Source organism: Fischerella muscicola PCC 7414 (assembly GCF_000317205.1).
GTDB lineage: Bacteria > Cyanobacteriota > Cyanobacteriia > Cyanobacteriales > Nostocaceae > Fischerella > Fischerella muscicola.
On record NZ_AJLK01000072.1, the window covers coordinates 1 to 50,198 of the forward strand.

The 50,198-nt window shown below is 39.8% G+C and carries 44 protein-coding genes, 1 pseudogene and 1 riboswitch; of the genes and pseudogenes, 25 read left to right on the forward strand and 20 right to left on the reverse strand.

The annotated features are described in order from the left end of the window. Positions 1–168 precede the first annotated feature (168 nt). The 3 genes from UYI_RS0110235 to UYI_RS0110245 all read right to left on the reverse strand — a co-directional run bounded on the left by UYI_RS0110235 (position 169) and on the right by UYI_RS0110245 (position 4,578). A complete protein-coding gene (locus UYI_RS0110235; protein ID WP_235147932.1) occupies positions 169–657 on the reverse strand; it encodes an OsmC family protein in 489 nt (162 codons plus the stop codon). Positions 658–997: 340 nt separating this feature from the next. Beyond that, a complete protein-coding gene (locus tag UYI_RS0110240) occupies positions 998–3,403 on the reverse strand; it encodes an ATP-dependent helicase (protein WP_016866569.1) in 2,406 nt (801 codons plus the stop codon). An 86-nt stretch (positions 3,404–3,489) separates the two neighbouring features. Further along, complete coding sequence (locus UYI_RS0110245) at positions 3,490–4,578, reverse strand: RuBisCO accumulation factor 1 (RefSeq protein ID WP_016866570.1); 1,089 nt, start codon at positions 4,576–4,578, stop codon at positions 3,490–3,492. A gap of 618 nt (positions 4,579–5,196) precedes the next feature. Between UYI_RS0110245 and UYI_RS0110250 the strand changes: the two genes are divergently transcribed. From UYI_RS0110250 to UYI_RS0110260, 3 genes are all read left to right on the forward strand, one after another. After that, on the forward strand, positions 5,197–6,156 hold the full coding sequence (locus UYI_RS0110250; protein WP_016866571.1) for a response regulator: 960 nt from the start codon (positions 5,197–5,199) through the stop codon (positions 6,154–6,156). Positions 6,157–6,348: 192 nt separating this feature from the next. Further along, on the forward strand, positions 6,349–7,041 hold the full coding sequence (gene ubiE / locus UYI_RS0110255) for a bifunctional demethylmenaquinone methyltransferase/2-methoxy-6-polyprenyl-1,4-benzoquinol methylase UbiE (protein ID WP_016866572.1): 693 nt from the start codon (positions 6,349–6,351) through the stop codon (positions 7,039–7,041). 103 nt (positions 7,042–7,144) lie between these two features. After that, entirely contained in the window at positions 7,145–8,380 is a 1,236-nt protein-coding gene (locus tag UYI_RS0110260) for a DUF445 domain-containing protein (RefSeq protein ID WP_016866573.1), read from the forward strand. 92 nt (positions 8,381–8,472) lie between these two features. Here UYI_RS0110260 and UYI_RS0110265 read toward each other — a convergent pair whose 3' ends face one another. Both UYI_RS0110265 and UYI_RS0110270 read right to left on the reverse strand, forming a co-directional pair. Further along, positions 8,473–9,216 carry an SGNH/GDSL hydrolase family protein gene (locus UYI_RS0110265; protein WP_016866574.1) on the reverse strand — a complete coding sequence of 248 codons (744 nt, stop codon included), beginning with the start codon at positions 9,214–9,216 and terminating at the stop codon, positions 8,473–8,475. Between the two features lie 441 nt (positions 9,217–9,657). Further along, positions 9,658–10,203, reverse strand: a pseudogene (locus UYI_RS0110270) (ADP-ribosylglycohydrolase family protein); the annotation flags it as partial. A 713-nt stretch (positions 10,204–10,916) separates the two neighbouring features. On the opposite strand from UYI_RS0110270, the gene UYI_RS0110275 reads away from it, so the two are divergent. Then, entirely contained in the window at positions 10,917–11,462 is a 546-nt protein-coding gene (locus tag UYI_RS0110275) for an outer membrane beta-barrel protein (RefSeq protein ID WP_016866576.1), read from the forward strand. 244 nt (positions 11,463–11,706) lie between these two features. Beyond that, positions 11,707–13,620 carry a sulfite reductase, ferredoxin dependent gene (gene sir / locus UYI_RS0110280; protein ID WP_016866577.1) on the forward strand — a complete coding sequence of 638 codons (1,914 nt, stop codon included), beginning with the start codon at positions 11,707–11,709 and terminating at the stop codon, positions 13,618–13,620. Positions 13,621–13,663: 43 nt separating this feature from the next. Here sir and UYI_RS0110285 read toward each other — a convergent pair whose 3' ends face one another. Both UYI_RS0110285 and UYI_RS0110290 read right to left on the reverse strand, forming a co-directional pair. Next, complete coding sequence (locus tag UYI_RS0110285; RefSeq protein ID WP_016866578.1) at positions 13,664–14,773, reverse strand: hypothetical protein; 1,110 nt, start codon at positions 14,771–14,773, stop codon at positions 13,664–13,666. A gap of 38 nt (positions 14,774–14,811) precedes the next feature. Next, positions 14,812–15,630 (reverse strand): class I SAM-dependent methyltransferase, encoded by an 819-nt coding sequence (locus UYI_RS0110290; protein WP_016866579.1) that lies wholly within the window; start codon positions 15,628–15,630, stop codon positions 14,812–14,814. 246 nt (positions 15,631–15,876) lie between these two features. On the opposite strand from UYI_RS0110290, the gene UYI_RS0110295 reads away from it, so the two are divergent. From UYI_RS0110295 to UYI_RS0110310, 4 genes are all read left to right on the forward strand, one after another. Continuing rightward, entirely contained in the window at positions 15,877–16,569 is a 693-nt protein-coding gene (locus UYI_RS0110295; protein ID WP_016866580.1) for a Mo-dependent nitrogenase C-terminal domain-containing protein, read from the forward strand. Between the two features lie 258 nt (positions 16,570–16,827). Beyond that, positions 16,828–17,826, forward strand: coding sequence for a GTPase ObgE (gene obgE / locus UYI_RS0110300; protein WP_026085872.1), 999 nt, complete (start codon positions 16,828–16,830; stop codon positions 17,824–17,826). A gap of 502 nt (positions 17,827–18,328) precedes the next feature. After that, positions 18,329–18,889 (forward strand): Uma2 family endonuclease, encoded by a 561-nt coding sequence (locus tag UYI_RS0110305; RefSeq protein WP_016866582.1) that lies wholly within the window; start codon positions 18,329–18,331, stop codon positions 18,887–18,889. A 42-nt stretch (positions 18,890–18,931) separates the two neighbouring features. After that, on the forward strand, positions 18,932–19,804 hold the full coding sequence (locus tag UYI_RS0110310; RefSeq protein ID WP_026085873.1) for an SDR family oxidoreductase: 873 nt from the start codon (positions 18,932–18,934) through the stop codon (positions 19,802–19,804). 190 nt (positions 19,805–19,994) lie between these two features. On the opposite strand, the gene UYI_RS0110315 is transcribed toward UYI_RS0110310, so the two are convergent. Next, on the reverse strand, positions 19,995–21,134 hold the full coding sequence (locus tag UYI_RS0110315) for a DegT/DnrJ/EryC1/StrS family aminotransferase (protein WP_016866584.1): 1,140 nt from the start codon (positions 21,132–21,134) through the stop codon (positions 19,995–19,997). A gap of 1,830 nt (positions 21,135–22,964) precedes the next feature. Here UYI_RS0110315 and UYI_RS0110320 point away from each other — a divergent pair. Next, positions 22,965–23,240 (forward strand): hypothetical protein, encoded by a 276-nt coding sequence (locus tag UYI_RS0110320; protein ID WP_016866585.1) that lies wholly within the window; start codon positions 22,965–22,967, stop codon positions 23,238–23,240. Positions 23,241–23,283: 43 nt separating this feature from the next. On the opposite strand, the gene ylqF is transcribed toward UYI_RS0110320, so the two are convergent. Next, on the reverse strand, positions 23,284–24,165 hold the full coding sequence (ylqF, locus tag UYI_RS0110325; protein ID WP_016866586.1) for a ribosome biogenesis GTPase YlqF: 882 nt from the start codon (positions 24,163–24,165) through the stop codon (positions 23,284–23,286). Positions 24,166–24,357: 192 nt separating this feature from the next. Next, a complete protein-coding gene (locus UYI_RS0110330) occupies positions 24,358–24,771 on the reverse strand; it encodes a VOC family protein (protein WP_016866587.1) in 414 nt (137 codons plus the stop codon). Positions 24,772–25,062: 291 nt separating this feature from the next. On the opposite strand from UYI_RS0110330, the gene UYI_RS0110335 reads away from it, so the two are divergent. Beyond that, complete coding sequence (locus UYI_RS0110335) at positions 25,063–25,740, forward strand: hypothetical protein (protein ID WP_016866588.1); 678 nt, start codon at positions 25,063–25,065, stop codon at positions 25,738–25,740. A gap of 6 nt (positions 25,741–25,746) precedes the next feature. On the opposite strand, the gene UYI_RS0110340 is transcribed toward UYI_RS0110335, so the two are convergent. Together UYI_RS0110340 and UYI_RS0110345 are read right to left on the reverse strand one after the other, a co-directional pair. Beyond that, complete coding sequence (locus UYI_RS0110340; RefSeq protein ID WP_016866589.1) at positions 25,747–26,775, reverse strand: GGDEF domain-containing protein; 1,029 nt, start codon at positions 26,773–26,775, stop codon at positions 25,747–25,749. A 762-nt stretch (positions 26,776–27,537) separates the two neighbouring features. Next, positions 27,538–27,741: a heavy-metal-associated domain-containing protein gene (locus UYI_RS0110345; protein WP_016866590.1), complete on the reverse strand. Its 204-nt coding sequence runs from the start codon at positions 27,739–27,741 to the stop codon at positions 27,538–27,540. 291 nt (positions 27,742–28,032) lie between these two features. Between UYI_RS0110345 and UYI_RS36715 the strand changes: the two genes are divergently transcribed. The 5 genes from UYI_RS36715 to UYI_RS0110370 all read left to right on the forward strand — a co-directional run bounded on the left by UYI_RS36715 (position 28,033) and on the right by UYI_RS0110370 (position 32,103). Continuing rightward, positions 28,033–28,188 (forward strand): hypothetical protein, encoded by a 156-nt coding sequence (locus tag UYI_RS36715; protein WP_016866591.1) that lies wholly within the window; start codon positions 28,033–28,035, stop codon positions 28,186–28,188. 17 nt (positions 28,189–28,205) lie between these two features. After that, positions 28,206–30,851: an alanine--tRNA ligase gene (gene alaS, locus UYI_RS0110355; RefSeq protein ID WP_016866592.1), complete on the forward strand. Its 2,646-nt coding sequence runs from the start codon at positions 28,206–28,208 to the stop codon at positions 30,849–30,851. A gap of 181 nt (positions 30,852–31,032) precedes the next feature. Next, complete coding sequence (locus UYI_RS40185) at positions 31,033–31,314, forward strand: AAA family ATPase (RefSeq protein WP_016866593.1); 282 nt, start codon at positions 31,033–31,035, stop codon at positions 31,312–31,314. A gap of 169 nt (positions 31,315–31,483) precedes the next feature. Beyond that, positions 31,484–31,723 carry a type II toxin-antitoxin system Phd/YefM family antitoxin gene (locus tag UYI_RS36720; protein WP_016866594.1) on the forward strand — a complete coding sequence of 80 codons (240 nt, stop codon included), beginning with the start codon at positions 31,484–31,486 and terminating at the stop codon, positions 31,721–31,723. Further along, positions 31,720–32,103 carry a type II toxin-antitoxin system VapC family toxin gene (locus UYI_RS0110370; protein ID WP_016866595.1) on the forward strand — a complete coding sequence of 128 codons (384 nt, stop codon included), beginning with the start codon at positions 31,720–31,722 and terminating at the stop codon, positions 32,101–32,103. The genes UYI_RS36720 and UYI_RS0110370 overlap by 4 nt, the downstream gene beginning before the upstream one ends. A 157-nt stretch (positions 32,104–32,260) precedes the next feature. On the opposite strand, the gene UYI_RS32395 is transcribed toward UYI_RS0110370, so the two are convergent. From UYI_RS32395 to UYI_RS0110385, 3 genes are all read right to left on the reverse strand, one after another. Continuing rightward, complete coding sequence (locus UYI_RS32395; RefSeq protein ID WP_016866596.1) at positions 32,261–32,575, reverse strand: DUF5615 family PIN-like protein; 315 nt, start codon at positions 32,573–32,575, stop codon at positions 32,261–32,263. Between the two features lie 4 nt (positions 32,576–32,579). Then, positions 32,580–32,819, reverse strand: a complete 240-nt coding sequence (locus UYI_RS0110380; protein ID WP_016866597.1) for a DUF433 domain-containing protein — start codon at positions 32,817–32,819, stop codon at positions 32,580–32,582. A gap of 226 nt (positions 32,820–33,045) precedes the next feature. Continuing rightward, positions 33,046–33,420 (reverse strand): DUF4870 domain-containing protein, encoded by a 375-nt coding sequence (locus UYI_RS0110385; RefSeq protein ID WP_016866598.1) that lies wholly within the window; start codon positions 33,418–33,420, stop codon positions 33,046–33,048. A gap of 697 nt (positions 33,421–34,117) precedes the next feature. Between UYI_RS0110385 and UYI_RS0110390 the strand changes: the two genes are divergently transcribed. The 4 genes from UYI_RS0110390 (at position 34,118) to UYI_RS0110405 (ending at position 37,423) form a co-directional block, all read left to right on the forward strand. Continuing rightward, a complete protein-coding gene (locus UYI_RS0110390) occupies positions 34,118–34,378 on the forward strand; it encodes a hypothetical protein (protein WP_016866599.1) in 261 nt (86 codons plus the stop codon). A gap of 22 nt (positions 34,379–34,400) precedes the next feature. Further along, complete coding sequence (locus UYI_RS0110395; protein ID WP_016866600.1) at positions 34,401–34,790, forward strand: GFA family protein; 390 nt, start codon at positions 34,401–34,403, stop codon at positions 34,788–34,790. A gap of 179 nt (positions 34,791–34,969) precedes the next feature. Beyond that, a complete protein-coding gene (locus tag UYI_RS0110400; RefSeq protein ID WP_016866602.1) occupies positions 34,970–35,341 on the forward strand; it encodes a VanZ family protein in 372 nt (123 codons plus the stop codon). Positions 35,342–36,295: 954 nt separating this feature from the next. Beyond that, positions 36,296–37,423, forward strand: coding sequence for a DUF6745 domain-containing protein (locus UYI_RS0110405; RefSeq protein WP_016866603.1), 1,128 nt, complete (start codon positions 36,296–36,298; stop codon positions 37,421–37,423). A gap of 127 nt (positions 37,424–37,550) precedes the next feature. Here the strand turns inward: UYI_RS0110405 and UYI_RS0110410 are convergent, their stop codons facing one another. Beyond that, entirely contained in the window at positions 37,551–37,760 is a 210-nt protein-coding gene (locus UYI_RS0110410; protein WP_016866604.1) for a hypothetical protein, read from the reverse strand. A 178-nt stretch (positions 37,761–37,938) separates the two neighbouring features. Here UYI_RS0110410 and UYI_RS0110415 point away from each other — a divergent pair, with 178 nt between their 5' ends. Then, positions 37,939–38,163, forward strand: coding sequence for a helix-turn-helix domain-containing protein (locus UYI_RS0110415; RefSeq protein WP_016866605.1), 225 nt, complete (start codon positions 37,939–37,941; stop codon positions 38,161–38,163). A gap of 187 nt (positions 38,164–38,350) precedes the next feature. On the opposite strand, the gene UYI_RS0110420 is transcribed toward UYI_RS0110415, so the two are convergent. The 3 genes from UYI_RS0110420 to UYI_RS0110430 form a co-directional block, all read right to left on the reverse strand. Next, positions 38,351–40,219 (reverse strand): bifunctional serine/threonine-protein kinase/formylglycine-generating enzyme family protein, encoded by a 1,869-nt coding sequence (locus tag UYI_RS0110420; protein WP_016866606.1) that lies wholly within the window; start codon positions 40,217–40,219, stop codon positions 38,351–38,353. A gap of 403 nt (positions 40,220–40,622) precedes the next feature. Further along, positions 40,623–41,369 carry an ABC transporter permease gene (locus UYI_RS0110425; protein WP_016866607.1) on the reverse strand — a complete coding sequence of 249 codons (747 nt, stop codon included), beginning with the start codon at positions 41,367–41,369 and terminating at the stop codon, positions 40,623–40,625. 212 nt (positions 41,370–41,581) lie between these two features. After that, positions 41,582–44,965 (reverse strand): PAS domain-containing protein, encoded by a 3,384-nt coding sequence (locus tag UYI_RS0110430; RefSeq protein ID WP_016866608.1) that lies wholly within the window; start codon positions 44,963–44,965, stop codon positions 41,582–41,584. Between the two features lie 418 nt (positions 44,966–45,383). Between UYI_RS0110430 and UYI_RS0110435 the strand changes: the two genes are divergently transcribed. Both UYI_RS0110435 and UYI_RS0110440 read left to right on the forward strand, forming a co-directional pair. Continuing rightward, the gene (locus tag UYI_RS0110435; protein WP_016866609.1) at positions 45,384–45,713 is read left to right on the forward strand and encodes a hypothetical protein; all 330 of its coding nucleotides are present in this window, start codon (positions 45,384–45,386) and stop codon (positions 45,711–45,713) included. Between the two features lie 655 nt (positions 45,714–46,368). Beyond that, positions 46,369–47,496, forward strand: a complete 1,128-nt coding sequence (locus tag UYI_RS0110440; RefSeq protein WP_016866610.1) for a Gfo/Idh/MocA family protein — start codon at positions 46,369–46,371, stop codon at positions 47,494–47,496. A 241-nt stretch (positions 47,497–47,737) separates the two neighbouring features. Here UYI_RS0110440 and thiC read toward each other — a convergent pair whose 3' ends face one another. Beyond that, entirely contained in the window at positions 47,738–49,117 is a 1,380-nt protein-coding gene (thiC, locus tag UYI_RS0110445; RefSeq protein ID WP_016866611.1) for a phosphomethylpyrimidine synthase, read from the reverse strand. Positions 49,118–49,124: 7 nt separating this feature from the next. After that, a riboswitch (TPP riboswitch) is annotated at positions 49,125–49,219 on the reverse strand. A gap of 234 nt (positions 49,220–49,453) precedes the next feature. Between thiC and UYI_RS0110450 the strand changes: the two genes are divergently transcribed. Then, on the forward strand, positions 49,454–49,729 hold the full coding sequence (locus UYI_RS0110450) for a ribbon-helix-helix domain-containing protein (protein WP_016866612.1): 276 nt from the start codon (positions 49,454–49,456) through the stop codon (positions 49,727–49,729). Continuing rightward, the gene (locus tag UYI_RS0110455; RefSeq protein ID WP_016866613.1) at positions 49,726–50,085 is read left to right on the forward strand and encodes a type II toxin-antitoxin system PemK/MazF family toxin; all 360 of its coding nucleotides are present in this window, start codon (positions 49,726–49,728) and stop codon (positions 50,083–50,085) included. Before UYI_RS0110450 ends, UYI_RS0110455 begins: the two co-directional genes overlap by 4 nt. Positions 50,086–50,198: the final 113 nt, after the last annotated feature.

A 50,198-nucleotide genomic window follows, 5' to 3' on the forward strand; every position in this document is an offset into this window, starting at 1 on the left:
ATATTCAATAAAACTAACACCGATAAACACCGATAAACACCGATAAAATCTATCTCCCATCTGTGTGCATCTGTGTGCATCCGTGTTCGTAATTAAGAATTCTCCTGATTTTTGCAAGATATCTAGTGAACAGTTATCAGTTATTGATCACTGTTCACTGAATTTAACTCACGTTAAAGTGACATCCAATTCTATTTCTACTCCCCCACGCAACGCATTTGAAACAGGGCATCCCGCTTCGGCTTCTTGCGCGATTTGCTGAAATGTTTCTGCATCAATACCAGACACCTTTCCTTGAGTTTCTAGACGCATTTTGGTAATTTTAAAACCACCTGTTTGTTGCGGTTCAATTGTGCAAGTCGCCTGCGTTTGCACACTCTCTGGCTGGTATCCTTTTTCACTTAATGTAAATGCGAATGCCATACTGTAACAGGCAGCATGAGCAGCGGCTATCAATTCTTCTGGATTAGTGCCTGGGGAATTTTCAAACCTAGTTGCAAAGCTATAGGGAGTGTTTTGGAGTACTCCACTGCTAGCACTAATGTCTCCTTTGCCGCTTTTTAAGTTTCCATGCCATACGGCTTGTGCGGTACGCTTGAGGGCTGCCATACTCCCACGTCCTTGTAGCATTAAAAGAGCGACTTCATCGTAGTGCAATTAAATAGATAATGCATACCTCACTGGGTAGAAAAAAGAACGATGGTGAGTTAGCGATTCCTTCTAGCTTGAAAATAAGGCAGATGGCAGAAGGCAGATGGCAGAAGGGGTAAAAATTTTCATGGCAAGGTTGTGTACCAACGTTTATGAATGGCTGACTTGAAAGTAACCTCACCCCGGCTACGCCACCCCTCTCCGCGGGTTCGGAGAGGGGAACTCACCGGCCCCCACTCCCCCAAGGGAGTGGGGATTAGGGGAAGGGGGTCAGGTTTTTTCATGGCAAGGTTCGTGAAACTTGTTTCATAGGGACTACCCTCTCTCTGCCTTCTTAATAAGATAACTACATTACAGATTCAGGAAATTGCCGCTTCAAAGCAGGGAACACTGGACAAGGTGCTGAAGCTTGCAAATTTTCTGGTTTACTCCAAGTAAAAGGTGCTTTTTGAGCAGCAGACATCCACAACAAGCGTTTTGCTCTTGTGATAGCAACGTAGAGCAAACGATACTCTTCAGCTGTTTTCAGGTATTTTGCTTGCTCCCAAGCTTGGGTAACATCTGGTAAACTCGATTGATTGTGAAGTGCAGCGCGAATTTGGGCGCGGGCAACTTCTGATAGGGTAAAGTCTCCTAAAAACTGCCTTTGGGGAGGAACCCAAAAGCGACCGGGTATCAAGTTTTCATGCAGAAAGGGAATAAATACGTAGTCCCAGTCTAGCCCTTTGGCTTTATGCATGGTGATAATTGTTAATTGACCGCGACGGGTGTAACGGGCTTCTAAATCTTCTGTTTCTACGGGTTCAAATCTTTCGGAATTGACAATTTCACTCAGTATACCCAGCATGTTTGTCATGGAAGCATGACCAGCTATTTGCAAATTAACCCTTTCTGCAAGTTTGTCGGCAGTTGCTAGTTCTGCTTGGTCGTAATTTAAAGCCAAAGCTAAGAAGGAAATTAGCTGATACAGAGGTAGTTCCATGCGAGCACGTAGTAAACTGCGACACAAACGCGCGGCTTTTTGTACTGGTTCCGGTTGGGGTGGAGATAATGGACCTGGATACAAGAATTCTTCTGGTACAGAAGCAGGGGCGTTGAGGTCTTGAGTCGGAATTAACTGCCTTTCTACAAAGACTTCTAAGGCTGCTTTCAAATAGTCGGATGAATGGGGGCGATCGCAAAATTGCAGTAATGCTAAAATTTCCTGGGGTACATGGGAATGGCGATCGCGTTCTCCCACATCATAAAGTGTAATTTGATGCTCTTTACATACAGGTGTAAGTGCCTCTGCCAACCATCTACCTTGACGGTTTTCTCTAACTAAGATTGCTGCACTAAAAGAATTTGGCTCTTGAGTAAACAACTGAATTACTCTTTGAGATAGTAATTGTACCGTGTGATGAATATCACGCGGAGTATACAGTTCTAATCCCCGCCCTACTGGTTGAGGATTGGCATCGGCTTGAGGATCACCAGGGTCAACAAGGCGAATGGTTTGAGGACGGAAGGGCGAGGGGGAGGTGGGGGGAGTGTGAGGAGTGGGGGGAGTGTGAGGAGTGGGTTGATAGGCACTATTGACCCACTGCAAGACAAAATTGGCGGCATCAATGATGATTTTGGTGCTGCGACCTGCTTGATCCATTGTTGCCAAACGATTTTTGTGGTTGCAGTCTTCGCAAAACTCACGGAAATAAATCGGGTCTGCGGGGGTAAAGGTAGAGTTAATCGCTTGGTTGGGATCGCCGACACGAATTAAGTTGGGTTGGTCGGGGTTGTTGGGGTCGGTGGCAAGAATTTGTAGTAGTTTGGTTTGTAGTGGACTAGAGTCTTGGGCTTCGTCTTCAAAAACCGCAAACACTTGGTTTTGTTCGATTCTACGGGCGCTAGGATTTTCTAGTACTCGCAGTGCAGCTAAAATCATGTCGTCGTAGTCAATAAAGTCACGCGATCGCATTAAGTTTTGGTATTGCTCGTACAATCCCGCAGCAACAGTTAAAATTTCATAATTATCTATAGTTTGTTCACTTAAGCGTCGTAAATCTTCTGGCAATATTCCCGAACTTTTAGCTTCATGAATCACGGTTGTTGCTAAGTCTGGCAATACTTCTGTTCGCAATACTGACTGGCGACGCAATCTTTCTGTTTCTTCCCCGTCAAATTGCATACCTTCTAGTAAGCGAAAATAATGCCCTGGATGGCTAGCAATCCATTGTTCGACAGCAGTACGGATGAAGCGGTGACTCTGGGTTGGTGTAATTAATATGACATTATCTAATTGTAAGCCAGATAAATTCGGATGACGACTGGCAATATTCAAAGCCAGACCATGCAGAGTATGTACAACAAAACCTGTTTGAGGTAAAGATAAATCGTCACGCAAGTATTTGCGGATTTTTGCTTTAATATTAGCAACAGCAGAACGAGTAAATGTTACAACTACCAACTGTCGACGTTCAGACGAACGCGAAGAATTTGAACGCTGATACTGATGTGCGATCGCAATCGCCGCCGTCGCCGCCATTCCCGTAGATTTACCAGCACCTGGAACCGCAGAGACAGCCAATGGCCCAGAGTGCCAATCAGCCATTTGTTGCTGTCCGGGACGCAGACTATTACGAATGCTTAAAATCGCACTTTCTCTCAGAGAAGATGAGGGCGAGGAAGGATAAACTTCTATTGGATATGATTCTTGAGGCACTGGATATTTATTAGTTAGTTGTTGGTTGTTAGTAGGTAGAGATGCGAGGAACATCGCGTCTGTACTATAGTGGTTAGTGGTTGTTTTTTCTCCCCATCACCCCATCACCCCATCACCCCATCACCCCACCTCTCCAACACCTATTCATCTATCTGCCAAGAATCTTTTGTCAATTCTTCATCCAAAATTTTCTTAGGCAGAACAATCACAATCACTCGTCCCAATAGAGGTACTTCTGGCGCAGTTTCAAACCATTGAAAATCTAATTCTCCAGAGTTGTCTACTACAAAGTAGCTACCAGAGTTCCATTCCCGTTGGGCGCGATCAATAACTACCATGACTGGTTCTGGGTTACTTTTTGTTTGGCTGGGTAGGCGATCGCTATTACATAAAATCACCACAGGATCTTCTGCACCCAATATTGTTTGCCAACCCGGTAAGGGAACCCAAGCTTGTTCTCCAGCAAACTTAACGATGCGGAAAGGCTCCATTTCTTCTACTAGAGGAACTGCTTGTAGGTCTTTTGGTGTTAATGGTAACTCACCTACTACTGGTACGAGACGGGGTGTTTCTTCGGCTGATTGTGGTCTGTAAAAGGGGAGAGTGGGTTCTGGTTTTTTGGGTACGACTGTAAAATCTGTAAGTAGCTGTTCTATTTTTTGCCTACCAGTTTGCGTATGGGCAAACTTTAAGCCTTTGGCGATTAAACGCGATCGCGTTTGAAAATCTGAATTTTGACGGGCAAGTTTCCAACATTGATAAGCAACCGCATCTCCGGGATGCTGAGAAAAGCCCTCTGGAGGATTACGAAAACGAGAGAAATCTTTGATCGCTCTAGCAATCTCCCGTGCTTCGTCAGCATCAATTTTGTGTTGAAAGGTAAGTGTAGCAGCGGCGGCTCGTTCTTCTTGAGTCAGCAAGCGTAACTCGTACAAGATATCGCTACCACGCTGTTGATAATGAGAGATCACATCTTGTGATGCTCCTACTTTTTCTATAGAGTTGTAGACTTGTGCGCCGACAATCACCTGATTCTGTTGTACCGGCTCAAAGCCTGTAGCTTCAAAAATCGCTTGTGGACTGTAACCTGCTTTTTGTAGATAAGCGCAAGCTTGTCCCCATTCCACCCAGTTACCTTGTTTTTGTCGCAGTTTTAGTAGCAATTCTTGAGCTATGTCATTGTGATCGTTATTGTTGAGATTTTGAGCGTTGGGTGGTTGGTCAGTCATAAGCAATTAAAAATGAAAAATTAAAAACCGTAAAAATCGTTATTCGTAAATATGCTTATCAGTTACTGGGGTACAAATTAAATCAGTAATGATTTGCATATTTCAGCAGTTTCACGGCAAGTTGATCAACATAATTTTAAAATTTTTATGCCAAGTATCTATTTTAAGGCTGATGTCGTAGTTTCTCTATAGAAGAAAGATGGTGTTAACAGGTTACTGTAACCAATCCCCTCTAGATATAGGGCACTAGTAGTTTGGTCACACAAAATTTCCAGAGTTTATAGTAAGCATCAAGCGTGCTTCAATAAGTGCTGTCTTCGCTTACTAGAAAAATTGCAAAGTTAGTATGCCAAAACACTAGTCTCTTAGCTCTTTACACCTCTAACCACTTAGTAAAATTATGAGTTCTGAATAAAAATTATAAGACATAGATAAGATTAAATACGTAATTACACGTACGATGCTCAAAAGTGGAATTCTTTATCTTTCTACTTTTTACTCCTGGAAGCTGCTTCATGATTAATTTAATCAAATAGCAGTTACAAATGCTGATTTTATATTCTCAATCAGGCTTTGTATGGAATATAACAAAGTGATTAACAGTTAAAGGAATTATCTATGAATAACTCAATCCCCGAACTTGATAAAATACGTCGTCAATTGATGACTTTGGAAAAGCCAAAAAAGCAGAAAATTTTGGTGGTTGATGATGAGCCAGATAATCTGGATCTTTTGTATCGTACCTTCCGCCGAGATTTTCAAGTATTGAAAGCCGATAGTGGCATGAACGCTTTGCAAGTGTTAGCAGCCGAAGGGGAAGTTGCAGTAATTATCTCCGACCAGCGAATGCCAGAAATGAAGGGAACTGAATTTTTGAGCAAAACAGTACCTCAGTTTCCCAACACTGTCAGGATTATTCTCACAGGTTTCACTGATATTGAAGACTTAGTAGAAGCAATAAATGCTGGTCAGGTATACAAATATATTACAAAACCTTGGGATCCAGCAGAACTAAAAGCTGTGGTGCAAAGAGCCGCAGAAACCTATGATTTACTCAAGCAACGCACAGAAGAATTGCGTCGTGCTAATGCTCAAATGGCGCTGTTGACTGTTTTAGTGCAGGTTGCTCAACAAGCATCTAGTTTAGAAGCTATATTAAATCCCATTGCTACAGCTTTTGGTGAAAGTTTTAGCGCCGATGGCTGTATTTTGCAATTAGTCGAAAATGATAATCTGGTTACTACCCAAGGCAGTTACAGCAGTGGAGGTTCTGTAGAAAACTGGTTAGCAGTTGACCCATTGACTAGTGAAGCGATCGCCACTGGTCAAATGCAAGTCTCAGTTAATGTCCCCAAGGACGAAAAACTTGCTGGTGTAGCACACTATACAGACTCTGGTGTAGAAGCGCATTTAATTATCCCAATTACTTATGCAGGTAAAGTTTTAGCGGTGTTGTCTCTCCAGTGGAAAAAACCCTGCACATTACGAGAAGATGAACTCAAACTGATTCATTTATCAGCACAGCTAGTGGCAACTGTACTCAGTTGTACTCGTTACCATCAACCCGCTAGCGCTTGATTGTCAATAGTCAGGATAAGGGAAAGGGGAGGTGGGGAGATGGGGTGATGGGGTGATGGGGTGATGGGGAGTAGAGGAAACTAACCACTAACTACTAACTACTAACCAACAACCATCAACAAACAACCACTAACCCTTGACTATTGACCCTTGACCCTTGACCATTGACTATTGACCCTTGACCCTTGACCAATGTCTGACGAAATTCGCAATATCTTTGACCGTATCGCTCCCATTTATGACCAACTCAACGATTGGTTAAGCTTAGGACAGCATCGGATATGGAAAGAAATGACAGTAAAATGGAGTGAAGCCAAAGCCGGAGATACTTGTTTGGATTTGTGTTGTGGTAGTGGTGATTTAGCCTTCCGGTTAGCACGGCGTGTGGGTAAAAGTGGACAGGTGTACGGAGTAGATTTTTCGCCTGCACAGTTAGAAATCGCCAAAGAACGCTCTCAAAGTCAGTATCAAACTCCCCCCATCACCTGGGTAGAAGCAGACGTACTCAATTTACCCTTTGAAGACAACAAATTTGACGCCGCTACGATGGGCTATGGTTTACGAAATGTCACAGATATTCAGCGCAGCCTGAAAGAATTACACCGTGTCCTCAAAAAAGGCGCTAAAGCTGCAATTCTCGATTTCCATCGTCCCAAAAATTCGACTGTCCGCAGCTTTCAGCAATGGTATCTGGATCATCTGGTGGTGCCAATTGCTGAGCAGATGGGTTTAAAGGAAGAATATGCTTATATTAGTCCCAGCTTAGACCGCTTTCCCTCTGGAGAAAAACAAGTAGAAACAGCTCTTGCAGTTGGCTTTGCAACTGCCACACACTACCCCATCGCAAACGATATGATGGGAGTGCTGGTAGTCACCAAAATTTAGATATTAGATTGGAGAATGGGTAATGGGTAATGGGTAATGGGTAAGACTATTACTAATTACCAAATACCAATTACCAAATACCAATTACCAAATACGAAATCCTGTGGATTGGTCTCACCTTTGGCTGTACGTCTCTCCCCCCATCTTGGGTGGGGTAATTGGCTATTTCACTAATGATATAGCCATTAAAATGTTATTTCGTCCTTACCGAGCTATTTACATCAGTGGACGGAGAATTCCCTTTACACCTGGACTGATTCCCCGTAACCAAGAACGCCTTGCCAAAAATATCTCTGATACAATTATGGGGTCGCTGTTGACACCAGAAGAACTACAGAATCTAGCGCGGCGACTCCTACAAACAGAACGTGTGCAATCAGCGATTTTCTGGTTGCTGCAAATGGCAATTGATCAGGTAAAAGCAGATCGTGAGCAAAAAACTGCCAAAATTGTGGCAAATATTTTGCGGGATTTGTTAGGTGAATCGCTACCTCGTTTGTTGAAGGTTTTGGCACGACGGGAAGATTTTTTAGAAGCCCAGATCAATCAAATTTTTGACCAAGTTTTACTGGAATTTCAATTGAGCGAAGAACAAGCCTCTCGCCTAGCTGATTGGTTATTAGAAGTTGCCTTGCCACCCGATGTTATCCGACAAGCGATCATTAATTTTTTGACCGATCGCACAATTCAAACTATCGATGAAAGCTTTCGAGAAAAAACTAGTGGTACTTATTGGGTGGTGGCAAATTTATTTGGTTTACGTAATAGCTTAACCCGCTTGCGAACCTACTGTTTAGATGAAAAAGAAGCAACCAACCAACGTTTGCAGGAGTTGATTCAAGAATTACAAGTGCGCGATCGCATCAAAAAATTACTGCAAGAAATAGTGTTACAAAACTTGCCCGTAAGTACAGTTCGACAACTAAGAAAAACTACCCGCGAAAGCGTGCGTCAATACCTGCAAACACGTGGCAGTGAATTTTTACAAGGATTCAGTGACTCGATTAATTGGGAAAATATTGCTGTATTATTAGTTAATCGTCTCAGCAATTCTGCTGTTGTTAATAGTTCTTTAGAAGTCGTAAGTCTAGAATTGGCATTAGTATTAGAGCGATATTTGGAAAGAGATTTAGAAGCTATAGTTGCTCAAGTAATTCCGATTTTATCAATTGATCAGGTAATTATTGACCGTGTTAAATCAACTTCACCGGCTGATTTAGAAGCTGCTATTGAGGGAATTGTCAAAAATGAATTACAGGCAATTGTTACCTTAGGTGGAATTTTAGGTTTTATTGTGGGTTTATTTCAAACAGTATTTATATATTTGAGCCAATCATAGAGTTGGCAGTCTTACCAATTACCAAAGTTGGCGGGCTATTAGAACTCCTATCCCAGCTATACTTCGGAAACTTCCCACCAACTTTTTGCTAACTAAAGCACCTTTTTGAGAGCCTCTAACCAACGGTTAGCTATTTTCCATTCACCAGTATCATTAGGATGACACCCATCGAAAGTATCAGAGAGATTGAAACCAGTGTACTGATCCACAACCATTACAGGTGATTGATATGTATTGGTTTGGTTGGCAAGATTTGGAATCTGTGCATTAAATAATACTTTACGCTCCAAACTCCCGCAGGATGGAATAATTTCAGCCAGCAGTATCTTTACATATGGATTATAGTATCGAAGCTTTTGAATAATTCCACGTATATCCTCGATTGTACTCTCTGGGGTTTCTCCGCTGCCAAGATCATTTGTGCCTAGATGAATCAGCACTACATCTGGTCGAGTTGTGCTTGCCCATTCATCAATCTGGGCAAGTATCTGATCAGCCCGCCAACCACAGTGCCCCTCATTGTCTAAATCAAAATCCGGCAAAGAAGGAGGTCTACCACAATTAACTTGGAGTGAGCCAACAAAATCAACACTATAACCTGCATTGAGTAAGTAAAACCAAAGTAAGCGACGATAGCTGTTTTGACTTCCCTCTCCTCCAGTAATCGAGTCCCCAAGAGGCATGATTCGCGTACGACTATAATTTTGTGCAATTAAAAGTGGTTTTTTATTTTTGTTGATACCTAACGCTATCTGATTAAAAGTACTCTTACCTATTACTTCTAACGCCACAAACGTAACTACAATGCTTAAAGTTATCAACCACCAACGGCGCATATTGCTACCTCTTAAGTCAAGATATGCATTTAACTTGTCCTGTAGCGGTTGCTAGGAGAATGTGGAGGCAAAAATGGAGTATAAAAGTCTCCTAATTGCTGTACAGATGTGTAAATAAATATCTGTACAAAACAGAATTCTCTAAATATAATGCAACCTGATTATTCATTAATTTAACAAGATTATATAAAAGATTAGACATTACTATGAATATTAATTGGTTAGGCGATAATTAATGTTTTTATGCCAGTTACTGTACAGTTTTTGACTTCATATTTTCATATTTCATCTGTTAGTTAAAGAAGATTTAAAATTATTTTAATTTAGAAATAATTGAAGAAATCCTCAAAGAGTTTCCATCAAACTTTAATAAACCGCCGCCTCAAAACGCGCCGCTAAATCGATAATGTCTTGTTTGCGGACTATTTGTTCAATCCATTCTTGAATATACGCCATTTGCGGTTCATTCCCTTCTAAAAGAGATGCTGCTACACTGATGTAGATACCACAGGCTATTTGCGATCGCAGATGAGCGTGGGTAATGCATGAGACTTGATGCGATCGCTCTATTAATTCTGGAAAGGTTAAACTTTTGTGGTAATAAGCTATTGGCAAGATTCGCATCAAAGAATCATTACCATTACTGTTTTCGCTTTTTCCTCCTGCTTGTAAGGGTGGAGTACCTTGTTGTTTCCAATTTAATATTGCCGAAAAAGTCGTATTTCCAATATCAAACACCTCGCCGTGGGGAGTCCAATAACCTTCGTTGTACCAGCGCCAAAAAGAATTAGCGATCGCATCCAACGAGAACCCACTACAAAGACATTCTGCCAAGCAAAATGTCAGCGAACTATCATCAGACCAAGTTCCCGGTGGTACATCCCACGTACCGTAACCCAGCATCGACTTTACTGGTGATTTAATTCTTTCAGCACGGCTAGTGAATTCTACTGGTACACCTAGCGCGTCACCCACACATAAACCCATGAAACCGGACAAGGTTTTGGTTGTAATAGATATGAATAATCTCGATGATAATTATCACTACTTAACTTGATTAGGACTTACGCAAAAATCACGAAAAAGCTTAATTTATCGAACCGCCATAGACGCCAAGAACGCCAAGAGTTCATAGAGTGTGCGTAAGTCCTATTGATATAGTAGTCCACCACATTAATTATGATCAGCTGCAAGAACCCCGACTTTTTTAAAAAGTCGGGGTTCTGACCCCTGGTAAACCCCCAGAAATTATGTGATCGAGTACTAGCTTCGCAAAAGTTAAATAGGTGTCCTAGACATAACAATTATATTTAGATATATGATTTTTTGATAATCATATAGTTTGATATCTAAAAGACGCATACTTGTTAAAAATGTTCCTTGTTCAACTATTTTTTAATTTTGTGCCATTATAAAAACTGTCTACTTGATCTCTTAAAAATGTGATGAAATGAATTATTTACGTAACTATTATATTGCTAAAATTTGCTTTGTATTCTAATCTTGTGACTACTCTATTTCCCACATATTACTTCTACGGCGGCTTCCCAGAGGGTAATTTATTTCAGAGATAAAGTTTATGCTTTTTGATTTTTATGTAAACTGTCAATCATGCAATTTTTTATAAAATGTTTGGAACATAATTGTACTATTTTCGACATTACATATAAAAGCAACTTCTACAAAGCTTGGTCAAATATATGCAAAGATTTTTCAAGTCTTTTTTGGCATTTTCTGCTTTATCTTCTTTGGTAATTGCTCCTGTTTTTCTATCAATTGGTGCTGCTTCTGCTCAACCTGTTCCTATTAAAAAAGGTACAGATGCTAGCTACGTTGGTGCTGGTTTTGCTGCTGGTGTTACCAGTGGTGGACAAAACAATGATGATGCCACATTCGGTGGTAATGTTGCTGGTCGTTTGAAGCTTGGTAGTACTCCTTTCTCTGCACGCGGTCAGATCAACTTTAGTAGTGAGACGAGCGCTATCACCCCCTATGTTTCCGCTGACGTGGGTATCGCTAAAAACACTAATGCTTTTGTAGGTGTTGGTTATCAATTTGTGGAGTCAAACGGCAAACCAACACCTAGTGGTAACAAAGATGCTGTGGCAGTGGTTGCTGGTGTAGAATCTGAAGTTGCTAAAAACTTTCTCGTTTATGGTAATACCACTTTAGGAATTAATGCTTATGAAAATAGCTCTGCTTCTGCTGTAAGTATTAATGGTGGTATCGGCTATCGGTTTAAGTAGCTTGGTTGTTTGGTTAGCCAAAAAAAAATTGGAGAACGTAACAAATAACTGATAATTTATAAGTAACATTGCTGGGTTTGCTAAGTATTGTATTACTGAAAAACCCAGCTTTTTGTCGTGTTAAAATTAGACTATTCTTCTTATTGCCGACCGGATTACCGGGAAACAATTAGCCGAATGGGTGCTTCTAAAATTCACGCTTCGGCGCTTCCGATGCTTTCTTGAGAACACAATATAATTAGCAATGGTTAAATCCGCTCCTCTTCCCATCGCCAGCCGTAAGCCTTCTAAAGTAGAAGCAATCAAAGAACGCAGTAATTTTTTGCGTGAACCAGTCGCTACAGAAATTCTCCAGGATACAACGCATTTTAGCGAAGATGCGGTACAAATCCTCAAGTTTCACGGATCTTATCAACAGGATAACCGGGATAATCGGATAAAAGGGCAGGAAAAAGATTATCAGTTTATGCTGCGGACAAAAAATCCTGGTGGTTTTGTACCGCCGCAGTTATATCTGGCTCTAGATAAACTAGCTGATGAATATGGCAATCATACTTTGCGTGCTACCACCAGGCAAGGATTTCAGTTACACGGAATTTTAAAGAAAAATCTCAAAGCAGCGATCGCTGCTATTGTGACCAACATGGGTTCGACGCTGGGAGCTTGTGGTGACTTAAACCGCAATGTCATGGCTCCTCCAGCACCTTTTAAAAATAAAGCAGAATACCAGTATGCCTGGGAATATGCTGAGAATGTCGCTGAGTTACTCACACCACAAACAGGCGCTTACTACGAAATTTGGTTAGATGGCGAAAAAGCCATCAGTGGAGAAGAAAACCCAGAAGTCAAAGCAGCAAGAGAACGCAATGGCACTGGTACTATCTTCCACGACAAAGAAGAACCGATCTACGGCACATACTACATGCCGCGCAAATTCAAGGTTTGTGTCACGGTTCCTGGTGATAACTCAATTGATTTGTACAGCCAAGACCTCACCTTAGTGGTAATTACTGACAATGAGGGAGAATTAGCAGGATTTAATGTCTTTGCTGGTGGTGGTTTAGGACGTACACACAACAAAGAAGAAACTTTCGCCAGAGTTGCAGATGAAATTTGCTACGTGGCCAAAGAAGATGTTTATGATATGGTGAAAGCCATCGTTGCCACTCAAAGAGATTATGGCGATCGCACAGACCGTCGTCACGCCAGATTAAAATATCTAATCCACGATTGGGGCGTTGATAAGTTCCGGGCCATGGTGGAAGAATATTTTGGCAAACCCCTGGAACCTTTCAAACCTCTGCCACAATGGAAATATGAAGATTTCCTCGGTTGGCATGAACAAGGTGATGGCAAGCTGTTTTTAGGTATTTCTATCGACAACGGCCGGATCAAAGATGAAGGCGACTTCCAACTGAAAACCGCTTTACGGGAAATTGTCGAACAGTACAACTTGCCTATCCGCTTGACTCCTCACCAAAATGTGATTCTCTACGATATCGCACCCGAGAATAAACAAGCTATTGAAGAGACTCTCAATGGTTACGGTGTTGTCACCAATATTGATAGCATCGACCAGATTTTCCGTTACTCAATGGCTTGTCCAGCATTACCTACCTGCGGTTTAGCAATTACGGAATCAGAACGAGCTATTCCCGGAATTCTAGAACGGATTCGCGCTTTGTTGAATAAAGTGGGTTTACCAAATGAGCATTTTGTGGTAAGGATGACAGGATGCCCCAACGGTTGCGCTCGTCCGTATATGGCAGAATTAGGGTTTGTGGGTAGCGCTCCCGAAAGTTATCAGATATGGTTGGGTGGTTCGCCAGACCAAACTAGGTTGGCCAAGGCTTATATTGATAAGTTACATCATAATGATCTAGAAACTTTCCTAGAGCCAATTTTTGTGTACTTTAAAAAGTCACGTAAAAAAGGTGAAAGCTTTGGGGATTTTTGCGATCGCGTTGGGTTTGATGCAATTCGTAAGTTTAGCGAATCCTACAAATCGAAGATTGCTAAAGCTTTAAATGTTGGGCGTCATCGGATTACTGTCCGGGATGATATTTATGCTGTGCTGAAGAAAACTGCCCAAAGTCAAGGTAAGTCAATGACGGATGTGGTGGATGAAGCGTTAAAGCTTTACTTGAAGACAGAGTGATACAGATCCCCGACTTTTCTAAAAAGTCGGGGATCTTGTTAACTTACACTAGTCCTGAGTAACTATTTTTCAAAACCTGTTCTATTGAACCGAGTTTTTTGAAATCACTAATCATCATGCAAGCTTTTGTTTCTCGCTTGTTGAGCATGTCTTTTAGGGGTGCGAGTAAATTCACGTCTGGATCTTCCCCCAGTGCAACTTCCGCAGCTTGCAAAACTTGTGAAGCGATCGCGAAAATCTCTTGATTGTTAAATCCTTCTTTTGCAGAGATTTGATGTCTTTCAGCGTCTGGAATTATTGCTCTTCCTGGTAATGATGTATCTAAAACTAGACCTTTTAATAATGCCAGTAACGCAGCATAAATAGAAAAGTCATCACAACTATCAAATGATTTGAATTCTATTCTGCCGACTTCTGCGGGAATGCGTGCTATTTTTGTCAGCGAAGGAGTAGACTTAATTAACTGTTCAGGTTTTTCTACAAACACAATTGCTGCTGATCTTTTACCTGTTCTAATAAATGTCCTTACCGATAAACCTTCCCACAAATTACCTTGATAAAAAGGAGAACTAAAGCTAAAAGGAACAATATAAGGACTGTAATAAGTTAGCTTCTTAGCAATATCAATTAAACTTTCATAAGATAAACCAGGGAATGATAAATTTAAATCTGGGCCATAGCTTACCATAAAAATATGAGCAGTTTGTTCATCAGGGTTAGCCTGTAACATGCTGAGTTCATAATTATTGAGTGGAGGATCAGGCTGAAAAACTGTTTTATAGGGATTAAAACTAACTAAAATTGGCGATAAATCAAATTGTGCAGCCACTTGACGTAGCAAGCAAAAACTTTCTGACAATTCACTAATAGCAGTTTTAATATCAGGATTTATTGTTGTTCTGATTTCAATTCCTTTGGGAATACAATCTATAAGTTTTTGCGTGTCTTCTGCAAATCTCTCAAATCCTTCGATGTACCACCTTTTTTTTCTAATACCAGCATCTCCAATACATAATTGCTTTGAGTCGTTAGGGTATGTGGGTAGTCGTTCAATAATTTGATTAAAATCAGTAAATTTTGTACAAGAAAAATCAGCAAACTTTCCTTCTGCATTTAGGAAAGCAACTTCATGCTCAATTCCAAAATAAAACATTATTTATACCTTATTTTAAATTTTGATATTCTGGGGACTCAACCTAATTGAACTAAAGCCAAACGATACATATTTACTAAGGGCGGTATATAAGAAAACAAAAAGCGATTGATGAGAGAAAAACGCTTTAAATACTTCTTTGGTAAATCACTAAATCTACAAACCTCCAATATTTGATAGCGAGAATCCCAATTTTTGATTTTCTGGATATCAGAAATTCCCCAATCAAACTTGGCTGATGTGTATTTCAGGGAATCGTGGCGCTTTTGGTTTTTGACCATCAAAGGTGACATAGAATCAAAAGCAAACCATGAACCCGGAAACTCTTGCAAGAGGTTAGCAAAAAGCTGCTGTACTTGCTTTTCATTCAGATACATCAGCACACCTTCTGCTACAAACATACAACGTTGTACACCAATGGCTTTAACGCATTCAAACCAGTCTGTATCTAAACAAGAAGCGGTGATAAAATGACGACGTTCTGTTTCTGGAAAAAACTGCTGCCGCAATTGCATTGCATCTGGTAAATCTAAATCAAACCAGCGTACTTGTCCGTTATCTACCCGTTCAAAGCGCGTGTTTAATCCTGCACCAATCTCAACTACTGTACCTTGAGGGTATTTTTCTAGGTAAGTGCGTACCCACTTGTCTAGAATCATACCTCGCAAACAAGTACCTGTTTGCGAGTTTTTTGCAGTAGCAAATTTAGCAAAATCATAATCAATTGCTTCTAGAATCTTGACTGATTTAGGATCTACAATAATCGGCTCAGGTTGCTTGATTTCTGTAGCCCTTGCCCACAGGGTAATTAATAATGTTTCTTGGATAACACCAAGATTAACTTTAGTTTTGGTCATCAGTATCTATTAACTAACCCTTTTTAGAGAACTTAATTAAAAAAATTCTCAATAATCTTAACACACCAGAAAATGATAAAGAAGGGAAAGAGCGTTAGACATAGGAAAAATTAAAGGTGTAAATAAAATTACTATATAAAACAGATGAAAAGCTTATGATGTCAAGTCTCTCCTTCAGGCTTCTGCCTACAGTCTCCTGCTTTCTTGTACTAGGATGGATTTGGGAAAAGCTAGAGGCGTGAGTTTATGACAAGTGCCGTTCAATCTCCCTACAGTAGTGAACAAATAGCAGCATGGCTGCGTGGATTACTGACTATTGCTTGGGCAGATGGTGACTTTGACGACCAAGAACAAAAATTAATTGCCAGCATCACCAAGGATGAACTGGCTCCAGAGACAAAAGTAGAGTCTTTAGATGTTATTGAACCAGAGGAATTAGCTACTGTTTTAGGCAGTGGTACGCCAGCAGCAGAAAATTTCTTGCGTACAGCTGTGATGGTGGCGATCGCTGATGGTACATATTCTAAAAGCGAAGACTATCTTCTACACGAGTTGTGCAAGGCTTTGGGAGAGCCAGAGAACTTACTCGAGGCCCTGCGTCATACTTTAGAATTTCACCCAACAGAACCGGTAGAACAGCATCTAGAGACTCCTTTAGTCCTCGCACCTACAAAGCGGCAACTTGACGCATTACACCCAGTGCGCGAATGGTTAGATGGACTAGACATCGAAGATCCCAGAGTTGCCCGCTTTTTATGCAAAATGATTCCTTCCCAGTGTCCATTTGAGCGTGATGTGAAGTTATTTGGACACAAAGTCGTACATATCCCGCCGTTATGTAAACTTAATCCGCTTTATGATCAGCTAGTCGGTTTACGTTTCCGTGCCCTCTCCTATTTAGCAGATGAATGTGGTGAGGATGTTTCGGAATATATTTAGTTAATGGTTAGTAGTTAGTAGTTAGTAGTTAATTGTTAGTGGTTAATTGTTAGTGGTTAATTGTTAGTGGTTAATTGTTAGTGGTTAATTGTTAGTGGTTAATTGTTAGTGGTTGATGGCTAATAACAATGACCCCTTACCAATTACCCATTACCAATGACCCCTTACCAATTACCCATTACCAATGACCCCTTACCAATTACCCATTACCTACTAACTACTAACCACTATCTACTAACTACTAACAAATTACCAATTATGCAATTCATCGATCAAGCAGAAATTGAAGTAGCAGCAGGCAAAGGAGGCGATGGGATTGTTGCTTTCCGACGAGAAAAGTATGTACCAGCAGGTGGCCCATCTGGCGGTAATGGTGGCAAGGGCGGTTCGGTGCTTTTACGTGCTGTAGAAAGTCTGCAAACCTTACTTGACTTTAGATACAACCATCGTTTTCAAGCTGAAAATGGTTCTCGTGGTGGCCCAAATAATCGCACTGGGGCAAATGGCAAAGATTTAATTATTGAAGTTCCCTGCGGTACGGTGGTTTATGATGCCGAAACAGAGGAAATACTGGGGGATTTGGTAGAACCTGGGCAAGAGTTGCTAGTTGCCAAAGGTGGTAAAGGTGGACTGGGTAATCAGCATTTTTTGAGTAACCGTAATCGCGCCCCGGAGTATGCCTTACCAGGGTTGCCAGGAGAAGTAAAGCAGCTGCGTTTGGAGTTAAAACTTCTGGCAGAAGTGGGGATTATTGGTTTACCAAATGCTGGAAAATCCACTTTAATATCTGCTTTATCAGCAGCACGTCCCAAAATTGCTGACTATCCCTTCACTACTCTTGTACCTAATTTGGGTGTGGTACGCAAACCCAATGGTGATGGTACAGTTTTTGCTGATATTCCAGGATTAATTGCCGGTGCTTCCCAAGGGGCAGGTTTGGGACATGATTTCTTGCGCCATATTGAACGTACGCGAGTGCTGTTGCACTTAATTGATGCTACTAGTGAAGATGCGATCGCAGACTATAAAATCATTCAACAAGAATTGCAGGACTACGGCAGGGGTTTATCAGATCGTCCACAAATTTTAGCTCTCAACAAAATCGACGCCGTAGATAAGGAAAGTGTAGATTTAGAAGCATTGGCAACACAACTGAATCATCTTTCCCACGCCCCAGTATTCTTAATTTCTGCTGTTACTGGTACTGGTTTAGAGCCAATGCTACAAGAAATTTGGTCAGTGCTAGAAACAATTTAATTAAGTAAAAAAATCTGAGGTATAAAATATGACTACCACTGAGAATACTGGTAGTACTCGACCACATAAGTTATAAAAATCAATGTGGTGAACAACTAGTAGTTTGGCAAGGCAAATTTTTGGGGGAGAGTAATAAACCGCCAAGTACGCCAAGAAAAGGAGAAAAAGAGAATTTGAAAATCGCTAAAAGTTAATTTATGTAAAAATTTTTAACTTTATAACTATTTGTATCTAAGAAAATTTGTCTAATTGTAACAATTGATTCTGTAGACGTAAGCGTTCTGATAGGGTAAGACTTTAAGATAGTAACTGGGTGATATTAGCTTAGTATCAAGCTATTTTCACTATCAAGAACAAAAGTATCTGATATGACTTCGTGAGTGTGGTTGCTACGACGTCTACAAAATCATGGCTATCAACTGAGTTTGATATTCCAACCAAGGGTGCTGATTTCAAAAAAATTCTGACAACTTAACTTAGTAAATCTACATAGTCTCCGAGTATGTATACTCACAGCAAATTTTTGAATCTCAGCGTTGAAGAATATTTGCAATTTGAACTAGAAAGCCGCATTCGTCACGAATATCTTGCGGGGCAAGTCTATCCAATGCGAGAAGATAGTAATAAAAGTAAAGTCATTACTAGCAATATATTGACCCGATTACGTACACATTTGTTTTGTACAGACTATCGAGTTTATTCATCAGAAATGAAGATTAAAATTCCTAAATTAAACATCTTTTATTATCCAAATATCTCTGTTACCTGCAACCCTCAAGATCGAGAAAAATTTTACAAAAGTCAACCTTGTTTGATAGTGGAAGTATTTTCATTGGCAACGGAACGTATTCATCGTAATGAAAAGTTGATGAATTATCGGCAATTACAAAACTTACAAGAATACGTTTTAGTTTCAGAATCTGAAATCAAAGTTGAAGTATACCGCAAAAACAATCAGAATAATTGGTTTGTGGAAGAACTAGGAAAAGAAGATAATCTGCAATTATCTTCGGTAGACTTAGAAATAGCGATCGCAGATATTTATGAAGATGTAAGGATGTAAGTTTCATGTTATTCTCTGCCTGAATAGCGTGAGATTTTCATGATGCACAAACTATTAGTTACTGGAGCTAGTGGATTTTTAGGTTGGCATCTTTGCCAATTGGCAAATCTAAATTGGGAAGTCTATGGAACTTACTTGACTCATTCTGTAGAAATTCCCAATATCAAAATGCAGAAAGTCAATTTAACAAACTTTCAGGAATTAAAACAGATATTTAATGAAATTCAGCCAGCCGCAGTTATTCATACCGCAGCACAATCACAACCTAATTATTGCCAAAATCATCCTGAGGAATCTTATGCAACTAATGTCATAGTCTCCCAAAACATTGCTGATTTGTGTGCAGATGCTTCTATTCCTTGCGTATTTACATCTACCGACCTTGTTTTTGATGGTTTAAATCCTCCTTATCGAGAAACAGATCCTGTATGTCCTATAAATAGATATGGTGAGCAAAAAGTGATGGCAGAAGTGGGAATGTTAGAACGCTATCCGATGACTGCCGTGTGTAGAATGCCATTAATGTTTGGTGCAGCTACACCCACTGCTACCAGCTTTATCCAGCCGTTTATCAAAACTCTGCAAGAGGGCAAAGAACTAAAATTATTTCTAGATGAATTTCGTACACCAGTAAGTGCCACTACCGCAGCCAAAGGACTGTTACTAGCATTAGAAAAAGTACAAGGAATAATTCACTTGGGTGGTCAAGAAAGAATTTCTCGCTATGATTTTGGACGTTTATTAGTAGAAATATTTCAATTACCTACTACTGGATTAAAAGCTTGTCGACAACAAGATGTAAAAATGGCTGCCCCCAGACCTAGTGATGTTTCCTTAGATAGTTCTAAAGCTTTTGCATTAGGGTATCAACCTCTATCTTTGAGAGCAGAATTAGAGAAATTAGTCAGCAAATAGAGAATTTTCTATTTAAATGTTATGGGACTTACGCAAAATCGTTAAGAAATGAACCGCATAGACGCGCTCATAGGCTACTTTCAGAAGCCCATGAGCGCGTCTAATGCGTTCTTTGCGGTTCGTTTTTTATATTTAGTATAAGTCCTATTCTATTTAGTTCTTAGTTTTTATATTCAGACACATTCATTACTTATCTGTTTTTTGAGTGGTGAACTTCTATGATGCCATTAATTACTTGTTGCAAATCTTCATCTGTGAGATTAGAACTAGAAGGTAAGCACAGACCATTTGTAAATAAATCTTCTGCTACTGCACCACCAATAGATTCACATTCAGCAAAAACAGGCTGGAGATGTAAAGGTTTCCAAACTGGACGAGACTCAATTTGCTGTGCAGCAAGTGCTAGGCGCACTTGTTCTCGATCTGCGCCAAAAGCTTGAGGATTGATCGTTAAGCAGGTTAGCCAGCGAGTAGCCTGTCCATAATTAGCTTCCGGCATAAATTCTATTCCTGGTAAATTTCCCAAAGCAGAGGTGTAAATCATAAAGTTGCGTCGTCTTGATGCAATCCGTTGTGGTAAAACGCGCAACTGACCACGACCAATAGCAGATGCAATGCTACTGAGGCGATAGTTGTAGCCAATTTCTGAGTGTTGGTAGTAAGGAAAGCGATCGCGTGCCTGAGTTGACAAGAAACGAGCTTTTGCCACTAATTTTGAGTCATCAGCAACCAACATCCCACCACCAGAAGTAGTAATGATTTTATTCCCATTGAAGGAGTAAATACCAATTCGTCCGCAAGTTCCAACATAACGTCCTTTGTAGGTAGCACCCAATGCTTCGGCGGCATCTTCAATTAAAGGAATGTCATATTGATTGCAAGCTTGGAGTATCGGATCAATATCTGCACTTTGGCCAAACAAATGCACGACTATAACTGCTTTGGGTAACTTGCCAATTCGTGCGCGTTTCTCTAGTGCTTCCTGCAACAAGTCAGGATTCATATTCCAAGAAGTGCGATCGCTATCTATAAATACAGGTTTTGCTCCTTGATAAACAATAGGGTTAGCACTAGCAATGAATGTTAAAGTAGAGCAAAAAACTTCGTCTCCAAGTTCTACACCAACTAATCGTAAAGCCAAATGCAAAGCCGCAGTGCCAGAACTAACAGCAGCAGCATCACCAGCACCAGTTACTTGGCAAAATTCCTGCTCAAAAGCATCTATCTGGGGACCAACAGGGGCAATCCAATTAGTATCAAAGGCTTCTTTGACAAATTCTAGTTCAAGATCACCTAGATGAGGAGTTGAAAGAAGAATTGATTTAGACATTCAATGTGTGATTAAAAAAATAATAATGTCAAAAATCAAAAAGTGGCGATTTTTCAGTTTCAGAAACTTACGTCATACATCATTTTGTTAGACAAAATTAAAGTTAGGGGTGCATTCAAGTGAACTATTAACAGTATAGAAAATGTGTAATTAATTTTGTTTTGATACTTATTAAATGTTCAGGCTGTAAAGATTTTATTAACAGCCAAGTTTAATCATTAGTTGCAAAAAAGAGAATATTTAAGTCTTTATCTGTTTATCTGCAAACATAAATAATTTATCAACACTTTTCCAGACTATCATAAAAATCTTTTTCTGCTTATTTGAGTAAATAAAATTTTCGAGTATCGTGTTTCTCGCTAAATAGCTTGTATTAGATGAAATTTTATAAAAACAAATCTAACTAAATACTATTGCTTTCTTTTATTTCACAAAGTACTTATATGCGAGGAGTTCTAATCATTTATATTCATAAACATAAATTTTATACTAGTACATATACGTGAAATATTTTTGATGATAATTTTAAAATATTGAGCTAATACATGCATAATTATCTCTCTAATTAAGAAAATCATATTCATGTCAAAGGATTTATTTATACATATTTATTTTAGAAGTTTTATAGTAATAATCATGATTTTCTAAAAAAAGTAAGTATTAAACAAGATAAAAATAAGTATCTTTACAAACTTAGATTGTACATAATACTTAGAAACTCAAACTAATCTATATTATTTATTTATGTAAATCAAAATTTCAATAACAGAAGAAAAATAAGCTCAAACAAGCCAAGAGTTTATTATTTATGACTTTATCTCCTTCAATTTAAGCAACCAACAATATAACTTTGTTTAATTGGCAGCAAATCTCATTATGTTGATGACTTTTTTGAGCGTTTAACTTTCTTTTGACAACTACATTAAGAAGGATTTTGATTCAGGATATTATATAAAATTTATTTGATAATCTTATATTTTTTTCATGTTTAAATTAACAGTTTATTATATTGATAAATTGACTTTATATGAATTGAAACTGATAAGCACATTATACTCTTAATTACAACTTATATGCTATTTTTATGCAACTCTATACAACAGTTGATAAAGATAACTGGTAAAAGAAAGTAAAAGGGATATTATTTTTTTTCATGGAATTGTACTAATTCAAAAAGATTTAAATTCTCTGGCATACTTCTCTTTATCAAGTAAAATCAGAATTTTCTCTTCCGAATGTCTTATGTAATTGATTTAAAAGTTTTTATATTGTTCAATTATTTTTCTTTGAAGTGATACGAATATTATGCAATCAAGATACTGAGGTGCATCTCATATACAAAATTTGTCTTTCCAGTGTTATTTATATAAATCAATTTATTTTTTAGAAAGACTTTATATTTATTGAACAACGAATTAATATAGGAATCTTATTTGATGTTTTAAAAAACTCAGTATGCGTTTATTCCTTCTTCCTTGTTTTCTGTTCACTGTTTGGATTTCCCTGTCTCTATGACTGTTCAGGAATCAAATCGGATTGCCATAGCATGATAGAGAAAATCAAAACAGAATATATGATGTGTAATATGCTTAATTATAATGGGTATGGTATCATTGCTAATTTAATCTATAGCAATCAAAATTCGGTAGAAGTACTGATTTATCTACCTGAGTGATTCTATTAAAATTTATCTACGAATAAAAGTTTAGTTTAAGCGTAAGTGGCAAAAATAACAACATTTTTAGAACATATAAATATTATTGAGAATAGTATGTCATGAATTAATCAAATTCATTTTTGCTGAACTCAGAGATTAAAGGAGAACCCAAGGTGAACAAGATCCAATTATCTTTGGTTATTAGTTACCTACTGATGACCTGCTATTTTGTCATCAACTGGTTAAAATTTTATTTGCGTCATCCTGTTGATTCTCCTGAGGATAAATTTTTATCTTTAGTGTTGTTGGCGATCGCAATTATCTGCTGGCCCCTAGTCATTCCCATACACTGTTTACAAACTGTCAAGACAAGACAATTCGAGTTCAGTACTGTGGTTCCTGCACTAATTGCGATCTCTGCGTTTGGATTAGTATTTTATATGACCTAGTATTAAGTTAGCTTTGCTCATAATTGGTTTTGCAACTTTCCCATCAATTTGGCGGAAGTTCCAAGGGAAGTTTACCCAACAATCCCTTGCGAAAATCAGTTAAGATTTGCCGTGCAGTTCGTTCAACATCTCCTTTATGACGTAACTCTGATAAGTTGTGCAAGTATGATTCCCCTGTGGAAGATGTAGGATCGAGGTCGTAACGCGATCGCAAAGGATTTTCTGGTAACACATCAGGCGCGATCACACAAAGTTCATTCACTAAATCTACGAATGCTGCTGCTATCAATTGATTATCGTAAGCTGCTTCACCAATATCGTCACAAACAGCCAATTTCAATCCCGCTTCTTGATCTTCTAACTTAGCAGGAATTACACCAGGAGCATCTAGTAATTCCAACTCTTCGGAAATTCGCACCCAACGCAATTGGCGAGTCACCCCAGGACGCGCTGCACTCTCGACTACTCGTCGTCCCACCAAGCGATTAATTAAAGCTGACTTGCCAACATTAGGAAAACCAATCACCACAGCGCGGACTGGACGGGGTAACATACCGCGATCGCGTCTTCTTTTATTGAGTTCCACACCAGCTGCTTGTGCTGCTTTTGATACTGCGGTGACTCCTTGACCATGTTGGGCATTGGTAAAAAAAACTTGTTCACCTTGGCGTTTAAACCAGTCTATCCACAACTGACGTACTTGGTCAGAAATCATATCTAAGCGGTTCAACACCAACAACCGTTTTTTATTCCCTATCCATTGTGGTATCTGGGGATGGAAGGTTGACAAAGGAATGCGGGCATCTCGTACCTCTAGCACCACATCTACAAGCTTGAGTTGTTCTTTGAGGTTTTTTTCAGCTTTGGCAATGTGACCGGGATACCACTGAATTAAATTTAATTTGTAGTTCTGATTTATACCCATTTTTTTAATCTTTTGATATGAGAAGGCAAAAGGGCAACCCCATAAATAATGGGCTTTTGCTCTGAGGATGCCAAGTAGACTTGTCGCACTTTTTGCTTGATACAAATCTTATTATCTTTTCTACGAATAAATTCGTGTACATCAGGGTGAATAAAAATATTGCTCTTCTTACACCCCTACATCCTTACTCCCCTACACCCCTGTTTTAAGTTCAGACTGATGTAAAATCAAACGATTGCCATCAGGGTCATAAGCATAAATTTCTCTACCGTGGGATGCAATGATGATTTCCCCTGGTGGGGGATAGCCTAAAGCTGTTAAGTGAGCGATCGCATCCTCTAAACTTATCACCTCTAAGCACAAACTAATTTTGCTTTTAGTTGAATACTCAAATTCTAAATAATGGGTTTGTTTTGGTTTAAATATTCCTAATTTTAAACTAGGTAGTTGGAACTCAGCATAGACATTAGAGATGATATGTTCGGGTTTTTGATTAAAAAGATTAGTATAAAAACTAACTAATCTTTCAAACTCAAAAGATGCGAAAGTCACAAGTGCGTCAGTACATTGAAATAGCATAAAGCACCAACTACAAACTGGTTGCATTGTAAAATTCTTTTCGCATCTTGGCAGTACCCCTGAGGGTACTCATGGGTAAGGGAAGTTGGGGAGTGTGAGAAGTGTGAGGAATAACCAACCACTAAGCAATGTACAGATGTGCCATGGCACGTCTGGTACAACCACTAATATTGTACAGACGCGAGGAACATCGCGTCTGTACTAACCAATGACAAATGACAATTGACTTAACTTTAAATTGTGTCGATCTACTTAGACTTGCTGCGATCGCTTCATAATGTAATTAAGAAATATTAAGCAGCAAGATTTCAGTCTAGTATGAGCAAAATCGCCCTGAATTTAGTTGCAATTTTTGTCTTTCTCATGACCCTTTCGACTCTACTGGGGTCAATGTTCAATTTATCGCCCACTTTACCAGCACTTGCGACCTTCACGATTTTGGGGATAGCCACCTTCGATTCTTTCGGCTTGCAAGGTAAGGGGGGAACTATATTTTTAGATTGGATAGCAGGGTTTTCGCCAAAACACAGAGAACGTATCATTCATCATGAAGCTGGACATTTTTTGGTTGCGTATCTGTTGGGTATTCCCGTCATCGGCTATACCCTCAGTGCTTGGGAAGCTTGGAAGCAAAAACAACCAGGACAAGGTGGTGTCAGTTTTGATGATGCTGAGTTAGCATCTCAACTAGAACAGGGTACGCTAAGCGCCCAAATGCTAGACCGTTACTGCACTGTATGGATGGCGGGTATTACTGCTGAAACTTTAGTATACGAAAATGCTGAAGGTGGGGCTGATGATAAAAGCAAATTGGCAGGCGTTTTGAGGAGTTTGGGTTTTTCTGTGTCTGCTTGCGAACAAAAACAACGTTTTTGTGTGTTGCAAGCCAAAACCCTCCTGCAAGAAAATTGGTCGGCTTATCAAGCTTTGGTAGATGCGATGCGACAGAAGGCTACAGTAGCAGAATGCCTAAAAATAATTGACGAGAAATTATAAAATTTTTTAAGAAGAAACTACCCGCAGATGGGAGTTATGGTGAGCAAAGTACTTCTCACAGCTAATTACACAGTTACGTCCAGCTGCTTTAGCTTGCAATAAACATTGATCAGCACGGTTCAACAGGCTTATACCGTTAACATCATCTTCCATGCGCAGACAAGCTGTTCCCAAGCTAATAGTGATGTTGATTGAGAGTTGATTGTTGATTGCAAATGGTTGTTCGCTGACTATACGGTTGAGACGTCGCGCCACCACTACTGTTTCATCACAACTTGTGTGGCTAAGAATGATCACAAATTCCTCTCCGCCATAACGAAAAGGAGTGTCTTGATATCGGAGATTTTGCCGCAGTCGGTTAGATAATAACTGCAAAAGGCGATCGCCAACTAAATGACCGTAAGAATCGTTAACTTTTTTAAAATAATCAACATCTAAAATAATCAAACTCAAAGGAGTGCCATTAGTACGGGCTTTTTGGATTTGTCTGGGTAAATCCCACTCTAAAGCCCGACGATTACTCAATTGTGTGAGTGAATCAGCTAAAGCGATCGCTGACAACAAATCATTTGTCCGGATCAAATCGCGGTATTTCTGTGCTTTTCGCAAACCAATAGTTAATTGTGCTAGCAACAAATTTTGGCTAGCAGTTAACTCTGCTGAAGTAGAATCTGTTTCTTCTAGAGGTAGCCATATATAGGCATCAGCCCCTTCCCTAAGAGCGATCGAAGTCATTTCTAATTCCCACTCTCTGCCATATTTACTTCTATCAAAAAGTAATTGAGAGCGATCCTCCAAAAGAATACAGTAGATCCAAGATAATTTTGTTTGTTCTTTTAACCAATAACAGAGTTCCATGCTGCCATCACAGCTTGCCTGGACAATTAATATATCGGGCGGAGTAATTTGAATGCGAGATATCGCCTGATTAAGATTAGTGATAACTTCTAAATTAAAAGAGTTTGCATCATGGATCTGATCTGGAAGTTTGGCGATAAAGTTATCACTTCCAAAGATCAGAATAGAAATCTTCATTGTTTTGCTTTTTGCCCCATTTTAACTTTGAGGGAATTGTATTCGTGAAACCTATTCAGGTTTACTGTCCTTACTATATATACCTACATCTTTAGCTAGAGATATTAACCCTTATTTTATTGTCTCGCTGTCTGAACTACAAGCAATTTTCAATGTTTATCTCCTTAAAATACTAATCTTTACTACAGTGTCTAGAGGTAAAATTTCTGATACCTAATTTCTGCCCAGATAACCTTAATTTCAAACAGTATAAATACTGAATAATCTTTTTAAGTATAAAAGTATTACTGTAATTTCCAGGAGTCTGTTATCCAAATTTTTACGATGATAAAATAATTACCTTAATTGCTAATCTTTAAAAGAAAATCATTCTCTCAGTATAAGTTTCAGACATTATTGTACTGACATCAAGTGTATGAATAATTTAATGGAATTATCCGTAAAAACCATTACGTACTTATTTTCCTCTACAAATAGATTATATTTATCACTTCGGTGTCAAACAAGTTTGTAGACGCGCTTTACTCGGTGAACCAGCGTGGAGAATAGGCGCTTTCCGACGAAGTCAATCCCCCCCAGAGTATCGGTAACTTCCCTAAGGACGGGTAAGCTTTTCAAGACAGTCATTCATGCTGCTGTTTTGGTACAACCAAACGTGAAAATTCTTACCCCTTCTGCCCTACTCTGCCTTGAAGCCTATGAGCGCGTCTACGTGTCTACAAACTTTTCGCAAAATCAAAATCCCAAATTATTAATTATTTATTATTGATAGCCTTCAATAGTATATCCAGCTGCAACAATTGCTTGTTTAATAGACTCTTCTGATGCTGCGGATTCTACGGTTACAGTTTTACCTTTTACATCTACCGTGACTTTTGCATCAGGTTCCATTGTGTGAATAGATTCTTTAATTGTGCTAGCACAATCTTCACAAGATATGTTTGGAACTGTTAATTTCAGGGCCATGAACAACCTCGGTACGTAAAAATACTACAATCTTGAGATTTTTATTTTATGGAACAAAGTTAAACTCCTCATCCTACTAAAGTCAGGAAAATGTGCAGCTTCATATAGCGGCACATTTGACAGCTACTTTGTCACAACTTAGTTATGCAATTACACTGAACAAGTAAATCCCCCTTCAGAAGTATTACGTAGTTAGTGGCACAGAAGTCCTTTTCTGCGGCATACTTTTTTTGTAAGAGAGACTAGTTAGTGGTTAGTGGTTAGTAGGGGCGAAGCTATGGCTGGGTATCTTTGGTCAGAACTAAATATCTTGGTACAAATGCACGCGCCCGTACAGTGGTTAGTGGTTTGGGGATGATGTTAAACAACCAACAACCAACAACCAACAACCAACAACCAACAACCAACAACCAACAACCAACAACTAACAGTCCCCTAACTCCCTAGTCTTCGTGTAAAAAGCCATGTCTTTTCATCCCCAGTACCTCAGCGGTAACGAAATACGCACCTTATTCCTTGACTTCTATGCCCAACGGGGACACCAGATTCTCCCAAGTGCCTCCCTCGTTCCAGAAGATCCGACAGTACTGCTGACGATCGCGGGGATGCTACCATTTAAACCGATATTTTTGGGACAGCGCACGCCAGAGTTCAAACGGGCGGCAACTTCCCAAAAATGCATCCGCACCAACGATATCGAAAATGTCGGGCGTACCAAACGGCATCAGACGTTCTTTGAAATGCTGGGTAACTTCAGCTTTGGTGACTATTTCAAAGAACAGGCGATCGCTTGGGGTTGGGAAATTTCCACCACTGTCTTTAAATTACCCCCAGAACGCCTAGTTGTCAGCGTCTACGAAGAAGATGACGAAGCTTACGCCATTTGGCGGGATAAAATTGGCGTCCCTGAAAAGCGCATTAAACGCATGGGCGCAGATGATAACTTCTGGAATTCTGGCCCCACTGGTCCCTGCGGTCCCTGTTCAGAAATATACTATGATTTCCATCCAGAACGGGGCGACGACAATATAGATTTAGAAGACGATACTCGCTTCATTGAGTTTTACAACCTCGTCTTCATGCAATACAACCGGGATGCAGAAGGCAACCTCACACCCCTTGCTAACAAAAACATTGATACCGGTATGGGTTTGGAGAGGATGGCACAGATTCTCCAAAGTGTTCCCAATAACTACGAAACTGATTTAATTTTCCCGATTATTAAAAAAGCAGCAGAAATCGCTGGTATTGACTACCACAAGTCGGATGAGAAAATTCAAGTTTCCCTGAAAATTATCGGCGATCACACTCGCGCTGTCGTCAATATGATCGCTGATGAAATTCGCGCTGCCAACGTCGGACGGGGTTATGTATTGCGGCGTCTAATTCGGCGTCTGGTACGACACGGACGCTTAATTGGCATTCAAGGAGAATTTACCACCCAAGTTGCGGAAGTTGCCATTTCCCAAGCCGAAGATGCTTACCCCAATCTCCGTCAACGGGAAAATAACATTAAAGCAGAATTGCAACGAGAAGAATCTCGCTTCTTGCAAACTTTGGAAAGAGGCGAAAAGCTGCTTGAGGAAATTATTGCTAAGGTGAAGCAACAGGGCAAAACCCAAATTAGCGGTGAAGATGCCTTTACCCTGTTTGATACTTACGGTTTCCCCTTAGAATTAACTCAAGAGATTGCTGAGGAAAACAACTTCACAGTTGATGTTGCTGGCTTTGATGCGGAAATGGAAAAGCAGAGACAACGCGCCAGAGAAGCCCACGAAACCATCGATTTAACTGTGCAAGGTTCTCTCGACAAACTAGCAGAACATATCCACGCCACAGAATTTTTGGGTTATACAGAACCAACAGCAACTGCAAAAGTTGAAGCGATACTTGTCAATGGTATTGCACAAGAAGAAGCAGAAGCAGGAACAGACGTGCAAATCGTCCTCGACAAAACGCCATTTTATGCAGAGTCGGGCGGACAAATTGGCGATAAGGGTTATCTGAGTGGTGAAGGTGTCGTTGTTACTATTAACGATGTCAAGAAAGAATCGGATTTTCATGTCCACTTCGGACGCATCGAACGGGGTACGCTGAGAGTCGGCGATAGTGTTTCCGCCCAAATCGATCGCGCTTGTCGCCGTCGCGCCCAAGCTAACCATACCGCCACTCACCTACTGCAAGCGGCGTTAAAGAAAATAGTTGATGATTCGATCTCCCAGGCGGGTTCTTTAGTGGACTTTGACAGGTTGCGCTTTGACTTCAACTGTCCCCGGGCGTTGACTGCTGAGGAGATTCAGCAAATAGAAGAACAGGTAAACAATTGGATTGCTGAGGCGCACTCTGCGAAAGTAGCAATTTTGCCCCTAGCAGAAGCAAAAGCGAAAGGTGCGATCGCTATGTTTGGCGAAAAATATGGTGACGACGTACGCGTGATTGATTTCCCTGGCGTGTCAATGGAATTGTGCGGTGGTACTCACGTCAGTAATACTGCCGAGATAGGTGTGTTTAAAATTATCTCCGAAGCTGGAGTTGCTTCTGGGGTACGGCGAATTGAAGCGGTATCTGGCACCGCTATACTGGACTACTTAAATGTCCGGGATACGGTAGTCAAAGATTTAAGCGACAGATTCAAAGTTAAACCAGAAGAGTTACCAGACAGAATTACGGTTCTGCAAAACGAACTCAAAAACACCCAAAAGGAATTAGAAAACCTTAAATCACAGTTAGCGATTGTTAAATCTGATCAACTCCTGCAAACTGTGGAAACTGTAGGCGATTATAAAATTCTCGTCGCCCAGTTGGAAGACGTTGACGCAGAGTCTTTGAAAACTGCGGCGGAACGCTTGCAGCAAAAACTTGGTGCAGGTGCGGCGGTGGTGTTGGGTTCGGTTCCGGAAGCCGGGAAAGTTAGTTTAGTTGCTGCTTTTTCCCCAGAAGTGAATAAGAAGGGACTGCAAGCTGGTAAATTTATCGGTGCGATCGCCAAAATTTGTGGCGGTGGCGGTGGTGGACGTCCCAATTTGGCACAAGCCGGCGGACGGGATGCAAGTAAATTGCCAGAGGCGTTGGAGAAAGCGAAAGCAGAGTTAAATTCAGTTTTGGGTTAATTGTGTTTTATTGTAGGGTAAATTTTTACCTTGCTTGAAAAGCGTAACAAATGTGTAGGGTGGGTTAGATTTAGTACTGATCCACCCTAAATACTTGTATATATATTTTCAATAAAAATGAACTATACTAAGTGTTATACTTTATCATCTGTACTAGTTTCTTGCTCTAAAACTAATTTTTATGTGGGTTTCTGAAATCACATTGAACAACTTTAGATGCTTTTCCGATGCAAGTCTTCAATTGTCTAAAGGAATTAATTTAATAATAGGTTCTAATAATTCTGGAAAATCAACTTTGTTAAAATCAATTTTATGGCTTCAGTTAGGCTTTACTTTGAACAATAAAGATTTACGAATATTCCACAATAGTGGATATGTTCAGTTGTACCTCAAAGAGGTAAATCAAAACTTTTTAAATTTAAATCCAGGACAAGATATTTTGTTCAAACTAGAACGATTGTGAGTAGCTTGAACGAAATACAACGTTAATTAATCAAGTTTTAAGTTATGCCATTGCTTGATTCAACGTAACGCAGAATGCAATCGCACTTTTGATAAGTACCTTCCAACCCATCATCTACAATTGAGTTAGGCAATGTACTGACCTCATAACGCTACACCAAAGTACCAAAATGCAGAGAGTCACAGTTGATGAAATCAAACGAGATCCCCTAAAGTTTCTCAATCAAGTTGAGGCAGGTGAAAGCTTTGTCATTGTCCAAGCAGACAAGGCAATTGCCGAATTAAAACCAATTACAAATACTAACAAGCAATTACGACCATTTGGTTTGTGTGCAGGGGAATTTACAGTACCTGATGATTTTGATGCGCCTTTGCCTGAAGAGATTCTAAATGCATTTGAGGGCGAATGAAAATTCTTCTAGACACCCATATTTTCTTGTGGTTTATCAGTGGAGATAATCGCCTATCAGCAGATGTTCGAGATGCCATTCGCGATTCAGACAATGAAGTTTATTTGAGTGTTGTCTCAATCTGGGAGTCCATTGTTAAGTATCAATTGGGCAAGCTACCACTACCACTATCTCCCGAAATTTATCTTCCCAAACAACGCGAACGCCATCAAATTGCGAATCTTGATCTCGATGAAGGTAGTGTTACCCAGCTTACCAAGCTACCATTATTGCATCGCGATCCTTTTGATAGAATGCTTATCTGTCAAGCTTTACAACATAACTTAACTATCGCAACAGTAGATCCAGAAATCATTAAATATTCCATCAATGTCATTTAGGAAGTTAAAAGCGATCGCACTTCACCCAACTTACAAAAAAGAGCGATCGCACTAATTTTCCAGAATCATCGAATAAGCGATCGCACTTTAATATTCCTGGATAACAAACACTTGTGTAGAGAAACCTTTTTGATTTTACTTCTTGATTCTAATTAATCTACCTATTAAAACTTGGGTAGTCTGAGTGAGAAACTCGTGAATTTTTTTTAGCCTGTCCTTCATAGTCTCGATCTTCTTTACAAATTATAATGCCACTATGCTTTTGACCTTGTTTATGAAGGCTAATAAAATCTTCTCGATTAAGAGTGATAACAACTCGTCCTTGTTGATTGGCGAAATTTAATACTTCTTCATCGCTAATCGATTGATTTGCTTGTCCAGCGTCATAAGATGTCAGTACATCATAGTCAAGCTGACGTAACTTTTGAACTAAATCAAGAGGAAAATTCTCATTAGCATAAAACTTGGTCATTCTATTAATCGTCAGCTATTAATTGGTCTATTTCTTGTAGATGTTCTTGATAATACGACCAAGCGGCTTCTAAATCTTGTGGTGTTAGCCCTGGATAATTTCTTAATAATTCTTCTTCGGAAGCACCTTGCTGACGAAAAGAAACTAAAGTCCAAACGGCAATACGAGTATCGCGGATGCGTGCGTTACCTCCGCAAACTCCAGGAGTTTTTTGAATTAAATTTTTTTGAGTGGGTTGAGACATCGGTATTGGGTTTAATTTATACTTTAAAAATAGAATATACAAAGGTATATATAATCTACTTTAAGAAGAAAACCTAGCTCTGTAGATTTTAACTATAATCTGTTTAAACTAAAGCGATCGCACTTCACCCAACTTACAACAAAGAGCGATCGCATCCTAAAACAAAAAAAGGGACGCTTATTTCAATCCCTTTTCCAAAAATAAACTTGCTCTTGAGTAGGAACAATTAGAACAGTCGAAAAATAAACGGATAACGCACAGGTTGATCAGGATTACTGAAACACTTTAATAATGCCCAGATTGTCAATCCCCAGTGCAGTAGAAAACCAAAAGCAACAACAGGAAAGAACAAAATTCCGCCGATACCAAAGGTTAGGAAAGATAGAATTCCAATAGGGACTCCGATCACGGTTCCCCAAAACCAAACATTGAAGTGAAAATTAATTGATTCTTTGGCGTTGCTTTTCACAACTGGATCGTCAGAAAGTAAGTTAATTACAATTGGAACCCCAATCGAAAACAACGCTGTACTAAAGAAAATCGCTCCATGACACAGAGATGATAGCAATTTGCGCTTATCGGAATCATATGTGACTTGCATCCTGGTAGCTCTCCAATTCGCTTTCTAGCTCTGATTGTAGCGATCGCCTAATGAATTTAGTATTGCAGGTTGCCGTACCAAGAAGTTTTCAGGCTTTTCCTGTAGACAGATTAACTTTGAGTGCCATAGCTCAAATATCGGTAATGAGGTTTACCGAACTCTCCAATTTTCTAAAAATTAACAGAGTGATACCAGTAAATTACCAGAAACCTGAGAAAGTGCTAGAACAGAATTAAGAAACGCTTTGAGTTAAGATTCATCTTTGGCAGGCAAATAGCCTGCCAATTTATTACTTAGTTAGTTGGTTTTGATATTTGGGAACAGAACTAATACTCAAAGCATCGAATATCATCAACCCAAAGATAAGCACATAGACACAAAAAAACCGAGCCAGCCTTGTCCCAGCCCTGCGGGCTGGGACGACCTCCACGAGAGACTTTGAAGGAAAACTAATTAATAAAGGCTGGCTCGGTTTTTTCCAGTCGGCCTACTTAGTTGTGGGTTCAGGAACATGTTACTCCCACTAGTGACTAAAATCCACTTGAGTGGACTTTAGCTATGAGCCAAGAAATAAATTTCTTGGCGGACACAAAAACTGGTACAAAATCTCAATATACCCGTTCAAGATAACAACGCCAGATAAGATAAAGTAAGGCAAAGTCCTAACTTTAACATTACTTAAAAAAGGCGGTAAAAAATGGGTCGTTTAAATCCTTACTCTTTACAGATGCAAATTACCCAGATGTTTGAACAAGGGCAATCATTTTTCGCCACAACTAAAGTACAAGAATGGTTGAAAGAGCGTAATCATAATCCCGCAGATTACGAGATTATTTTCCACAAAAAACCTGCTCCTCCAGGTTCCAAAGAAGTGATGGTAGTAGAAATTGAATTGCGGCGCAAAGACGGACAACCAGTAGATCCTTGGTTACAAGAACAAGCTAATTTACATGCCTAAAACATAGAATTTCTTGATTCACATGACAGCCAATAACCAAGAACCAGTTACATACACAGGCGGATGCCATTGTGGCGCAGTACGTTTTCAAGTTGTAGTTGATAGGCACAAAGCCGATGATTGCAACTGTTCTATTTGCAGAAAAAAAGGATTTCTGCATTTAATCGTGCCAAAAGATAAATTTACATTACTCCAAGGCAATGATGTATTAACAACTTACACATTTAATACAGGGGTTGCCCAGCATAAATTTTGTCGCATTTGTGGAATACACTCTTTTTATATTCCTCGCAGTCATCCAGACAGCATAGATGTTAACATCCGTTGTCTAGATGGTGATGTAGTGAAAAACTTTGAAATTGTACCTTTTGATGGAGCAAATTGGGAGCAAAATATACACAAGTTGCGTTAAGTTAAATCAGGCTAGTTTTGATTTGTAATATTAGCGAGAAAAAAATTATTATCTACTAGCCATATTTGACTAAAATTTACATAATTTTCACAGATTTTACCGAAAAAGAGCATTCTCAATTGTGGAATGCTCTTTGTTATTTTTGAAGTAATAAAATCATTAGTTTCAAAATCATCACAATGAAACCTCATCGCTTTTGGATTATTGGTTTTTGGCTTTATCTTGGCATTTTAATGATTATTATTATTTCTGCGTACCTAAAAATTCTCCCTGTGAAAAGTTCCACAATTCCTTTTTATGATACTCTAGGACATTTTATTTTAATTGGCATTGCAGCTTTTCTCAGTCATTTAGCGCTGAAAAAACGCCGTATATCTTACTTAAATATTTCTCTGCCCCTAGCCCCAATACTTGTAATGATATTGACGGTAACAGAAGAATGCTTACAAATTTTATCGCCTTATCGCACCTTTGATTTAATTGATCTCGCCTCTGACTTTTGTGGTATTGTCTTGTTCACCTGGTTAGCAGAAAAATTCATTCGATTTTAGATTGTGGATTTTCACATTTGTCTTGAAAGGCACCAGCGCGAGGGCAGAAAGCAGAAGGAGTAAAAAGAAGCTTTCCTACCTTGATTGTGAACTCTGCTTATAGAACAATACAGTTCAGTTAAGTATTTTTTTCCTTCTCTTGCTTCTGTCTGTGTTCTCTCTTGCCTGGTGCAGTTCATTGCTTTGCGTCCCTTTGGAAAGTATATTCAGTATTATCACTAAAATTAGTGCGAAAAAATATATAAAATTTTTATAAGTATTTAAATTTGGTATATTAGCACACTTGTTACTAAAATCATCATAGTTATCCCAGCTAAATAATTAGCGATCGCTCAAGGATACGAATATTAAGCTTTATTTTGGTCGTGTAATCACAAATTACCTATCTTCACAAAATCTCTAACAAGTGTAAAAAATACTTGTATTTTAAAAATATTTAATGAATTATGTCAGGAAACATAGTCGTTGATTATACACCATAGCTATAATGTAGCAATTTCAGGCTGACCTAACCTGGCTAAACCTTAAAATCCGCATTCTAACTAATATTGACTCAACTAGGGAGAAAGTATTTTATTTGTCTATGGAGAAATAAAGATTGATACAAGATATATATTTATTGTTGCATATCTCTTGTCTTCTCATGATTATTAATGTTATTTCTGAATTAACTGTGTAATAGTAATAATTATGACGATTTTCTAAGAGACGCCAGCATAACATACAAATTCAGAGCATCTATTTTGTATAAAACATGCAATTTTAGCCATCATCTTTGTTGATGTGACAGTTCAAAGTACAGAATGTTGATTTTGTTATATTAGTAACAATATTCTTGATTGTTTTGAGCGATTGGCTACGACTATTGCAATAGTGAAAAACAGACACTATCGCAGATTTTGAATATTGGAGTTAGTTTGAGAAGAGAACATATTAACTAAACCTATTTTTATTATGTCATACCAATTTGCAACACTAAGTCTAGAACAGGAGAATTTAGTTCCTATTTATAAACGTAAATGGAGAAATATCGCTATTTCAACTCAGCGGATTGATCGAAAAAAAGCTGCTGAGGCAGTTAAAGAAGTTTATACTTTTTGTGGTCTTGCTATCCCAGAAGTAGTATTCTGTGAAAGCCCCTATGAGGCTATGAGTAAGGCTTTACCAAGCTGTGAGAATTTAATTATTCCACGCTTAGTTCAGAGATTGTTAGAATTGCGTTTACGTATATTAAATTTATTTCCCGCTCAGGCAAGATATTATCAAGATCCTATTGCTATTCAAAGACCCGATAATGTTAATATACACATTCACACCACATTATATTATCAATTTCTTTCTTACATGAAATATTTAGAACAGCAGTTACAAACTGACTTAGGATATCTCATAGAGTTAGAAATTGAAGTAAACTTATCAGCACTGTATCATCAACTGCAAAATGAATTAGGCAAACAATATGACAGTAACTTCATACCTGCTACTACATTTTGCAGCTATTGCAGTTGGTTAGAATTTTGGAAATCTGCATTAAATTACACTGCTGATCAAGAGTTATTGCAGTTATTTCAATCTTTGGCTAAATCTTGTGGTTGGATTTTTCCTTATAAAAGAGTAGCAGTAGTGTGCGATCGCCCCACCAAACTGTGCTTTGACAGCGACAACCGCCTCCACGCTGAAGGTGAAACTGCGATTGAATTTGCCGACGGGTACAAGCTTTACGCCTATCACGGTGTCATCTTACCGGAAAAATACGGTAAGCTACACCCCCAACAATGGCAAGCACAATGGTTGTTACAAGAAGATAACGCCGAATTACGACGAGTATTGATTCAAGGTATCGGCTACGCTCGTATTATCGAACAATTACAAGCATCTGAGTTAGATCGGTATCAAGAATATACATTATTAAAAATAGAGAACGATGTAGATGTAGAACCAATTTATTTATTAAAAATGACTTGTCCCAGTACAGGATATATTCATGTATTGCGTGTGCCGCCGAATGTACAATCAGCGCAAGAAGCCATTACTTGGGCAAATTGGGGAGTTGCACCAACAGAATTTGCCATGCAGACTTGATTTGAGGAACCTGCCAGTTTCAATCCAAATTTGCCGAAAACCACAATTGGCGATCGCAACTTCTAATTCTTGTAACAAATATTTCTTTAATTATCTAGGGTGAGCATTGCCCACCCTAGATGAAGATTTAAATTAGTTTTGTAACTTTTCTTAGTGTTTGAGCGATCGCTTGAGCATCTTTGCCTACAAAAATTTCTTTTTCGCCGTTACTCCAAGTGATAAAGCAGGTATATTGGGAGCGATTGTGACTAGATAAATTCCGAAAATCAACTTGACGAATGTAAGCTAAATTTATTAATCCTTTTGTAGATGTTTGACAGAGAATGAGTTGTGGCATTATGGAAATATCCTAAATGTATGTTGATGGAAATGTCCTGAATGTATGTTTAGGAACAGAGGGGGCGAGGGTACTTGGAGGTGCGATCGCCCTTCTCTACTATCATTAAATCCCATTTAATAGCACGTGTCAATGAGTTATATTAAAAAAAATATTATACTTGGAGTAGTCTTAATCAATGGGACTAATTAACAGAATTCAAGAATTTGGCAAAGAAAAAGGCATTCCCAGCGCCAACAAGTTTTGGCAAATCACTGGACTGCCAAGAGCAACAGCATTTAGGCTGTGGAGGGATAGAAGTATTTATCCAGATAGAGGAAGCGTGGAAGTTATTTGTCAAAAATTAAACGCCCAACCGGGTGATTTTCTGAATTACGTAGAGGAGGCTGATGAAATCAGTTAATAGTTAACAGTTATCAGTTATCAGTTTTTGATCACTGTCAACTGATAACTGATTGAACCAGTTTACTTGCGGGCGAGTTGATTACTTAGTCTGATAATATTTATTGAACTCACGTTAAGTCTAAGATGAGGCATTCTTCTGTGAAGTTGGAAGCCCACACTATACCGTCAGGGAGCGTGTGGGTAGTTCACGGAATCCATCCAAAAGAAGTCGCCACAACCCGAAAACCACAGATCCGTAATCCCCCATCCGCTTCGTTCCAGCTGCGACTGGCGCTACGGCAAAGTTCTGGACTAAAACTCCAAGAACCACCCCGCAACACTCGACGGTGCATATCTCCACCTACTTCCCATACTGTTCCATCTGTGGGAGCGCCATCATAATTTTTATGCCAAGGATCAGCACACCATTCCCAAACTAACCCATGCATATCGTATAAGCCAAAGGCATTTGCCACACCAAAACTACCTACTGGTGTTGTTTCTTTGCGATATTTAGTTTTGATTTCTGAAGATTCGCCGCTACTGCAATTCGCTAACTCAGAGGTAATTGTTTCACCAAAATGGAAAGGTGTTGTTGTACCTGCACGACAAGCATATTCCCATTCGGCTTCGCTGGGTAAGCGATAATGTCGCCTGGTTTTTTTCCACAAACGCGCACAAAATTCTACTGCTTCGTGCCAAGATACATTTTCTACTGGTCGATTAGCACCTTTGAATTTAGAGGGGTAAGGATTTAAAGATTGTTTAACTTTGGGTAAAGCTGCAACTGCTTTCCACTGTGCTTGTGTGACAGGATATTTCCCTATAAAAAAGGGTTCGACGGTGACTTGATGTTGCGGACGTTCATCAGCATCTCCTTCTTCTTCACTTGCACCCATTAAGAAACTACCGCCGGGGATGGCTACCATTTCTATTGTCACCCCATTTCCTAAATCTTCTATATAGTAATTGGCGGTGCGATAATCACGCTTAATTTCCTTGCCTGTGGAGTCTACGGTTACTGTGTCAAATTCAAAAACTTCTAGAGCAGGAAATCCTGGTGTTACTGATTGTGGTATTGTTGTCAATAATTGAGTTTGGTGTGGCGTCAAAGTTGGCGATGTTGTAGATACAACAGGTAATGAAAAAGATGCTTGTTGGGGATTTAAATCTTTGAGAACTTCTGTTGCTGATTGATACCTTTCTGAGGCTAAATGTTTCAGCAATTTATCTAAAATATTTCCTAAATCTTCGCTGACAGTAATGCCTTTTTCTTCGAGAATTTGCCGCCATAACCATTTACAACTCATGGGATCAAACAGGCGGTCATAAATTTGACCATAAGCATCTCGTACAGGTAAACATCCAGTGATGAGGCGCGCACAAGTCACTCCTAAAGCATACAAATCACTGGCATGACAAGCAAAGCCTGCCATTTGTTCACTGGGTGCATAACCAAGTGTATAAAGGACTGTAGCTTGTCTAGCTAAACTTGTTTGTGTAACTTGTTTAGCGCCACCAAAATCAATTAATACTAGTTTGCCATCGCTTTGACGGCGAATAATATTTTCTGGCTTAATATCACGATGAATGACATTGCGCGAATGGATAAATTCTAAAACTGGTAATAAGTCAGCTAAAAGTTCTCGGATTTTTTCTTCGGTAAAAGGTTGTTGAATAACTTCTGCAAAAAGGGTATTTCCTTGAATAAATTCTTGTACTAAATACAAGCTTGTACCTTGTTCAAAGTAAGCCAATAATCTTGGAATTTGTAGGTGATTTTCTCCTAGTTCATACAGTCGGAAAGCTTCTTCTTTGAATAATTCTGCTGCTTTAGTGCGTTCCGATGTGCCATGAACTTGTGGAAAAAATTGCTTGATGACGCAGGGAGCATTGAGTCTATCAATGTCTTCTGCTGCATAAGTTCTGCTAAACCCGCCTTCGCCTAACAATCTTGATACGTGGTAGCGGTTGCGTAACAATTCACCAAAGTTGCTTTGTCCGCAACTAATGCAAAACCTATTGTCATCAGCATTGAAGGGATTTGAGCAATTGGGATTTTGGCAGATTTGCATAGCCGAGCCAGGGATTACATCTTTTCGAGAGCAGGCCCAATACTATCTATATCGAAAACAGATATGTGGACAAATAAGCATGAGTATTAGTTCATCTGTAATATTGCTCGTACAGAAAGTTATACAGATGAAGAAATCCTTTATTTATTTGTTTATCTGTACCTTAGAACTTTTTAAATATAAATAAATATGAGCGTACGGTTTTCCGTTCTGAAGAGGATAATAGCTGAAGCGATCGCTCTTGTCAAGCGCCAGTGTTGGGGAGTTGGGGAGGTGGGGCGATGGGGAGGTGGGGCGATGGGGGGCTAGGGGTCCCCACTTTGTGGGGTTGGGGGGCAATGGGGAGGTGAGGAGTGTGAGGAGAATAAATAGTGACTAATGACAATTGACCATTGACAATTGACTAATAACTATTTCTTTCTGAAGAAGCACGGATTAATTCGGCGATCAAAGCAACTGTTGCAGAGATTACAATTAAGATAACACTGAGAGCATTAATATCGGGTTTTACTCCTGTTCTAATGCGGCTGAAAATTTCCATTGGTAGAGTGTTGGAACCACTACCAGCAGTAAAAGTGGCGATGAGAAAGTCATCCAAACTCAAGACAAATGCCAACAGACAACCAGCGATAATACCAGGCATTAATTGAGGTAATAACACTTTGATAAAAGCCTGCACTGGTGTTGCTCCTAAATCTAAGGCGGCTTCTTCTAAATGGGGATCTAAATTAGTCAATCTTGCTGACACAACTAGACTAATGTAAGCCAGACAAAATACTACGTGAGCCGCGACAATAGTCCATACACTTAAAGAAATGCCAACAAGAGGAATAGCAACCGCTGCGAGAAACACCAAAGTCGCAACAGCGATCGCAATATCGGGAATAATCAATGGTAGGTAAGAAATACCGCGATACAAGGCTTTACCTGGAAATTGATAGCGCGCTAACCCCACCGCCATTAAAGTTCCCAGCACTGCTGATATACCTACAGCGCTGAAGGCTACTATTAAACTATTTTTTAAAGCCAACAAAATTCGCTCATCACTAAATAGTTGGCGATACCAATCTAGGGTGAAGCCTTGCCAAGTGGCACTGTAAGGTGATTTATTGAAGCTGTAAAAGCCCAGTACCAAGATTGGCAGATACATGAACACAAACATTAATAGCGAGAAAACCGCTTGCCAGGATAAGACACGCGGTTTTTTTTGTAAATGAGATATGTTCACGCTTATGATTTTGGTTTTAGTTATTTGGTCAGCGCCAAGATAGCACAGTTAAGCATAAAAGTCAAGAATAAAGGCAGAGGGCAGAAGGAATAAACTTTTCATCCTTTGTTGCCAACTCTGTTCATGACGACTACTTAATTATTTCTTTTGCCACATAAATCTGCGATCGCTAACAATAATTGATCTGTATCGACTGGTTTGGCAATGTGGGCTTGGAAACCTGCTGCTAATAGTCGTGAGCGATCGCTATCTCCAGCGTAGGCTGTTAATGCGATCGCTGGGATTTTTCCACCCTGTTCTGGAGGCAAGGTTCTGATTTGCTCTATCAAACTATAGCCGTCTACCTCAGGCATCCCGATATCACTGATTAATAAGTCATACTGTGATTGTGTTAAGGTTGTGAGAGCTTGGTTGGCTGAACCAGCAACAGTTACTGTCGCTCCATACTCTTTTAAACAATAGTCAAGAAAGTTTCGTGTGTCTGGATTATCATCAACTACTAGTATCCGCAATCCCGCTAGGTAGGAAGAGGTAAACTTATCTCCTTGTTGTTCTGTGTCTTTTTCCCCACCTTTCCCTTGTTGTTCTATAAGGGGCAATTTTACAGTAAATGTGGCTCCTTGTCCTTCCCCCGGGCTATCGGCAGTAACAACACCGCCATGCAATTCGACTAAATGGCGGACTATTGCCAATCCTAATCCTAATCCACCAAATTTTCTGGTGGTACTGCTATCTGCTTGGCGAAAGTATTCAAATACGTGGGGCAGAAATTCCGAAGAAATACCCATACCTGTGTCTGTGACTGTGATTTGGGCATAGTGGTTTTTGTGATAGGGAGGTGGGGTAGTGGGGCTTCCATGATAGGGAGGTGGGGAGGTGGGGTGGTGGGGTGATATTGTTCCCCCCATCTCCCCATCGTTGACTACTTCTAAGCGCACTTCTACCCTACCGCCACTGGGTGTAAATTTAACCGCATTGGAAAGTAAATTGCCAACGACTTGCTGCAAGCGATTTGAGTCTCCTTGAACGAGTATGGAAGACGTGGAGAAATTCCCCCTTGTCTGGTTTGTCTTCCTTGTCTTCCGTGTCCCCGTATCCTCTCTGTCTGGAGGTACATACTCAAGTTGAATTTTTTTGGTTTGTGCGGCTAGTTGCACAGTTTCTAATGCCGCATCAATTACTGTTGTTAAGTTGACGACGGCTAAATTTAGGCTGAGTTTGCCTCGGAGAATGCGGGAAACATCTAGTAAGTCATCGATCAATTGAATCTGTAATTTGGCATTCCGTTCAATTGTGTCTAAGGCACGATCTGTGGCTGTTGGATCTAGCTTGCGACTTCTGAGTAATTTTGTCCAACCGAGGATAGGGTTGAGGGGCGATCGCAATTCGTGAGAAAGAATGGCTAGAAACTGATCTTTGACGCGGTTAGCAGCTTCTGCTTCTGCACGGGCTGCTTGTTCCAACTCTAACAGGTGAGCGCGTTGTTGTTCTATTTGTTTTTGGTCATGAATATCGGTACAAGTCCCAAACCATTTAATAATGTTGCCTTGATTGTCTGTGAGAGGATAAGCTCTGACTAAATGCCAACGATATGTACTGTCACTGGCTCTTTTGAAACGCTGTTCGTTTTCAAAGGGGATTCCAGTTTGCAAAGATTCTTGCCAGCGTTGGATGGTAGCCTCTAAATCATCTGGATGCAGTACTTTGTGCCAACCAGTTCCCACGGTTTCTTCGAGAGTTAGCCCTGAATATTCATACCAACGCTGATTTGTGTAATCAGTTATACCTTGGGCATTGGTTGTCCAAACCATTTCGGGAATGCCTTCACTCAGCATTCTGTAGCGTTCTTCGCTTTGACGTAGGGCTTCCTCTGTGTGTTTGCGCTCGGTAATATCTTGGGTAGTACCCATCATCCGCACTGGCTTACCTGTATAATCGTACAAGCAGCGACCTTTGGCTGCAATCCAACGTACACTACCGTTAGGCCAAATTACACGGAATTCTACATCGTAATCAACCTTGCCTTGGAGAGTTTGTCTAATTGCTTCATGGGTAGGCTGGCGATCATCTGGATGCAGACAATTAAGAAACACCTCGTAGCTTATTTCTATATTGGACGCAAGTCCAAACAACTGCTTGCATTTGACAGTCCAAATTAATTCATCGGTGGTGAGATCCCAAAACCACATTCCTAACTCTGCTGCTGCGGTGGCTAGGCGAATGCGTTCTTCACCTTCGCGCAAGTCTGCTTCTGTTTGTTTGCGATCGCTTATATCAGTAGTGATGCCAACTATTCTAATGATCTGGTGATTATGATCTCTTACTGCTAATCCCCGATCTTCTACCCACAGATAGTAACCATCTTTATGACGGACTCGATATTGAGTGCAAAAACGGTCTCCCTGGGCTAGACTTTCTGTAAACTCCTGTTCAACTTGTTGGAGATCATCAGGATGAATATGCGATCGCCACCATCCTGAGGTTGGTTCAGTTTCCTCCAGTGTGTAACCCAAAAGCTTAGTTAAACCTTGAGTTCTGTTTACAAAATCACTTTTCCTATCCCAATCGTAAATTAGGCAATTCACAGCTGCTGCTGCGAGTTCAAACCGTTCATTACTTTGTCGTAAGGCGGTTTCTGTACGCCGTCGCTCTGTAATATCTTCACAGAAGCCCAGAATTCGCTGCGATAAACCTTCGGCTGTTCTCCGCAATACCGTATCATAGCAACGTAACCAGCGCCATTCACCGTTTGCGTGTCGATATTGGAATTCAAAGCTAACTACTTCACCATCAGGAACGGAGTTGAGGCGATCATAATGAGCGGGAAGTCGAGCAATATCTTCAGGGTACATTCGTTGCAAAAGTGATTGCAGCCCTGTTGATTGAATTTCGTGTTGGGTGTAACCAAGAATTTGAGTAACTTGATGATTAATATAGATGACACGCTGTTCAACTAAATCATAAAGATACAGCGCACCTGAGCTACTACTAGCAATCCTTTGAATTAAATTTGGACTTTCTGTTAAGGCAGTTGCTAAAGCAACTTCATTCACATCAAAAATCGATTGTAAATTTGATGTGACTGTAATCTCACTAAAAGTTGTGACAATACTATAAGGTTTAGTTGCTCCTGGTAAGAACAAAGGTTGTGAGTTCACGAGTAGCCAGACAAGCTTACCATGCGGCTGATACAATCCCATCACAACATTCAAACAGGGTTTACCTGTGGTTAGGGCAACCATAAATGGATAATTTTCATTTCTCAAAGGAAAACCATCTACACCAATGGCTTGCCAGGGTGTATCCAGCCAATTACGCCCAATGAACTGCTCTGCCGTTAGACCTAAAATCCGCTCAGATTCAGGATTACAAGCCTGGATGCGACCATCCGCAAGCTGAAGCACCATTGCTTGTTCTGGCTCTGTAATCATCGAAGACGTAGATTGTTCCGAGATTTGCTGCTGCCAAGACAGCTTGTCATCAGCCAATGGTTGTAGAGACTGCTCAAAATCTGGCATTTTTTATCCAATTGGAAAAATATACAAAATTTTAACTAAGTTTATCTCTTAATGAATTAGATTTTAGGACAAAACCTCTATCCATAGATGGATGATAGATATTCTTTATTTTTTATTTGTTTTCAAAATCAGATTAGTAATTACTGGTTATTAAAGACTGGTTTTGGTAAATATTTCATGATCCCAGCCTCTAACTATCATAAGCTAAATCAGTCTGTACAGTAGTCATTTGTTTATACTTGTTGAGAAAAATCCAGCAATAAAGAGCAATAGGTTATTATCTATTAACTACAGACTCTGATATTTATATCAATGTACATAAACTGAGATTACTCCTGACGAAGGAGCAAATCAAGAAGTTGATTGACTAGAGTGGTCATAGTAACGAAATCAATAAAAAACACAAAAAATTTTACTTATGAAAGACCAACAAGAAAATCAAATCAATCAACCAGTAAGTGAAGATTGGCATTCCCAGCAAGAGCCAAACGTCAAGGAAAGAAATTTAACAGCAAATCCTGGCGATCGCATTGCCGATGAACCTCAAACAATCGAAGAAAAAAGTCAACAAGTAGCTGTAGATTCTCCTGACATCACAGGAGATCACATCAAAGTTCCTACCTACTTTGTAGTAGAAGAGCCAGATGGTGAAAAAAAGGCACTTCACCATGTTAAGGATGCAGAAGAAATTTCTGATGTCATTCGGCAAGCAAGAGTAGACGAAGAAGGTAATCGAGTTTGGTGGTAGTTTGTTTAGCATCAACGATAAATTCATCGTTGATTGTCGAGAATAAACAAATATTAGCTAAACATTAAAACAGCTTTAGATATTATCAATGTCTCTCTTCCTCACTGTTGCCAAAGGAGAGGAAGAATTAGATTAGTTTGAGAATTTATCTAAAGCTGTTCTCATTCAACTCTGTTAGAGGCTATATAGAAATAAACTATTAAGTGCATTTAGGGGAGGTAAAAAGAGGTGTAGATGTTCCTCCCACTTTATTAGCTTTGTGTAGCGGCGCTACATTGATATTGAAAGTAAAAAAATAAATGAAAGTGCGCTACGCATTATATGTTTTTGGTGCGTGAAAGCAGAGCGTAACGCACCCTAATTAATATACTTCTCGCAAGAGTCTATTTCCAAAAAAAACGAACACCGATAAACACCGATAATATCTATGTATCCTGCACCGAATCCATATCTGTGTCCATCTGTGTTCCATGAGTGTTCGTAATTAAAAATTATCTGGATTTTTGAAGAGATTTAATAAGTACTATTGTCTTTGTAAAAATATTCCAGTGAATCATTACAGATTTGCGTAAAATCTTCGCATTTTTCAACGCAGAGTGTTTATATAGAAAATTTGCTACCAGGTCATAAACCTATTTAAGTGGAGGAAAGAATAATGACATCTGTTCAAAATCAGAAAAACAGCAAAGTGCGTTATGCAGTGATTGGACTAGGTTGGATTGCTCAAGAAACAGTCTTACCTGCTTTTGCAAATGCAGATAATTCGGAATTAGTAGCATTATTTTCTGACGACTTAGTCAAGCGTCACGAACTAGGCGAAAAGTATAATGTTCCTGTTTTTACCTACGAAGAATACGAAGCATTTCTCAGAAGTGGGGCAGCAGATGCAGTTTACATTGCTCTACCTAATCATCTACATTGTGAATACACTGTCAAAGCTGCTAATGCCGGAGTACATGTACTTTGCGAAAAGCCAATGGCAGTAACAGAACAAGAATGTGAAGAAATGATTCGTGCTTGCCGTGATAATAATGTCAAGCTAATGATTGCCTACCGTTTGCACTTTGATAAAGCCAATATGCAGGCGGTAGAGATTGTTAATTCTGGGAAAATAGGTGAACCGCGCATTTTTAACTCTGTCTTTTCTCAGCAAGTAGCTGAAGGTAATGTGCGCTTAGAGCCAATTTCTAATGGTGGCGGTACAGTCTATGATATGGGTGTTTATTGCATAAATGCTGCTCGTTATTTGTTCCAAGATGAACCAACAGAAGTAGTTGCCTTTTGTGCGAATAACGGTGAGAAGCGCTTTGAGGAACTTGACGAAATGACTAGCGCTATTATGCGTTTTCCTGGTAATAAACTGGCAACATTTACTTCTAGTTTTGGTGTTGCACCAGTCTCTACTTTGCAGATATTAGGAACAAAAGGCGATTTACGGATGGATTCTGCATACTCCTATCAAGGAGAACTGAAGCAACAAATTACTATTGATAACCAGACTCAGGAGCAATCTTATCCTGCTGGTGATCAGTTTGCTGCCGAAATTGTTTACTTCTCAGATTGCATACTAAATAATCAAAACCCAGAACCATCAGGAGAGGAAGGTTTAGCAGATGTTCGCATTATTCGCGCTATTGTCGCATCAGCACAAACAGCTAAACCTGTGGAACTACGCGAGTTTAGAGAACAAGCAAGACCAACAAGTGAACAGGTAATTCAAATTCCAGCCAGTGAAGAACAGCCAGATTTAGTTCATGCTGCTGATCCATCAGGCAAGTCTTGAACAAAGGCAGTCTCGCTGAAAAAATTTCACCACCAAGACAGCCTCTAATCCCCAAAGCAGGGTTGTTTCATTTTCTAGTGTTTGTATGAAACCACCCTGCTTGAGCGATCGCACAGCACATAAAGTTACAAAAAAATTGCATACTCTCAGTTGTATAAACGCTAGCAAAAAATAGCCCACACAGGTGGGCTTTGCTTGTCTAGCCCCAGACTTCTAGTCTGAGGGCTAATAAGAACACAGATTAACTTTGTGCTACAACTTCTTTATCCTTGGCCAAGAACTTCTCCAGTTCTGTCAATGCATCTGCATCAACTTTAGTTTGCATCGGACAGAACTTAGGCCCACACATAGAACAAAACTCAGCAGTTTTGTAAATATCTGCTGGCAAAGTTTCGTCGTGGTATTCCCTAGCTCTATCAGGATCGAGTGCTAATTCAAACTGACGGTTCCAGTCGAAGTTGTAACGAGCGCGGGAGAGTTCATCGTCTCTGTCTCTAGCCCCAGGACGATGCCTAGCGATATCTGCTGCATGGGCTGCTATCTTGTAAGCAATTAATCCGTTTCGTACATCTTCAGAATTCGGCAGACCCAAGTGTTCTTTAGGTGTAACATAGCACAACATCGCAGTACCGTACCAACCAGCCATTGCTGCACCAATAGCGGAGGTGATGTGGTCGTAACCAGGGGCAATATCTGTTACCAACGGCCCTAGCACATAGAAAGGTGCTTCTGAACACTCTTCCATCTGCTTTTTGACATTAAACTCAATTTGATCCATCGGCACGTGTCCAGGGCCTTCAACCATCACCTGTACATCGTGTTCCCAAGCTTTACGAGTCAATTGCCCAAGGGTTTTGAGTTCTGCTAATTGGGCTTCATCAGAAGCATCATGAGTACAACCAGGACGGAGTGAGTCACCTAAGCTAAATGAGACATCATATTTCTTGAAAATCTCAATGATATCTCGGAAGTGGGTGTAAAGTGGGTTTTGTTTGTGATGGTGCAACATCCATTTTGCCAAAATACCACCACCACGAGAGACAATGCCAGTCAGGCGGTTTCTTACCAAAGGCAAGTGTTCAATTAAAATCCCAGCGTGGATAGTCATGTAGTCTACCCCTTGCTGGGCGTGTTTCTCAATTACATGCAGAAAATCGTCAGCAGTGAGATTTTCAATCCTGCCATGTACGCTTTCTAAAGCTTGATAAACTGGCACTGTACCGATGGGAACGGGTGAAGCTTGAATAATAGCGGTGCGGATTTCATCCAAGTTACCACCACCAGTGGATAAATCCATGACGGTATCAGCCCCATATTTTACCGCCAGTTTTAGTTTTGCCAGTTCTTCGTTGATATCAGAAGAGTTAGGGGAAGCGCCAATGTTAGCATTCACTTTACATTTGGAAGCAATGCCAATACACATTGGCTCTAAGTTAGTGTGATTGATATTTGCAGGAATAATCATCCGTCCCCGCGCCACTTCATCTCTGATTAGCTCAACAGGGAGATTTTCCCGCCTAGCGACGTAGTGCATTTCTTCAGTGATCACACCCTGACGAGCATAGTGCATTTGACTCACATTGCTCTCGCCTCTTCGCTTGGCGACCCATTCTGTCCGCATATTTGCTTTCCTCAATAAACAGCTTCCCTGCGCCGGCATTACCCGGAATCAGGTGCAAAGGGTATAATCTCAGCCTGCATACAGGCACCCCTAGCATGAGAGCTAATTTTAGCATTTTGTACAGTGGCCAAGAAGAGGGAATTAACAATTCATGACTATGTGGTGTGAGGGCAGAAGGGAAGAGAATTTGACTTATTTTTTCATTAGTAACGGAGCGGGTGGTGTGCCGCCAGATTCCTACTCTGAATGAAGAATTCGTAGCTTTATGTTAAAGATGTCATAATTAGAGATGTCATAATAGGCATCAATTCAATCATCAAAATTTTGATAACTAGCATGGAAAATAGTACTGTCCGCACAACACTAACCTTGCCAGGCGAACTTTTAGAAGCAACTGATCGTGCTGTAAAGGAAGGAAAAGCCAAAAGTCGCAATGATTTTATTGCTCGTGCCATACGTCATGAATTAGCAGCACAAAAACGGGCTGAGATTGATGCTGCTTTTACAGCAATGGCAGGTGATGTAGAGTATCAAGCTGAAGTTAGAAAAATAAATAATGATTTTGCGAAAGCTGATTGGGAAGCATTTCAAATAGGTGAATCTCAGCAATGAGGAGAGGTGAGGTATATGATGTTTGTCTAGATCCGACCGAAGGTTCTGAACAGGCAGGAATTCGACCTGTAATCATTGTCAGTCGTGACGCTATCAATGCTGCGAGTTCAGTTGTACTTGCAGTTCCCTGTACGACTTATCGCCTTGGAAAGCGTATCTATCCGAGTCAAGTACTGATTTCTGCCCCTGATGGAGGCTTAGATAGAGATTCTGTAGCAATGGCAGAACAAGTGCGTGCTTTAGCTAAAAATCGTTTTTTGAGTCTGCGAGGGACAGTTTCATCTGCATCTTTGCAGCTATTGAATCGAGCGTTGCTCATTGCTTTGGATTTACCAGGACAAGTTGAATTTGAATGATTTTAAAGCGATCGCCTATATATTTCTTTTCGGTATCACCGGACGTTCACCTCTTTGAAACCTTGCCCATGATTGCCGTAAGGCTGTAGGGGCAGGATGTTTAGCATCATAAC

Excerpts from the sequence above, each read along its gene's own strand:
- UYI_RS32395 (WP_016866596.1), bottom strand. The coding sequence starts at position 32,575 with ATGACCAAGTTTTATGCTAATGAGAATTTTCCTCTTGATTTAGTTCAA.
- UYI_RS0110305 (WP_016866582.1), top strand. The coding sequence starts at position 18,329 with ATGTATACTCACAGCAAATTTTTGAATCTCAGCGTTGAAGAATATTTG.
- UYI_RS0110450 (WP_016866612.1), top strand. The coding sequence starts at position 49,454 with ATGGAAAATAGTACTGTCCGCACAACACTAACCTTGCCAGGCGAACTT.
- UYI_RS0110440 (WP_016866610.1), top strand. The coding sequence starts at position 46,369 with ATGACATCTGTTCAAAATCAGAAAAACAGCAAAGTGCGTTATGCAGTG.
- UYI_RS0110415 (WP_016866605.1), top strand. The coding sequence starts at position 37,939 with ATGGGACTAATTAACAGAATTCAAGAATTTGGCAAAGAAAAAGGCATT.
- thiC (WP_016866611.1), bottom strand. The coding sequence starts at position 49,117 with ATGCGGACAGAATGGGTCGCCAAGCGAAGAGGCGAGAGCAATGTGAGT.
- UYI_RS0110290 (WP_016866579.1), bottom strand. The coding sequence starts at position 15,630 with ATGACCAAAACTAAAGTTAATCTTGGTGTTATCCAAGAAACATTATTA.
- UYI_RS0110310 (WP_026085873.1), top strand. The coding sequence starts at position 18,932 with ATGCACAAACTATTAGTTACTGGAGCTAGTGGATTTTTAGGTTGGCAT.
- ubiE (WP_016866572.1), top strand. The coding sequence starts at position 6,349 with ATGTCTGACGAAATTCGCAATATCTTTGACCGTATCGCTCCCATTTAT.
- UYI_RS0110430 (WP_016866608.1), bottom strand. The coding sequence starts at position 44,965 with ATGCCAGATTTTGAGCAGTCTCTACAACCATTGGCTGATGACAAGCTG.
- UYI_RS0110400 (WP_016866602.1), top strand. The coding sequence starts at position 34,970 with ATGAAACCTCATCGCTTTTGGATTATTGGTTTTTGGCTTTATCTTGGC.
- UYI_RS0110330 (WP_016866587.1), bottom strand. The coding sequence starts at position 24,771 with ATGCAACCAGTTTGTAGTTGGTGCTTTATGCTATTTCAATGTACTGAC.
- UYI_RS0110385 (WP_016866598.1), bottom strand. The coding sequence starts at position 33,420 with ATGCAAGTCACATATGATTCCGATAAGCGCAAATTGCTATCATCTCTG.
- obgE (WP_026085872.1), top strand. The coding sequence starts at position 16,828 with ATGCAATTCATCGATCAAGCAGAAATTGAAGTAGCAGCAGGCAAAGGA.
- UYI_RS0110345 (WP_016866590.1), bottom strand. The coding sequence starts at position 27,741 with ATGGCCCTGAAATTAACAGTTCCAAACATATCTTGTGAAGATTGTGCT.
- UYI_RS0110245 (WP_016866570.1), bottom strand. The coding sequence starts at position 4,578 with ATGACTGACCAACCACCCAACGCTCAAAATCTCAACAATAACGATCAC.
- UYI_RS0110250 (WP_016866571.1), top strand. The coding sequence starts at position 5,197 with ATGAATAACTCAATCCCCGAACTTGATAAAATACGTCGTCAATTGATG.
- UYI_RS0110335 (WP_016866588.1), top strand. The coding sequence starts at position 25,063 with ATGAGCAAAATCGCCCTGAATTTAGTTGCAATTTTTGTCTTTCTCATG.
- UYI_RS0110315 (WP_016866584.1), bottom strand. The coding sequence starts at position 21,134 with ATGTCTAAATCAATTCTTCTTTCAACTCCTCATCTAGGTGATCTTGAA.
- UYI_RS0110435 (WP_016866609.1), top strand. The coding sequence starts at position 45,384 with ATGAAAGACCAACAAGAAAATCAAATCAATCAACCAGTAAGTGAAGAT.
- UYI_RS0110425 (WP_016866607.1), bottom strand. The coding sequence starts at position 41,369 with ATGTATCTGCCAATCTTGGTACTGGGCTTTTACAGCTTCAATAAATCA.
- sir (WP_016866577.1), top strand. The coding sequence starts at position 11,707 with ATGGTTAAATCCGCTCCTCTTCCCATCGCCAGCCGTAAGCCTTCTAAA.
- alaS (WP_016866592.1), top strand. The coding sequence starts at position 28,206 with ATGTCTTTTCATCCCCAGTACCTCAGCGGTAACGAAATACGCACCTTA.
- UYI_RS0110295 (WP_016866580.1), top strand. The coding sequence starts at position 15,877 with ATGACAAGTGCCGTTCAATCTCCCTACAGTAGTGAACAAATAGCAGCA.
- UYI_RS0110275 (WP_016866576.1), top strand. The coding sequence starts at position 10,917 with ATGCAAAGATTTTTCAAGTCTTTTTTGGCATTTTCTGCTTTATCTTCT.
- UYI_RS40185 (WP_016866593.1), top strand. The coding sequence starts at position 31,033 with ATGTGGGTTTCTGAAATCACATTGAACAACTTTAGATGCTTTTCCGAT.
- UYI_RS0110240 (WP_016866569.1), bottom strand. The coding sequence starts at position 3,403 with ATGTTCCTCGCATCTCTACCTACTAACAACCAACAACTAACTAATAAA.
- UYI_RS0110390 (WP_016866599.1), top strand. The coding sequence starts at position 34,118 with ATGGGTCGTTTAAATCCTTACTCTTTACAGATGCAAATTACCCAGATG.
- ylqF (WP_016866586.1), bottom strand. The coding sequence starts at position 24,165 with ATGGGTATAAATCAGAACTACAAATTAAATTTAATTCAGTGGTATCCC.
- UYI_RS0110380 (WP_016866597.1), bottom strand. The coding sequence starts at position 32,819 with ATGTCTCAACCCACTCAAAAAAATTTAATTCAAAAAACTCCTGGAGTT.
- UYI_RS0110395 (WP_016866600.1), top strand. The coding sequence starts at position 34,401 with ATGACAGCCAATAACCAAGAACCAGTTACATACACAGGCGGATGCCAT.
- UYI_RS0110455 (WP_016866613.1), top strand. The coding sequence starts at position 49,726 with ATGAGGAGAGGTGAGGTATATGATGTTTGTCTAGATCCGACCGAAGGT.
- UYI_RS0110420 (WP_016866606.1), bottom strand. The coding sequence starts at position 40,219 with ATGCAAATCTGCCAAAATCCCAATTGCTCAAATCCCTTCAATGCTGAT.
- UYI_RS0110370 (WP_016866595.1), top strand. The coding sequence starts at position 31,720 with ATGAAAATTCTTCTAGACACCCATATTTTCTTGTGGTTTATCAGTGGA.
- UYI_RS0110285 (WP_016866578.1), bottom strand. The coding sequence starts at position 14,773 with ATGTTTTATTTTGGAATTGAGCATGAAGTTGCTTTCCTAAATGCAGAA.
- UYI_RS0110265 (WP_016866574.1), bottom strand. The coding sequence starts at position 9,216 with ATGCGCCGTTGGTGGTTGATAACTTTAAGCATTGTAGTTACGTTTGTG.
- UYI_RS0110405 (WP_016866603.1), top strand. The coding sequence starts at position 36,296 with ATGTCATACCAATTTGCAACACTAAGTCTAGAACAGGAGAATTTAGTT.
- UYI_RS36720 (WP_016866594.1), top strand. The coding sequence starts at position 31,484 with ATGCAGAGAGTCACAGTTGATGAAATCAAACGAGATCCCCTAAAGTTT.
- UYI_RS0110410 (WP_016866604.1), bottom strand. The coding sequence starts at position 37,760 with ATGCCACAACTCATTCTCTGTCAAACATCTACAAAAGGATTAATAAAT.
- UYI_RS0110340 (WP_016866589.1), bottom strand. The coding sequence starts at position 26,775 with ATGAAGATTTCTATTCTGATCTTTGGAAGTGATAACTTTATCGCCAAA.